The 57,671-nt window shown below is 40.5% G+C and carries 51 protein-coding genes, 1 tRNA gene and 1 riboswitch (2 of these 53 cut by a window edge); of the genes, 35 read left to right on the forward strand and 17 right to left on the reverse strand.

The window, feature by feature from the left end; genetic code table 11:
* The 6 genes from IEU65_RS05805 to IEU65_RS05830 form a co-directional block, all read right to left on the reverse strand.
* On the reverse strand, window positions 1–618 hold the 5' portion of the coding sequence (locus tag IEU65_RS05805) for an L-lactate dehydrogenase (RefSeq protein ID WP_010276205.1). Its footprint begins 297 nt before the window's first position; only the first 618 of its 915 coding nucleotides appear in the window; it begins with the start codon at window positions 616–618; the stop codon falls past the left edge of the window.
* A gap of 90 nt (window positions 619–708) precedes the next feature.
* Window positions 709–1,464: an ABC transporter ATP-binding protein gene (locus IEU65_RS05810; RefSeq protein ID WP_010276203.1), complete on the reverse strand. Its 756-nt coding sequence runs from the start codon at window positions 1,462–1,464 to the stop codon at window positions 709–711.
* Window positions 1,457–2,356: an ABC transporter permease gene (locus tag IEU65_RS05815; RefSeq protein WP_010276199.1), complete on the reverse strand. Its 900-nt coding sequence runs from the start codon at window positions 2,354–2,356 to the stop codon at window positions 1,457–1,459. Before IEU65_RS05815 ends, IEU65_RS05810 begins: the two co-directional genes overlap by 8 nt.
* Window positions 2,353–3,351, reverse strand: coding sequence for a tryptophan ABC transporter substrate-binding protein (gene trpX / locus IEU65_RS05820; protein WP_010276196.1), 999 nt, complete (start codon window positions 3,349–3,351; stop codon window positions 2,353–2,355). The genes IEU65_RS05815 and trpX overlap by 4 nt, the downstream gene beginning before the upstream one ends.
* A gap of 380 nt (window positions 3,352–3,731) precedes the next feature.
* Window positions 3,732–4,367, reverse strand: a complete 636-nt coding sequence (locus tag IEU65_RS05825; protein WP_010276195.1) for an NAD-dependent epimerase/dehydratase family protein — start codon at window positions 4,365–4,367, stop codon at window positions 3,732–3,734.
* Window positions 4,368–4,382: 15 nt separating this feature from the next.
* Window positions 4,383–4,553 (reverse strand): hypothetical protein, encoded by a 171-nt coding sequence (locus tag IEU65_RS05830; protein ID WP_010276193.1) that lies wholly within the window; start codon window positions 4,551–4,553, stop codon window positions 4,383–4,385.
* A 217-nt stretch (window positions 4,554–4,770) separates the two neighbouring features.
* On the opposite strand from IEU65_RS05830, the gene IEU65_RS05835 reads away from it, so the two are divergent.
* The 9 genes from IEU65_RS05835 (at window position 4,771) to IEU65_RS05875 (ending at window position 10,838) form a co-directional block, all read left to right on the forward strand.
* Window positions 4,771–5,169, forward strand: coding sequence for a fluoride efflux transporter FluC (locus IEU65_RS05835; RefSeq protein ID WP_010276191.1), 399 nt, complete (start codon window positions 4,771–4,773; stop codon window positions 5,167–5,169).
* On the forward strand, window positions 5,166–5,504 hold the full coding sequence (locus IEU65_RS05840; protein WP_010276189.1) for a fluoride efflux transporter FluC: 339 nt from the start codon (window positions 5,166–5,168) through the stop codon (window positions 5,502–5,504). Before IEU65_RS05835 ends, IEU65_RS05840 begins: the two co-directional genes overlap by 4 nt.
* A 15-nt stretch (window positions 5,505–5,519) precedes the next feature.
* Window positions 5,520–6,401 carry a DegV family protein gene (locus IEU65_RS05845; RefSeq protein WP_004911894.1) on the forward strand — a complete coding sequence of 294 codons (882 nt, stop codon included), beginning with the start codon at window positions 5,520–5,522 and terminating at the stop codon, window positions 6,399–6,401.
* A 107-nt stretch (window positions 6,402–6,508) separates the two neighbouring features.
* Window positions 6,509–6,991 (forward strand): TspO/MBR family protein, encoded by a 483-nt coding sequence (locus IEU65_RS05850; protein WP_010276179.1) that lies wholly within the window; start codon window positions 6,509–6,511, stop codon window positions 6,989–6,991.
* A 100-nt stretch (window positions 6,992–7,091) separates the two neighbouring features.
* Complete coding sequence (gene trhA / locus IEU65_RS05855) at window positions 7,092–7,730, forward strand: PAQR family membrane homeostasis protein TrhA (RefSeq protein WP_010276175.1); 639 nt, start codon at window positions 7,092–7,094, stop codon at window positions 7,728–7,730.
* A gap of 80 nt (window positions 7,731–7,810) precedes the next feature.
* Complete coding sequence (locus tag IEU65_RS05860; protein ID WP_010276172.1) at window positions 7,811–8,065, forward strand: hypothetical protein; 255 nt, start codon at window positions 7,811–7,813, stop codon at window positions 8,063–8,065.
* 174 nt (window positions 8,066–8,239) lie between these two features.
* Window positions 8,240–8,659 (forward strand): hypothetical protein, encoded by a 420-nt coding sequence (locus IEU65_RS05865; protein WP_010276169.1) that lies wholly within the window; start codon window positions 8,240–8,242, stop codon window positions 8,657–8,659.
* 146 nt (window positions 8,660–8,805) lie between these two features.
* Window positions 8,806–9,504 carry a LytR/AlgR family response regulator transcription factor gene (locus IEU65_RS05870; RefSeq protein ID WP_010276168.1) on the forward strand — a complete coding sequence of 233 codons (699 nt, stop codon included), beginning with the start codon at window positions 8,806–8,808 and terminating at the stop codon, window positions 9,502–9,504.
* Window positions 9,501–10,838, forward strand: coding sequence for a sensor histidine kinase (locus tag IEU65_RS05875; protein WP_010276166.1), 1,338 nt, complete (start codon window positions 9,501–9,503; stop codon window positions 10,836–10,838). Before IEU65_RS05870 ends, IEU65_RS05875 begins: the two co-directional genes overlap by 4 nt.
* Before the next feature lie 43 nt (window positions 10,839–10,881).
* Here the strand turns inward: IEU65_RS05875 and IEU65_RS05880 are convergent.
* A tRNA-Lys gene (locus IEU65_RS05880) sits at window positions 10,882–10,954 on the reverse strand.
* A gap of 142 nt (window positions 10,955–11,096) precedes the next feature.
* Here IEU65_RS05880 and IEU65_RS05885 point away from each other — a divergent pair.
* Entirely contained in the window at window positions 11,097–11,951 is an 855-nt protein-coding gene (locus IEU65_RS05885) for an undecaprenyl-diphosphate phosphatase (protein ID WP_010276163.1), read from the forward strand.
* Window positions 11,952–11,997: 46 nt separating this feature from the next.
* Here the strand turns inward: IEU65_RS05885 and IEU65_RS05890 are convergent, their stop codons facing one another.
* Window positions 11,998–12,762, reverse strand: a complete 765-nt coding sequence (locus IEU65_RS05890; protein ID WP_010276159.1) for a WxL domain-containing protein — start codon at window positions 12,760–12,762, stop codon at window positions 11,998–12,000.
* Window positions 12,763–13,029: 267 nt separating this feature from the next.
* Here IEU65_RS05890 and IEU65_RS05895 point away from each other — a divergent pair, with 267 nt between their 5' ends.
* The 18 genes from IEU65_RS05895 (at window position 13,030) to IEU65_RS05980 (ending at window position 36,209) form a co-directional block, all read left to right on the forward strand.
* Window positions 13,030–14,100 carry a WxLIP family cell surface protein gene (locus IEU65_RS05895; protein ID WP_010276156.1) on the forward strand — a complete coding sequence of 357 codons (1,071 nt, stop codon included), beginning with the start codon at window positions 13,030–13,032 and terminating at the stop codon, window positions 14,098–14,100.
* Window positions 14,087–14,680: a hypothetical protein gene (locus IEU65_RS05900; protein ID WP_010276153.1), complete on the forward strand. Its 594-nt coding sequence runs from the start codon at window positions 14,087–14,089 to the stop codon at window positions 14,678–14,680. Before IEU65_RS05895 ends, IEU65_RS05900 begins: the two co-directional genes overlap by 14 nt.
* A gap of 210 nt (window positions 14,681–14,890) precedes the next feature.
* On the forward strand, window positions 14,891–18,196 hold the full coding sequence (locus IEU65_RS05905) for a SpaA isopeptide-forming pilin-related protein (protein WP_010276151.1): 3,306 nt from the start codon (window positions 14,891–14,893) through the stop codon (window positions 18,194–18,196).
* Window positions 18,189–20,366: a pilin N-terminal domain-containing protein gene (locus IEU65_RS05910; RefSeq protein WP_010276148.1), complete on the forward strand. Its 2,178-nt coding sequence runs from the start codon at window positions 18,189–18,191 to the stop codon at window positions 20,364–20,366. Before IEU65_RS05905 ends, IEU65_RS05910 begins: the two co-directional genes overlap by 8 nt.
* The gene (locus IEU65_RS05915) at window positions 20,363–21,208 is read left to right on the forward strand and encodes a class C sortase (RefSeq protein ID WP_147651128.1); all 846 of its coding nucleotides are present in this window, start codon (window positions 20,363–20,365) and stop codon (window positions 21,206–21,208) included. Before IEU65_RS05910 ends, IEU65_RS05915 begins: the two co-directional genes overlap by 4 nt.
* A gap of 39 nt (window positions 21,209–21,247) precedes the next feature.
* Window positions 21,248–23,803 carry a SpaA isopeptide-forming pilin-related protein gene (locus tag IEU65_RS05920; protein WP_147651127.1) on the forward strand — a complete coding sequence of 852 codons (2,556 nt, stop codon included), beginning with the start codon at window positions 21,248–21,250 and terminating at the stop codon, window positions 23,801–23,803.
* Window positions 23,804–23,935: 132 nt separating this feature from the next.
* Window positions 23,936–24,739 (forward strand): class C sortase, encoded by an 804-nt coding sequence (locus tag IEU65_RS05925; protein ID WP_010276139.1) that lies wholly within the window; start codon window positions 23,936–23,938, stop codon window positions 24,737–24,739.
* A gap of 2 nt (window positions 24,740–24,741) precedes the next feature.
* Window positions 24,742–25,293 carry a sortase gene (locus tag IEU65_RS05930; protein ID WP_010276137.1) on the forward strand — a complete coding sequence of 184 codons (552 nt, stop codon included), beginning with the start codon at window positions 24,742–24,744 and terminating at the stop codon, window positions 25,291–25,293.
* A gap of 43 nt (window positions 25,294–25,336) precedes the next feature.
* The gene (locus IEU65_RS05935; protein WP_010276135.1) at window positions 25,337–26,848 is read left to right on the forward strand and encodes a peptide chain release factor 3; all 1,512 of its coding nucleotides are present in this window, start codon (window positions 25,337–25,339) and stop codon (window positions 26,846–26,848) included.
* Window positions 26,849–27,006: 158 nt separating this feature from the next.
* Window positions 27,007–27,915, forward strand: coding sequence for a helix-turn-helix transcriptional regulator (locus IEU65_RS05940; RefSeq protein WP_010276132.1), 909 nt, complete (start codon window positions 27,007–27,009; stop codon window positions 27,913–27,915).
* An 80-nt stretch (window positions 27,916–27,995) separates the two neighbouring features.
* Window positions 27,996–28,538, forward strand: coding sequence for a hypothetical protein (locus IEU65_RS05945; RefSeq protein WP_004910942.1), 543 nt, complete (start codon window positions 27,996–27,998; stop codon window positions 28,536–28,538).
* Window positions 28,539–28,643: 105 nt separating this feature from the next.
* Window positions 28,644–28,740, forward strand: a riboswitch (THF riboswitch).
* Between the two features lie 41 nt (window positions 28,741–28,781).
* Window positions 28,782–29,339: a folate family ECF transporter S component gene (locus IEU65_RS05950; protein ID WP_147651122.1), complete on the forward strand. Its 558-nt coding sequence runs from the start codon at window positions 28,782–28,784 to the stop codon at window positions 29,337–29,339.
* A gap of 35 nt (window positions 29,340–29,374) precedes the next feature.
* Window positions 29,375–30,187: a bifunctional hydroxymethylpyrimidine kinase/phosphomethylpyrimidine kinase gene (gene thiD / locus IEU65_RS05955; RefSeq protein WP_031940963.1), complete on the forward strand. Its 813-nt coding sequence runs from the start codon at window positions 29,375–29,377 to the stop codon at window positions 30,185–30,187.
* Between the two features lie 205 nt (window positions 30,188–30,392).
* Window positions 30,393–30,959 (forward strand): WxL domain-containing protein, encoded by a 567-nt coding sequence (locus IEU65_RS05960; protein WP_010276117.1) that lies wholly within the window; start codon window positions 30,393–30,395, stop codon window positions 30,957–30,959.
* 123 nt (window positions 30,960–31,082) lie between these two features.
* Complete coding sequence (locus IEU65_RS05965) at window positions 31,083–32,192, forward strand: WxL protein host-binding domain-containing protein (protein WP_010276113.1); 1,110 nt, start codon at window positions 31,083–31,085, stop codon at window positions 32,190–32,192.
* A 24-nt stretch (window positions 32,193–32,216) separates the two neighbouring features.
* The gene (locus IEU65_RS05970; protein ID WP_010276109.1) at window positions 32,217–32,537 is read left to right on the forward strand and encodes a hypothetical protein; all 321 of its coding nucleotides are present in this window, start codon (window positions 32,217–32,219) and stop codon (window positions 32,535–32,537) included.
* Complete coding sequence (locus IEU65_RS05975; RefSeq protein ID WP_010276105.1) at window positions 32,527–34,461, forward strand: hypothetical protein; 1,935 nt, start codon at window positions 32,527–32,529, stop codon at window positions 34,459–34,461. The genes IEU65_RS05970 and IEU65_RS05975 overlap by 11 nt, the downstream gene beginning before the upstream one ends.
* Window positions 34,462–34,619: 158 nt before the next feature.
* Entirely contained in the window at window positions 34,620–36,209 is a 1,590-nt protein-coding gene (locus tag IEU65_RS05980) for a helix-turn-helix domain-containing protein (RefSeq protein WP_010276102.1), read from the forward strand.
* 37 nt (window positions 36,210–36,246) lie between these two features.
* On the opposite strand, the gene IEU65_RS05985 is transcribed toward IEU65_RS05980, so the two are convergent.
* Window positions 36,247–36,930: a DUF6198 family protein gene (locus IEU65_RS05985; protein ID WP_010276098.1), complete on the reverse strand. Its 684-nt coding sequence runs from the start codon at window positions 36,928–36,930 to the stop codon at window positions 36,247–36,249.
* Between the two features lie 339 nt (window positions 36,931–37,269).
* Here IEU65_RS05985 and adhE point away from each other — a divergent pair, with 339 nt between their 5' ends.
* The gene (gene adhE / locus IEU65_RS05990; protein WP_188352233.1) at window positions 37,270–39,972 is read left to right on the forward strand and encodes a bifunctional acetaldehyde-CoA/alcohol dehydrogenase; all 2,703 of its coding nucleotides are present in this window, start codon (window positions 37,270–37,272) and stop codon (window positions 39,970–39,972) included.
* A gap of 43 nt (window positions 39,973–40,015) precedes the next feature.
* Here adhE and IEU65_RS05995 read toward each other — a convergent pair whose 3' ends face one another.
* The 6 genes from IEU65_RS05995 to IEU65_RS06020 form a co-directional block, all read right to left on the reverse strand.
* Window positions 40,016–40,174: a hypothetical protein gene (locus tag IEU65_RS05995; RefSeq protein ID WP_010276092.1), complete on the reverse strand. Its 159-nt coding sequence runs from the start codon at window positions 40,172–40,174 to the stop codon at window positions 40,016–40,018.
* Window positions 40,175–40,309: 135 nt separating this feature from the next.
* Window positions 40,310–40,849: a YagU family protein gene (locus IEU65_RS06000; protein WP_004910954.1), complete on the reverse strand. Its 540-nt coding sequence runs from the start codon at window positions 40,847–40,849 to the stop codon at window positions 40,310–40,312.
* 295 nt (window positions 40,850–41,144) lie between these two features.
* On the reverse strand, window positions 41,145–42,572 hold the full coding sequence (gene gnd / locus IEU65_RS06005) for an NADP-dependent phosphogluconate dehydrogenase (protein ID WP_010276088.1): 1,428 nt from the start codon (window positions 42,570–42,572) through the stop codon (window positions 41,145–41,147).
* Window positions 42,573–42,866: 294 nt separating this feature from the next.
* A complete protein-coding gene (locus tag IEU65_RS06010; RefSeq protein WP_010276084.1) occupies window positions 42,867–43,265 on the reverse strand; it encodes a VOC family protein in 399 nt (132 codons plus the stop codon).
* Window positions 43,266–43,267: 2 nt separating this feature from the next.
* Window positions 43,268–44,749 carry a 23S rRNA (uracil(1939)-C(5))-methyltransferase RlmD gene (gene rlmD, locus IEU65_RS06015; RefSeq protein WP_147651120.1) on the reverse strand — a complete coding sequence of 494 codons (1,482 nt, stop codon included), beginning with the start codon at window positions 44,747–44,749 and terminating at the stop codon, window positions 43,268–43,270.
* An 81-nt stretch (window positions 44,750–44,830) separates the two neighbouring features.
* Window positions 44,831–45,994, reverse strand: coding sequence for a DUF998 domain-containing protein (locus IEU65_RS06020; RefSeq protein ID WP_010276077.1), 1,164 nt, complete (start codon window positions 45,992–45,994; stop codon window positions 44,831–44,833).
* Between the two features lie 270 nt (window positions 45,995–46,264).
* Here IEU65_RS06020 and IEU65_RS06025 point away from each other — a divergent pair, with 270 nt between their 5' ends.
* The 5 genes from IEU65_RS06025 (at window position 46,265) to IEU65_RS06045 (ending at window position 54,190) form a co-directional block, all read left to right on the forward strand.
* Window positions 46,265–46,492 (forward strand): hypothetical protein, encoded by a 228-nt coding sequence (locus IEU65_RS06025; protein ID WP_004910965.1) that lies wholly within the window; start codon window positions 46,265–46,267, stop codon window positions 46,490–46,492.
* Between the two features lie 51 nt (window positions 46,493–46,543).
* A complete protein-coding gene (locus IEU65_RS06030; RefSeq protein WP_010276070.1) occupies window positions 46,544–48,691 on the forward strand; it encodes an AAA family ATPase in 2,148 nt (715 codons plus the stop codon).
* A 146-nt stretch (window positions 48,692–48,837) separates the two neighbouring features.
* Complete coding sequence (locus IEU65_RS06035; protein ID WP_010276067.1) at window positions 48,838–52,167, forward strand: BspA family leucine-rich repeat surface protein; 3,330 nt, start codon at window positions 48,838–48,840, stop codon at window positions 52,165–52,167.
* An 83-nt stretch (window positions 52,168–52,250) separates the two neighbouring features.
* Window positions 52,251–53,243: a nucleoid-associated protein gene (locus IEU65_RS06040; protein WP_010276063.1), complete on the forward strand. Its 993-nt coding sequence runs from the start codon at window positions 52,251–52,253 to the stop codon at window positions 53,241–53,243.
* An 11-nt stretch (window positions 53,244–53,254) separates the two neighbouring features.
* Entirely contained in the window at window positions 53,255–54,190 is a 936-nt protein-coding gene (locus IEU65_RS06045; RefSeq protein ID WP_010276059.1) for a DUF1810 family protein, read from the forward strand.
* Window positions 54,191–54,201: 11 nt separating this feature from the next.
* Here IEU65_RS06045 and IEU65_RS06050 read toward each other — a convergent pair whose 3' ends face one another.
* Window positions 54,202–55,563 carry an aminotransferase-like domain-containing protein gene (locus IEU65_RS06050; protein WP_010276056.1) on the reverse strand — a complete coding sequence of 454 codons (1,362 nt, stop codon included), beginning with the start codon at window positions 55,561–55,563 and terminating at the stop codon, window positions 54,202–54,204.
* A 116-nt stretch (window positions 55,564–55,679) separates the two neighbouring features.
* Here IEU65_RS06050 and IEU65_RS06055 point away from each other — a divergent pair, with 116 nt between their 5' ends.
* On the forward strand, window positions 55,680–56,618 hold the full coding sequence (locus IEU65_RS06055) for a multidrug resistance efflux transporter family protein (protein WP_010276053.1): 939 nt from the start codon (window positions 55,680–55,682) through the stop codon (window positions 56,616–56,618).
* A 32-nt stretch (window positions 56,619–56,650) separates the two neighbouring features.
* Here the strand turns inward: IEU65_RS06055 and IEU65_RS06060 are convergent, their stop codons facing one another.
* On the reverse strand, window positions 56,651–57,671 hold the 3' portion of the coding sequence (locus IEU65_RS06060) for an aspartate ammonia-lyase (protein WP_010276050.1). 410 nt of this gene lie beyond the right edge of the window; only the last 1,021 of its 1,431 coding nucleotides appear in the window; the start codon falls outside the window, past its right edge — the gene reads right to left on this strand; its stop codon occupies window positions 56,651–56,653.

Below are 57,671 nucleotides of genomic sequence, written 5' to 3' on the forward strand. Positions count from 1 at the left end.
ATCCAAATCAAGTGATTTTTCTGCTGCCCACGTACGGGCATTTTGACCCATAACATTAACTGTTGACCAAGCGGCAAACTGGGAGGCACCGTGTTCACCTAATACATAGCCGTTGACACTACGCGGGTCGACACCTAGCGCTTCGCCAAAGACGCGCTTGAGTCGCGCTGTGTCAAGGTAAGTCCCTGTCCCAATAACTTGTGCACTTGGCAAGCCGGTAGCTTGCTGGTAGATACCAGTAATGACATCAACAGGATTACTAATCGCTAACAATACACCATTAAAGCCGACTGCTTTCAAGTCAGCACCGACCTGCTTGGCCATTGGCAAGTTTGCTTTGAGTTCACCAAAGCGATCACCATCTGGTTTGATGAGATGAATGTGACCAAGTGCGCTAATGACAACATCTGCATCTGCTAAATCAGGGTAATCACCAACATGCACATCAATGTGTTTATCCAAAAGACTTGAGGCGTCGCTGAAGTCTAATGCTTCAGAGGCCACTTTTTCTGGTTTCTTATCAATCAGCACTAGTTCATCAGCTAAACCTTGGGACACAATCAAATGTGCGACGGTTGCGCCCACATGACCGATACCAACTATTCCTACTTTACGCATAAAAACCCCACCTATTCATTTTCATTAAATATGAATTAAATTATACACTTAATAAGTTAGAATTTCCTTGCTAATATCACATTTTAAGCGTTAAGCAATAAAATACTTTAGAATTTGTTCTTCAGTAAGCATATCTTTATCTTCACCACGAACATCAAGGACAATTTGACCAGCATTTAAAATAATGAGGCGATTACCATATTCTAAGGCATCTGCTAGATTATGAGTAATCATCAAAGCAGTTAAATGATTCTCCGTGACCTGCTGATTGGTGGCTAACATCAGTTGTTCTGATGTTTTTGGATCGAGCGCTGCCGTGTGTTCGTCTAGTAAGAGTAGCTCTGGCTTGACGCGCGTTGCCATTAAGAAGCTTAAAGCCTGTCGCTGACCACCAGATAAATCACCGGTGGCTGTTTGTAGACGTGTATCTAAGTTATTACCCATGGTTTTGGTAATAGTGGCGTACTCATTGAGCTTTTCTTTTGTCAGGCCTCGACTGCGCAAACGACGCTTAGCGCCTCGTTTTTCAGCGAGCAATAAATTTTCGGCCACAGTCATTCGAGGCGCTGTCCCCATCTTCGGATCTTGAAAAACACGAGCGATATAGTTGGTGCGTGTTACGGCAGATTCGTTGGCAATGTTGTGATTATGGTGCAAAATTTGACCCGTACTAATCGGTAAATTACCAGCAATCGCGTTGAAAAGGGTTGATTTTCCAGCGCCGTTGGTGCCCAAAACAGTAATGAAGTCACCGTCAAAAATATCAAGGTTAAGCGATTTGAGAATTTCGGTATTCTCACCGACAGTCACAACGACATTTTTAAGTGAAAAAACAGGTTCAGTCATGAGGGGCAACTCCTTTTTTAAGCATAGTGTCTAATTTCAGCGCGTGGCGAATTTGTGGCAACATCATAGCCAAAGCCAATACAAAGGCAGAAATTAAGTTCAAATCGTTAGTGCTAAAGCCAAGTTGCAAGACAGCCAGCAAGACCAAACGATATAAAATCGAACCAACAATCACGGCAACAAGTCGTTCATTTAATGTTAATTCGCCAAAGACAACTTCACCAATAATGATTGAGGCTAGGGCAATAACAATAATACCAATGCCCATGTTAATGTCAGCGTAGCCATTATTTTGAGCAATGACAGCCCCGCCAAAAGCGATTAAACCATTTGATAACATCAGTCCCATGATGGTCATCCGATCAGTTTTGATACCAATTGATTGCGCCATATTAGGGTTATCGCCAGTGGCAATGAAAGCTTGTCCGAGTTCAGTTTGGAGGAAGAAAATCAGTGCGATGGTGATAATTGCAATGATGACAGAGCCAACCAATACAGAGTCAAAATATTTAGGCAGGTGCCGCAAGAAAGCGGCCGAAAAGAGTGACTTTTGGTTGAGCAATGAAATATTAGCTGACCCCATAATGCGTAAATTGATGGATAACGAGGCTGTCATAACCAAGATACCAGCTAACAAGATAGGAATTTTTCCTTTTGTGTAAAGTAGACCAGTGATTAAACCGGCAATTGCACCAACAATAAAAGCGCTGATGGTTGCCAAATAGGGATTCACGCCGTGGGCAATCATAGCTACAGCAGTAGCTGCGCCCAATGGAAATGAGCCTTCAACAGTCATATCAGGAAAATTTAAGATACGAAATGTGAGAAAAAGCGCGACCCCTAATACGGCCCAAAGTAGTCCTTGACCAATGCTTGAAACGATAATACTCATTTGATTACTTCTCCTTTACTTTCAGCATCTTTGACGAGAGATTGCGGTAGTGTGACTCCTAATAATTTAGCTTGCTTTTCATTGACAACGGGTACCCCCTTAGTGATGGTTTTGACAGGGTATGTGGCGGGGTTTTTGCCTTTCAAGACTTTAGCAGCCATGATACCGGCTTGGTAGCCGATGTCATATTGGCTTACTGAGATAGTAGCTAAACCACCGTCTTTAACCATTGTATCAACTGCGGGGATGACTGGAATTTTTTCTTGATTTGTGACATTAATTAGGGTTTTCATGGCTGAAGCAACACCGTTATCTTGTGGGGCGTAGACAACATCGACTTGACCTGCCATGGTTTCAGCAATTTGTTGCATATCGTTGGTTGTGGCAATCGTGTACATTTTGACGTCATAGCCTTGGCTCTTAGCTAAAGTTGCCATTTTTTTGGCATTATATTCGCCACCGTGATCAGAAGTTGTATAGATAATGCCAAGTTTTTTGGCAGCTGGGACAACTTCTTTAATCACATCTAAATGCTGTTGAAGAGGTGAATCACCTGACGTACCAGTAATATTTTTACCTGGGCGTTGTGTTGATTTTACTAAGCCTCCTCCGACAGGGTCAGTAATGCCGGCCAAAATAACGGGTGTTTGTCCGTCAGCTGTTTTAGCTAAAGATAAGGCAGCAGGAGACGCAATACCAACGGTTAAATCAGCATTTTCGTTGGCAAATTTCTGTGACATGGTCTTCAAATTAGACTGATCTGCTTGCGCATTTTGATAATCAATTTTGATTTTGCCTTTGGTGTAGCCTTCATGAGCCAAACCAGCGACGACACCTTTGTGGATTTGATCCAGTGCCGGATGGGTTACTAGTTGTAGAATGCCGACCGTTGGTATGTACTGCTTTTTGGCGGTTTGAGGCTTGGATGTTTGGAAAAATGCGACACCCAAAAATGCGACAATGATGATAATGACTGCTGCTAAACGCTTGTTCATAATATAATCTCCGTAACTGTTCTCTTCATAAAAAATGACCTTGGGAAGCCACACAAAGCTTTCCAAGGTCAAAAGAAAAGTCTGCATGGCGTGTTGATTGCCATACAGACTCAAAGTAATGCAAAAGTCGTCGGTATGGACAAAACTGATTGTCTCAGCTTGTCCGTTACCGAAAAGCTGATTTACCGACGCCACCAAGCGTTACTAAATTGTGCTGAAACTTTTTGCATGATTTATCTCCGAGTTGTTTATGAAATAAGGATACTAAGAATTTGATGAGTTGTCAAGCATATTGTTAAGATAATTATTAAATCTTTTGTGTGATAATACAAACAGTGGTGGCACATCTAGTTAAGAACTGTGTATAAACTAACAAAATCTTATATTTTATTCACAGTACGACGCAACAAGGGGCTAGATTTGCCTGTCAAAATGCCGGCCACTTCTTTGGCAAATTCAGCTCTGTCAACCGGTCGAAATTTATTGAAGTAGGCGATACTTTTCAAATGGGTCAAGGCCACACCTGGCCAATATGAACTTTGGCGCGCGGGATCAAAAATAATACCCGGATAAACTGCAAAAGCGCGACCAGGTAGTACTTGCGCCATTTCGCGCTCCACGGCTAGTTTGGCTTTTAAGTAAGGTCGCATAAAGAAGGGTCCAGCGTTTGCTGATATGAAAAGAAACTTTGGTTTGACTTCCTGAGCTAATAAATGAATCAGTTGATGAGCTGGTTCATAACTGCTGTTTTGGTAGGTTTGATTCTTTAATGGGTTGGGTAACAGAATACCAACAGCATCAATTACCCAATCCGCATCGCTCACAATAGGACGTAATTGTTCGCTTTCACTGAGATCAATTGCATGATACTGTGTTTGATCGCCTGGTTTACCGTTGAATGAGTGTCGTGAAATGCTGTGCACCTCAAATAAGTCGGACGACAAATACTTAATTAAACCCTGACCAACGAAACCAGTACCACCTACAATGACAATCTTTTGTTTCTTTTCAATCATTGGCTGACCTCACCATTATTTAAGCATATTGTTGCGATTGTCCCAAATATATGAAATCGCTAAAATCAATAATCCTAAGTTAGAAGCTAAAATAGCAAATGTAGATTGCTTCATAATCCAACTAATCAATGAGACAAACATCAAAACTAATGCTAGTATTACGACGTACACGGTGCTTTTTTTCATGATAATCTCCTTAAATATATTACAATTACTATTTTAACACGAGTCCCTTGATAATCGTGAAATGAGGAACGGGTCGCAAAAAAGTAACAGTTCTGTATGAAGAGGTGTTAATCGCTTGTAAATAGGCCGTACTGGTGTAATATAGATGAAGAACATTTGTCGGAAGGGATAGACAGATATCTGGCTTATCAAAAGTCGATTTGTTAAAATAGAGGATATGCAAAAACAGAGTGGCTTCTTAACTGAATTAATAGTAGTTGGTATTGGCGGTGCCATTGGTGGTAGCGCACGATATCTGTTGGGATTAGTGCCAAGCATTGGTGCTATGCCAGTGATGACAATGCTGATTAATTGGATAGGAACGTTTTTGCTTGCATCACTTGGCGCGTATCTTGCGAATCGTGAGAGCCGATTACAACCGTGGCAAACTTTTATTGGCACAGGGGTAATCGGAGGTTTCACAACTTTTAGTACGATGATTTTGCAAGTTAACCAGCAGGCTTTAACGAGCATGACAAATGCCATTATCTATGTTGTCTTAACATTGGGTGGTGGCTTGATTATGCTCAAAATTGGTCAAAAGTTTGGTCGTAAAGTGAGTGAGGTGCGTTCATGACATTACTAATTGTTGCGATTGGTGCAGGATTAGGGACAATGTTGCGATACTTAACGGTCACATTTTGGTCGACTAAGCCACAGTACCTCACAGCTATTTTTGCGGTTAATATGGTTGGTGCTTTTTTTATGGGCATACTAATGGCAACAGGCGCTACTAATGCCTTGCATCATTTTTGGTCAACCGGTGTACTAGGCGGATTGACGACATTTAGTACGATGATGACCCAAAGTGAACAACATGCTACCGTGCAACAGCTACTGTATTTATTGATACAACTGGTTGGCGGGTTGGTCATATTTGGTTTGGGATTTGCGTTAGCCACCTTTTTGTAATTATGGAGAGAACACATGAGTAAAATAGCAGTTATTATTGATTCCTCATCAGCGATGCCAGTGGTAACGCGGAATCGTTATCACATTTTTCAGGTCAATGATCCCATCATTTTTGGTGATGAAGTCTACAAAGAAAGTGTTGATATTCATGACCTTGGTGAGCTGGTTAAGATGATGAAAGATAAGAAGCAAATTGCTTCGACTTCGCAACCAGCACCTGGCGATTGGGAAGAAGCTTTGAATTTAGCTAAGGCCTCAGGTTACGATCAGGCTTTGTTGGTCACATTATCATCAGGTATTTCAGGCACTTATCAAACGGCTGCAGCAGTCGCTGATAGTTATGAAGGTATGTCTGATGTGCGCGCATGGGATTCAAAAATTGCCGTCATGGGCGCTGGCATGCAGGCGTTAATGGCTGCTGCTATGGCTGAAAAAGGAAAAACGCTAGATGAAATCATGGTAGCGCTTGAGAAATTGCGCGAGTCGATTGTGGTTCGTTTTGTGGTTAATGACATTTCACATTTGCAACGGACAGGGCGTTTGTCACGTGGTGCGGCCTTAGTGGGCGGTTTGCTCAATATTAAGCCGATATTATCAATGGACGTGCAAGATGAAGGTAAGATTGGTGCTGTTGGTAAGGCCAGAAAAATGAGTGGGGCGTTGAAAGAAATTAAAGAAACGCTACGTCAATCATTAGCCGAAGTCGATTATCCCGTGCGTGCCATTGTAGTCGACGGAAACGACGCCAAATTAGGAGATAAGTGGCTTAAAGATTTGCAGGCTGAGTATCCTACTGTCAAATTTGAACGTGGGGTATTAGGTGCGTTTATTGGTGTTCACACAGGTGACGGCGCTATGGGCGTTCTCTGGGCACATGATTGGGAAGATTTAATTTAACTTAGAACAAAAATAGAAAGCATTGTCATATCGATGACAATGCTTTTTGAGTCTTTTAGTATCGTAAATGAAAGCGGTGCGTTACACTAAAAGGAGAGGAAATCACGATGGTAATAAAAAAATGGCAGCATGTCGCCCTATTAGTTGGAACGGTTGTTGTTGTGGAAGCAATTGGTGGGTTATCGGCTTTGTTGGCTGGTGACATTAAGCAAATTTATAATCAGTTAGTACAGCCACCACTATCGCCGCCAGATTTTGTTTTTGGGATTGTTTGGCCAATTTTGTACTTATTAATTGGTGTGGCTGCCTATCTACTCATAGTTAGCCAGTATCATGCAGCAGCCAAAAAGACTAATTTACTGATATTTGCGTTACAGCTCTTTGTTAATTTTATCTGGAGTATTGTGTTTTTTGGCGGTAACCTTTACTGGATTGGCGTGCCGATTATTCTTGTATTGGATGCTTTGGTAATTGCTTGTATTGTTAACTTCAGGCGCAATCAATTGTGGGCAAGTTATTTGATGTATCCTTACTTGGCGTGGATTTTGTTTGCGACTTACCTCACGATTGCCGTGGCTATCTTAAATTAAAAAGTGACAGTTTCGTCAACTGTTAATCAACCGAGTCGTTCTAAAAATGGCTCGGTTTTGTTGTATAATTAAATCACATAACTATTTACGGGGGTTACTAATGCAACGTTCAAAACGTTACCTGATTGTTTATGAGGTATTAAACGCTGTAACACACGGTTTAGGTTTTATTTTAGCCGTGATTGCTGGCATCGCATTGCTATTTCATGTCTTGCAACGACCAGTATCTGCTTTTGAGTTGACAGCGATAATCTTATATATCGCCACAGTTGGCTTGTTTTTGCTAGCATCAACTTTGTTTCATTCGTTGGTATTCACGCGTGCGGCCAAAGTATTCCAATTTTTCGACCATGCGGGTATTTATCTGGTGATTTTAGGCAGTTATACACCGTACACCTGGCTACTGATTAAAGGCTGGGTCGGCTGGAGTATCTGGGGTGCCATTTTGGCAATGACGATTGCTGGTTTTGTCTACGACTTATTCTTTGTGGGACGCTGGCCATGGGTGTCGGTAGTCATTTACCTTGTGATGGGATGGTTGATTATTTTGGCAATGCCGATTTTGTGGGGTGTGTTGTCGCACACAGCCTTCTGGTTGCTTTTGGCTGGCGGCTTAACCTATTCTGCGGGCACGATTTTTTATCTGATCCCTAAGATTCCTATGGGGCATGTTTACTGGCACCTCTTCGTACTCGGTGGTGCTGGCTTGATGTATGCCAGTATCTTTATTTCACTCTAAAAATTTAAACAAAATCAATGTGATATTATTGTTTTTGAGCTATAATATAGCTGTTAAATGATTGCAGGAGGAATGAAAATATGGCATTGACACAATCACACGTTAAGCAATGGGTAATTGATCAGCACTTGGATACTTGGGGGCCAGTCAACGTTACCTGGCAGGATGATTTGAAGCGTACGGTGATTATCGTCGCTGACGGTACGAAAAACCAAGTTCGTCAAGAGATTGAGAAAATTGTTGCTGGTAATATTGAAAAGGGCATCATTTCAAAAGAAGACGCAAATGACTTTCTTGATTCCTTACATGTTAATGATTATGCTGTTGAAGATTGAGCCGAAAGGCTTTTTTTTTGACAAAAATTGTGTGTTTATCGGTCAAGTGTGTGTTTAAAATGGTCAATTGTGCTGGTTTATCAATATTATTTTTATGAGTCGATATACTTAATTTTGTACCAAGCAAGGTTAGCAAGTAGTTGACCCATTGGTTCAAAAAAGGAGGATAAGACAATGATTAAAAAATCATTATTACTGAGTATTGCTACATTAGGAATAGGGATGTGTGTGGTAACCGTACATCCACATGCAGCCAGTATTGAGCAAATGAAAGCCAATGTTAATGCAGATACAGGCGCAATTTTTAGTGAAGAATTGGGGCGTGATATGACTAAAAGTGAGGCAGGTCTTTACTTTGAAACGGTTAGTCAAGCACAACGCAAATTAGGATTATCAACTTCACAAGTGACGCCGGAAATTGATAAAGCGGCTCGACAAGTGGTAGCTGAGAATACCAAGAAGCCAGTGGTTGCTGCTAAGGATAAGACGAAGATTAAGTCTTTGACATTAAAGCATCAAGCGATATCACCAGTTAAAAGTCATGTGAATTTGCTAGAAGGTGTTTGGGAAACCATTCAAAGTGTCTTATTATAATTTTATTACGAAATTAATTAAAAATAATCCTATCAAGCTAATGGCCGCCTAGTGTACAAGGCGGTTTTTACTTGTTAATATATAACATGAAAGAATAAATTATATTTTAGATATTGCGCTAGTATATTACAAAAAATGAGGTATCTATGAAGGTAGCAATTTGTGATGATTCACTCGTATTAGCTAATCAAGTTGACACACTGTTGCACAACTATGATATGAAGCGATTTGATGTTGATGTTTTTACTAATCCTTTGCGACTATTAGCTTCATTAGCTGATAACTATTATGACTTTTTCATCCTTGACATTGAAATGCCTGAAATGTCTGGTGTTGTGTTAGCAGGTCAAATCAGGGATTTTGGTAACGCTAATCCTATTATTTTTGTGACCAGCTATAAGGAATACATGGAAGATGTTTTTGCTTTACACACATTTGATTATTTAATCAAACCGCTGACACAAGAAAAAATGAATCAATCGTTGAAACGCTTAACCAACTATTTAGGGTTACAAAGTCGACGATTCACTTTCACTTTCAATCGTACGTCACATAGTTTGGATTTAACAGAAATTAGATATTTTGAAAAAAATCGCCATACGGTTCTGATTCATACAAGAGACCAAATCTATGAAACATCGATGACTACTGCTGATGTATTAGCTAAATTAGATCATCGTTTCGTTCAGGTTCATCAATCCTTTATTGTAAATGTCAATGCAGTTAAGCATTTGAAAAATCAATCGTTAATTCTAAACGATGAGATCATAATTCCAATTAGTCGCAAGTATCAAAGACAAGCTAAAATCGCCATTATGGCGGCTTTGAGGGAAATGATGTCATGAAATTAATGGTAGAAATTTATGTCAGTAATCTGACTTTATTGGCTGTTATGTTGGGGATGGTTGCCAGTTTTTTTAGGCAATCCTTGTTTATCAATTATCGGCCAACGCGTGTCACTCTCGGAATTTTGGGTAGTTTATTGTTTTACTTGTGGTTTTTAGTGGCGCAAAATAATGTAGGATTCGTGCAATTATTGTCAAATGAAATTGGCAAACAGTGGCATTTGGACATTAGTTTGCTATTGTCACTGTTGATTGTTGTATGTTTTTGCTGGTTTGCTGTGATTCCGGCTAAGTCAAGTCTGTTAGCCAGTTGTTTTTGGACGAGCATTTTGGTTGAGGGGCTTTACGCTAGTCAGTTTATTGGTGATATTGTCTTCAATCAATTATTGCCATTATTGCAATCGTTGCATGTCGTTAGTGTTTGGGGACGTACAGGTATTGAACTAATATTGGTAGTAGCCACGACACTGATGTTGAAGTATTGGTTAAAGCCAACACTTGTCCAAACCACAAATCGTAATCAGTTTGTTCAAATCACCTTAATTTTAATGGTCAATATGTCAACGGTGGTGTTGTTTTATTTCATGCGCGACATTTATTATCCAGTGGATTTATCGTTTGAAAAGGTTTGGTTAGTTGTCCTCATTATTGTGGTACTGAATATTTTTGTTCTAGTCATTTATCAAGGGCAAAACATCTATTATTTGAAATTACATCAAATTGAACGTGAAAATGAAATCTTGCAACGGGAAATTGCGACGATTAACCTCACTAAGGCTAATTGGGAAAAGATTACAGCAATCAAACATGATTTACGCAACCAAAACATTGTTTTATTGGGATTAATTGAACAAGGCGACTATGATCAAGCAAAGACATTGATTCGAAATGGTATGTCAGGATTAACGATAGGGACGCATTTTTTTACGCGTAATACCTTGCTTAATTATTTACTCAATGAAAAAAATAATTTAGCTAAAGCACAAGGTATTCAATTAGACAGTCAAATTTTGGTGCCGGAATCTTTAACCATTCCTAATGATATTTTGGCAATTGTGATTGGCAATTTATTGGATAATGCGTTTTCAGCAGTTGCGCGTCATCGTCAAGGCAAAAAAATCGTCTCACTCGTGGTTAAGGCAGTCAATCAAAAATTATTGATTCAGGTCAGCAATGCGTTTAATGTTGATGAAGTCGATAGTCGACGTGACCGGTTGCAAAAGGGGTTTGGATTGAAAAATATCAAACAAATTGTCGAAAAATACGACGGTTTGTATCAACAACAAACCAATGGTTCTCAATATGACGTCAGCATTATATTTTTTGACATCTAAGCACAAAAAAAGCTATCAGAATTAATTCTGATAGCTGATATAGTGGTCAGCCAGGGGCTCGAACCCTGGACCCACGGATTAAGAGTCCGTTGCTCTACCAACTGAGCTAGCTGACCATATTTTTTGTTTCACAACAATAAATATAATACCACGTGATTTATGAAAAAGCAAGCAGCAAATATGATAAAATGGAACTATTCTCAATATGGAAGGAAAAGCGTTGACTGTTGATAAACAGTTTTGAACGCGTTTAGACACATGCTAGATCTGATTAAATCAATCATTATTGGTATTGTTGAAGGCCTGACAGAATTTTTGCCAGTGTCATCAACAGGGCACATTATTTTGGCGGAAACACTGATGAAAATCCCCGGCGGCGCTGTGTGGACGAAGTCTTTCACCCCATTTTTCGATTATGCCATTCAATTGGGTGCCATTTTTGCCGTGATTCAGCTTTATTTCAACAAACTGAATCCGTTTTCATCTCAAAAAACAGACCGTGAAAAGTTCCAAACATGGCGTTTGTGGATTCGTGTAGCAGTTGGTGTTTTGCCCGCTGTGGTCTTTGGTTTATTGCTGAATGACTTCATGGACGCACATTTGCTGAATTTCTGGGTTGTTTCAGCGATGTTGATTATTTATGGTGTGATCTTCATTGTGATTGAAAATCGTCAAAAAGGCATTGCACCTTTAATTACAGACGTCAATCAAATTACGTTTAAGCTAGCGCTCTACATTGGTTTGTTCCAAGTTTTGTCATTAGTACCCGGAACATCTCGTTCAGGTGCCACGATTCTTGGGGCGATTATTCTTGGTGCTTCGCGCTTCGTCGCGGCGGAATTTTCATTTTTCCTATCAATTCCGGTGATGTTTGGTGTTACGTTATTGAAGATGTTCAAATTCTTCCATGAAGGTGGCTCATTCACGGGTATGCAAGGCTTGGTTATGCTCTTTGGCTTCGTAGTATCTTGGATTGTGGCGTTGTTTGCGATTAAGTTCATGATGAATTACATCAAAAATAACGACTTCAAGGCGTTTGGTTACTACCGTATTATCGTTGGTGTGATCTTCTTGTTGCTTGGTGTGACAGGTGTGATTACGACAATGCATTAAACTATTAAAAATCCCTGACACGATATGGTCAGGGATTTTTTTGTGCTTATGATAATGATACCAGTGGCACATCGTTCATAACCCAAGTTAGTTCTGCTTGATATTGCTTGTTGACGATAGTTGTACCAGCAGGAATATCAAGTGAAAAGCCACCAACGATATAGTTTCTTTTACTGTTGTTTTTGTTGCCAAATGTATTAGTCCAATCTCCGGCAGCAGTCGTTTTTTCACCCATAATCATACACATTGCGTTAGCATCAGCAAATGCTTGATTATTATACCCTCGTGTGTTGGCGGTAGCACCTAACTCCGTTCCGCTCAAATTATCATCCGTTGTACTAACTTTTAGTTGTGCGTTGGGTAAAGTTTCACCATCAGCTGTCTTAAATTCACTGGTTTGAATAACGGAAGCGCACCATACGTGAGCATCTGAGACACTGTGAACTTGAACAAAGGGATTGACATTGATTTGTTTGTTGTTTAGTAAAACTTGGTCTGAAGCTGGATACAAGGTGTGATCAGTTTTGAGTACCAAGCTTTCCTTGCTTTTTTTACCAGCCAAATTTTCAACAATGGGCGAAAAATTAAGTTCAGATGCATAAGCGACATACAAATCACCCGCGCCGATTGTTGCTAAAGCATTGTTGTTTATCGGTTGTACGGGAGTATTGTCATTTATCACGGTAATGGGCTTTTTACCAGACAACCTGACAGTTGCTTTGGAGGTAGTGTGACCATCTGAATTTGCTAAATTGATAGGTATAATTGCTAATGCTAAGATACCTAGAGCCCCAAATAAATATTTTTTCATCGACATTATCCTCGATTCTTCTTTGCTTTCAGTGTAACAAGGGAGTAGGTCTAAATTGTCAACAAGTTGCGAATAGTTTGTGACTTGTTGTGAAGAAACTATTTCTTAACATAAATCTCTACAAAATTTGTTTTGAAAAACAACAACAGGCTCACGGGCACAAAAAAGTCGTAATTTAGGCACAGCAAACTCACAGAATATGCAAAGTGAGGTCACAAACTCTTGATATAGTAAAGCTATATATTGAAGTTGAGAAGGTAAAAAGGTATGCTAACTAAAAAAATTGGCCTCATTTTGGCAGCGACAACATTTGCTATGGCACCGTTACTTGGGTTGGCGCATGCCGATGATGCATCGTCAACGTCAGATAGTTCGAGTGCGATGGGGATGCGTGTTAGCGCAGTCCTGCCAGAAAATCAAGTGAATAAGGCACATACTTATTTTGATTTATTAGTGAAGCCAAATGATGAGCAAACGCTAGTGGTTAATCTCACTAATACAACAGACAAAGCGCAAACAGTAAACACTGAAGTCTCTGCTGCAAAAACCAATATCAATGGCGTAGCAGAATATGGTCCGTCAAACAATAAGTTAGATCAATCAGTGCCATTTGATTTTGGTAAAGTGGCTGAAATTCCTAAACAAGTTGAAGTGCCAGCTAACAGTACCAAAAAACTTGAGGTAAAAATCAAGATTCCTAATAAGACGTGGCAAGGTATCGTGGCTGGCGGGATTACAATCACGCAAGCTGCTAGTTCAAGTACAGCAGATACATCATCAAAAGCTGGTGTAACGATTCGTAATCGCTACGCTTATGCTATTGGCGTCGTATTACAAACAGCAGACAAAACAGATTTGAAAGAAAAATTGAATTTGGCAGAAGTGTCAGCGGGACAAATTAGCTCGCGCAACGCGGTTATTTCGGAATTGCACAACACAACAGAAGCTTATCTCAATGGAATTTCCGTGACATCAAAGGTGACACGTCAAAACAGTAAAAAAGTGATATACGAGGCTAAAAAGAGTAGCATGCAAATTGCACCTAATGCGGTCTTTGAATACCCGTTATCGCTTGAAGGACACCCCTTCAAAGCTGGTCGATACACGATGAATATGACAGTTAAATCTAAGAAAAGTACTTGGCATTTCACCAAGAATTTTACGATTACCAATAAAGAAGCAAAATCACTCAATGACAAGGATGTCACCTTGGTTCATGATGAAGGCTTTAATTGGTGGTGGCTAGTGGCAATAGCTATTGTTCTGATTGCTGGTATTTTCTTCTGGTGGAACCGTCGTCGAAAGGATAAAGGTCAGGTAAGTGATGAGATTAATTAATAAAATAACGATTGTCATTTTGACTATTCTAGTAGTACAAATCCCGATTCCCGTGTTAGCTGATACGGCAGTTACGAGCTATGTTCAGTTTGAAAATGGTGGATTAGAGATGGCAGTCGATGACATTGATTTTGGAACGCTGGATACTAGTAATCTGACAGAAAATGACAATCAAGCATTTTTGCAAGGAATGGGACATATTTTGTTGTATGGCGGTAGTGGTAAATTGACCGTAACTGATAATCGTTTAGACAGTAATGCAGGTTTATCAGTCACTGTTAAAACTGGTGATAACAACTGGTATGATGATCAAGATGAACAAGCATGTAGCATGTCAGATATTAGCTTATTACAAATGACAGGAAACAGCTTAGACTTGATGTCTCCAGATATCGCGTATCCCGCAATGAACGTCGCAGAAAGCCCACTGGCTCATGTTGAAACAGCAGGACTGAATAAAGATGCTCCGATTAGTTATGCTATTTTTGTGCCAGCCACCTCAAATGTCTCTAGCCTATTGGGAAAAACTATTCATACTGACATGGTATGGACACTTGGAGACTACGTTACAGCTGAATAATACAAATATATGGTAATTTATGTTTATGAATGGCGTTGGCACTGATAAAACAGGGCCAACTTTTTTGTGTGGTCACAAAATGTTCAATATTATTCACAGTTTCTCCCCCCCCCCCGAAATTAAGACATATTTGCTCTGTATAGTTAGTAGTGTAGAGTGAAACCATTTACTAAATCAAAAGCCACGAACAAAATAATGCGAGGTGAGCTAATGAAAAATTACATTCAAAAAATACTAACAATCATAGCAACCATCGTGATTGTTTTGCCATGTGTTATGGGCTTGGCACCGCTTTGGCCATTGCAATCAACTAATCCGATTAAGCAACAAATGGTGTCAGCAGCAGAAACGCTGAGTAAGCAATTGAACCCACCCATTGGTGATGGTTACACAAAATATGAAACCGATGGAGATGGTGAAGTTGCTAATTCAGAATTTCCGACTAATCATTACTCGTTACTAGGGGAAGCAATGGCACAAAATGGACGACATACAAACGCCGTGCCAGCTATAGACAATAACACTGCCGCCGCTACTAATCGTAATTATGTCGGTAACACGACAGGCAGCTGGTATGGTGATACGAATTGGTTAGATTGGTCGCATCTTGGAACAGAATACAATGGCTTTCGCGCCAAAAAGATGGCATCGCCAGCCAAAGATAGTAATGGCAATGTCATCCAAGGTGCTTATGATATCTCGATTAAAATGACAGGTGCCACAAAAGCCGAATATGAAAAGAAAAAGGCCGAAATAGTCTTTGTTTTCGATCGTTCTTATTCAATGATTAGTAATGGGGCTGGCACGAATGGTAGCGATGTCAATCGTTTGCAGCAAGCCAAAGATGCGTTTAACACGTTTTCTGCCGAAGTTAGTCCTTATGTAGCGAGCGACCAACTACGAGTTGGGCTTGTGACTTATTCAGATGGTATTAAAAGTGTTCGTAATTTGAATAATAACATCGATACTATCAACCAAGATATTCAAAACATCAGTATTAATATTCAAAACGATGCTGGTACGTATACTGATGGTGCTTTGGAGAGGGCGCAAGGATTATTGAATGCATCAAGCTTCAGTGAAACCAAAATTATTGTGTTAATTTCTGATGGTGCGGCCAGTCAACATAACGGACAAAATGGTTCAGCAGCGACCAATGCGCCATGGACGTCGGCTGGTGGTACTTATGTCCGAACGACCGATGAACCTTTGCTTGGACATGCTGACGATGGCGGTGAACTGGAGGATGGATTAACAGCTAACGATGCAAGTATGAATTATCCAGCAGCCAGCTGGATGGGAGGAAACACCACTGCTGACAAGGCAAATCCCTTTAATGGTAATTATCAATGGGCAAACGATAATCTTGGTTCATCAGTTAATGACAATCGTTACCGTGTTCAGTCATCAATTGGTAGTGGTGATTTTATCTCAATTCAGTCAGCGATTGATACCGCTGCAACCATAAAACAAGCAAATACTAAAATTTATGTGTTAGGAACAATGGCGCCGATTAATGGTAACACAGAAACTCAACGATCAACTCGTCTTGCAGAAGCGTCACTCAAACGTTTAGCAACTTCTGACGAAAAAGGGACACGTTACTATTATGATGCTAGTGCAACAGACTTATTGGTTGAACATCTTGAATCGGTGACGGCAGACTTGTTTGATTTCGTTAAAGATGCGACGCTTACGGATACATTAGCCCCCGAGATGTTGCTCGATGGCAATATTCCTAGCGACAATTTCATTACTGGCAATAACGCAGTCAAAGGCACGCGTTGGGCATTTGCTGACAATGTGTCTGATTATACACCACGGCCGGTAATCGAGACCAATGCCTTTAATAGTTCAGGTAGTGTTCAGCGAGCCATTACTGGCACGTACGATAAGGGCACGAAGACCATTAAATTAGAAAATATTGATATTCCAGCTGGACAAATGATTGAAATTTATTATCGTGTTCGAATTAACACCGAACAAGACACCTTTCAGGCTGATCGCTGGTATCCAACTGGCACTTTGACAACTTTCCAAGCAGAACCGACAACGCCCATAGTTGAAATTGGTGAGCCATCGGTAAAAGCACCCGGAGTCGTTTTGTCACTTAATAAAAGCTGGGTTGGCGATTTAGCAGATGATGTTTTGACACGACCAGATCATTTAACTTTCGCCGTCAGCCGTACTGATGTGATTGATACCGCTAATTCTTGGACAGAGGGAAAACTTGTGCTTGATAAGCCATATAGTGATAGCGATAATCCAGATAACACCACGTTAGCTGCCAACTGGCAAGACACTTACCAAACAATCAGTAATCAGGACGATACTAAAACGTACAGTTTGGCCAAGTTCAATAATCGAGGTGTTGATTTTAAATACAGCATACAAGAGGAAAACATTCCTGGCTACGAAAGCACGATTAGCGCTAATGGTACGACCTTCGATGTCACGAACACACTATCTGATTTCAAGTACACCATGCGTAAAATAAATCAAGCTGGTGACTCGCTTGCTGGGGCAAAATTCTTATTTGAATATTACAACCAATCAAACAGTGAATGGCAACCTTACCCATACATCGGTGATGAAACAGATGATGAGGTCGGTATTGTGACAATTGGTAGTTCTGGTGAATTTAACTTACCACCATTTACGCATGATGAACAGTACGGCAACCGCTTCCGAGTGAGTGAAATTGAAGCACCGACAGGCTTTGCCTTGCGAGAAGGCTATACTTACGGCATTGTGACTGATGGTAATTGGCAAGGTAACGATAACCCAGGATTTACAGTGCCTGCTGGTAGTGATGACAATGGTGGATGGGTTGAAGGTGATTTGGATCATTTTGATCAACGTGAAGTTGCCGATTGGAATACACGTCGGAAAATCTTGTTATTCACAGATTCAAGCTACACGACGCTTATAGATCCAACAGGTGGACCAATTGAAGGCGTTGATTTTGCCATTCAAGGCGATTTGACTTATATCAACTATGAAAATCGTTTAAAGCCATTTGAAATGACAATCACCAAAACTGATTCAGGTAGCACGGTCTTGGCGGGAGCTAAGTTCGAACTTTATCAAAAAGTAGGTGATGATTGGCAGCTGGTTAAAAACGATCAGACCAATCAAAGTGTTTGGACGACGTCAAGCGACGGTAAAGTGATTGTTGATGCTACGATTGCCATTCCCGGACAGTATCGATTGACAGAAGTCTTTGCGCCTGATGGCTATTTACGAGAAAAACATGATTTAGTTTTTGATATTCATGCGACGGGTAACATTACCACAGATAATGACACATCAGTCACTTGGACTATCAATCATAATTTACTAGAAAATAGTGACAACAATCGAATTGATATCACGTTAAAGGATTACAACCAATTTAAAATTCCAGCCACAGGAAGTCGTGGACATTATCTCACGATTGTCGCTACCCTTATCATACTGGTAACGGGAATTTGCATGGTAGTATACATGACGAAAGGAGACCACGAACATGCGTAAACTAAAACATATTTGCTTAATGCTAAGTTTAATTTTGCCACTCTTTGCGGGTCTCAGCGAATTGCGTCATGTTAAAGCCGCAGACGAAACATTTGACACAACCGTTCGCCTGCATAAAATTGTGCAGGGTACGGGTACGGGTACGGGTACGACCTTTGACAATGATGGTTTGGAAATTAGTGCCGATAAATTGAGTGGTTGGCGTCCAGTTAAGGGTGTAACCTTTGCTTATATGAGTTTGGACCAGTTCCTTGATTGGGAGGAAGGTGAGGCAACACCACACTGGAAAGCCGGTGCAGAAGCAATTACGAAATATTTTTCGATTGTTGATGATGCGGCCAATGGTCAGTCTAAATTTGTGTTTAATGCTAAGGGATATACCTATACTAATGGTATTTATCAAGTTGATGAGTCGAATAACAATCCTGTCACAAATGACCAATTATTAGCTGCAATGACGCAGCTTGCTGAGGACAACGATAGCATTACTTTAAATGAAACAAATCCAACTGACCAAGACGGCATGGTTGAGGTAACATTGCCTGACGAATTATGGCTTATTGTCGAAAAAGAAAAGCCATCGGGTATCACTGTTGATGCGACACCGATGTTGCTGATGTTACCAGCTTCAGACCAAGACAATATCATTTTCGGCGGACCAAACGCTGATGAAGCACATCAGTACTTACACCTTTATCCAAAAAACTTTACACAATCTACTACTTTGAATAAGGTGATTGACCCTGATGGTAATGGCTACGTCGAAAATGATGAAACAGTTGGTGTTACGCGTGGTGAAATCTTCAAGTGGGGGTTAGATATTCACATTCCTGCAACAGCGGATAGCTTTGAACAATATCTCCTCAAAGATGTATTACCATACCAAGTAGACTTATTACAAGTCCGAATTTTAGCCCTTAATGCTGATGGCACCGAAAGCAATCTTTTGTATGATACAGGGCAACGATCTCGTTCAGACTATGCCCACAATGCGACGGAAGAAGGACATGATTATCTTAAAGGTATTTCAGGTTTAGGCAAAACCTATACGTTAACAGATCAAAGTGACACAACACCATTAGGGAAAGTTATTAAATCAGTAGTTGGTAAGGATAGTAAATATAATCGCATTGCTCGAGATGACAAAGGTGTGTTCTTAGATGTTGATGGCAATCCTTTCTATGATAAAGATGGTAACTGGGCTGGCAAAGCACCCATGATTAATCGTGTGACTGAAACTGATGACACTAATATTGCCAAATGGATTGATAAGATTAGTACAGATTTAGATACCGAACAAAGCGATATTAACAAAGATAATACACGTGATGGTTGGTTTGAAATTGATTTGCAACCAGCATTGGCTTATTTGGCAGAAAACAGGATTAATGATATTCGTGTTGAGGTGTCAACGTTAGTTAATGCGGCTGCCCATACCGGTCGTATCACTAACGAAGCAAAAATTACTGATGATATGCGAACACGTTATGACATTGCTACAACATGGTCAGGTGGTTGGGGAATGGTCAAAACAGTCGGCAAAGCGGATTATAATGACGACCAAATTGGTGTTAAAAATCCACTGGCAGGGGCTGAGTTTTACTTACAATGGCCAAGTGCTCCAGCCGGTATTGAATTGGTCGAGGGTGGGCAAACTAAGGGCGGCGAAATGCTGGTAATGGCTCGTGATTATACCAAAGAAGATCATGCTTTAGCATGGTGGACTGTGAAAAGTTCAGATCATGAGCAATACTATGATTATAAATACAGTCAGAGCGATGGTTGGTTTGGTTTTTCAGGATTACGTGGTGGTACTTATGAAGTCATGGAGTCAAAAGCCACTAGTGGCTATTTTCAACCCGACGCGCCGGTGTTAGTCTTTAAAATTGTGTCAGCCTATCACGCACCAAAAATTGTTGACGGAGAAGTCGTCAGTGATTGGACTGATGAAAGTAGCGCAGGTTATATTGGTACAGATGAAAATGGTGTTGTTATTGGCAACGGTTATGTCACTGGCGTGGTAAATGGTCTGGAACTCAATGTCATTAATTATCATAAATTGATTTTGCCACTTACTGGTGGCATTGGCATACTTGCTATCTTACTGATTGGTGGGCTATTAATGATTCGAGGGCTTCGCAAGCGCCACCAGCGAGGTATTTCACCATGAGAAAAATAATGATGATGTTAATCGCGATTTTATTCATAGCCTTTGGCGTGTTGAGTTATCCTTTCATTCGCAATGCGATTGCAACACAAGAGCAGCAGCGTGAGGCAAAACGTTTTGAACAACAGGTGGCGCATTTATCAAGTAATAAGCGACAAGCTATGGTTAAAGAGGCCAAGGCGCATAATAAGGCACTAGCAAGCGCAAAGATCAATGCTAAAGATCCTTTCACACTAACACAAAAGACACGAGCTAAGCTTTTGGCCAAATACGATATTTCCGAAACAGTTTTGAATAAACAATTGGGACCGTTAGTTGCCACGTTACGCATCCCTAAACTTGATTTAGTGACGCCAGTATTTAACGGTGTGAGTGAGGTACAACTGTCGCATGGCGTTGGTCTGTTACCCAATACGTCATTACCCGTCAGTGGAAAGGGTGTCCATGCCGTCATGACCGGACATCGTGGTCTGCTGCAATCAGCACTTTTTACCCATTTGAATCGCCTTAAAAAAGGAGATCATTTCTATGTTGAAGGGATTGATCGACCATTAGCTTATCGTATCGACCAGATTAAAGTTGTTAAACCAGATGATACCAGAGATTTAATGGTGGATAAGGATCAAAATTACACGACATTAATTACATGCACGCCATTTTTACAAAATACGCATCGCTTATTGGTTCGTGGTGTGCTCACCACTTATCCTAAAAAAACACAGGCAAAAGTTAAGCAGAACAATCCCACGACAAAACCACTGCTCAAAGTAGTTGGAATTGTCGTCATAGGTATTAGCTTAATCAGCGCCGGACTAATTTTTATCAAGAAGATACCAAAAACATAACAATGAGAGAAAACGAGAAAGGTAGATAACACTATGAATATGAAACATATAATTTTGACTGGCGTACTACTAGCGCCGATGACCTTGTCGAGTGGTATTGTCATTGCCTCAAGTACACAGCCAAGCGCAACAGATGTCATTATTAACAAAGTAGTTAGTGAAACTGACATAAATGATGCTCAAAACATACATACTAATGATGGCACAGAAATTTCAGGGGACTGGGCAGCACAAGCTGGCGCTAAGTTCACGGTTTACAAGTTACCTAGTGATGCCATTGCTGGCTATGACGCCGAGGCAACGGATAAACCCAAAATAAAAACTAGCTATCAAGAATATCTTGAAGTTGTTGCAGTCACGGTCGTTGATAATGATGAAATCACGAGTCCTTGGACTATCAAAGTAAAAGATGGCAAAGAAAGTGATTTCAAAACATTTCTGAATAATGCAGGCGATGTATCGAAAGTTGAGCAAGATAGTAGCACTGAATTTACAACTGATAGTGACGGTAAAATAACGCTCGATAATCTGGCTGATGGACATTATGTTGCGTTTGAAACAGGTGTGAAGCCTAATACCAAGACCCATGCTGTACCAATGGTGATTAGTTTGCCAATGATGGATCGTAATGGATCGGGTGAGACGACATGGTTTGATGACGGTAGCCATCCCTATAATTTATATGCTAAGAATTACTCTGACACAGCTAACTTAACCGTTAAAAAAGTTGCTGAAAATGGGACAACAGCAGTTGGTGGTGCATGGGTAGGCTTGTTAAACATCAGTGATATTGCCGATGAAGTCAAAAGTGGTACTTTATTGCAAGATGCTGTGTCGCAATTGACACATGATATGCAAGGTAAAACATTTGAAAATGAAGCCGCTCTAAAAACAGCGATTTCGACTTGGATTGACAAAATGAAGACAGACCATTTTTTCACCGATGATCAAGCCACTATTGCTCAAAATCTCCTTGTGACAAAAACGAGTTACGTAAAGACTGACAGTGAGGGTAAAGCGAAATATTTAGACTTAGATCCTGGGTCAAGTTATTATGTCGCTGAATTAGTAGCGCCAAAGGGTTACATGGCAAATGGTAAATTACAGCAAGTCAATTTAAGTGCTGCCGAAGGTGGTAATACCGAAGACGTTACGGCAGGATATGGTGCAACAGATAATGACATCTATTATCAAGGTGCTACTTTTAATTTGGTTAACTACGGTGACGTTGATATTGAAAAAACTGTTGATACCAATCAAGATAATGTATTCGGAACATCCGAGTCCGAACAGTCAGGTATTTCCCGTGGCGAAGACTTTACTTGGCGCTTGAAATCTGACGTAGACGCAGATATTGCCGATTATAAGAAGTATGACATTGTGGATAACATGCCTTATCAAGTTGATTGGTTAACAGCTGATATTGGACTTGATTATGATAATGACGGCAAAGTTGACGAATCCCTAGCTAAAATATTGTCAGATATTGGCAGCAAAAATGGTATGACGGGGGATGGCTTGGCGTATGATTCTGATAACGCCTCGACTGGGATTACCTTTGCCGAAGGATCTACTTGGACTACAGATGACATCAAGATTTCAGGGACAACATCAAAGTACGAATTTGATACTGACAATCGGGTTGTTAAAGATGATGCCCAAAATGGTACTTTGACCATTAGTTTAACTGCCGCGGGACGGGCTAAATTAGCTACGCTTTTGCAGAATCATAATGGTAATGAATATAGTGCCAAGCTAATCATTGATTTGGGATCTCGTGCCAACAGAGCGGCTCAAGCAGGTGAAATTGAAAACGAAGTCGAAGTTAATGTCGATAACGGTTATATCACCAATACCGACAAAGACACAGAAAAAACTTATACCGCTGGTTGGGAAATTATCAAAACTGATGGTAATGCCAATTTTAATGGCACGACTTTAACTAATGCTTTAAGTGGCGCTGGATTTGATTTGGCTATGAAAGTAACCGCGGATAATAAAGAAGCGGTTTGGGGATTGTTATATGAAAACACGGCAAATGGTCATAAAAACCCCGACGAATCAGGGAAGAACAACTTTGCCAATAAGGATGCATTTGAAATGTGGCTTGAAGCACAAATTGATCCTTATGTTTACTTTATGCATGTTGCCGAAGATGGCAAGGCCATGGCTGGCATGACCGCTTCTGATGACATGACTATGGGTGACATTATTTGGTCAATCTATCCGGAAAACGCCACAACACATATCACAGGTGACGACGGATACTTGCAATACTGTGGTCTAGCCGGTGGTGACTATAAGCTCATCGAGTCAAAGGTACCTAGTGGTTATAAAAAGATGGCTGATAAGACATTTACATTAAGTGGCAAGACAAGTGAAGACAATGGTTTGAATGGCAAAGGTACTGGTGTTATTAACGGACACGCTGATGAAAGTGACGTCAACATTGTGAACTATAAGAAATCAATGTTCCCAGTGACTGGTGGTATTGGTATGATTGGTGCCCTGCTGGTCGGTGCTATGTTGATGATTGCTTCACGTATTAAGAAGCGCAAGGCCGGTGAACAAACGACGACCTTAATCCGTAAGTGAGTCAGAGAGTGTTTCACGTGAAACACTCTTTTTTTGGACACAATTGGGCAAGATTTCATCACATTTTACCCGTAAAAAGCGCCACATCAATAGTTTACAATCAGGATAGCAATGGTAGAAAGGAATGATTGTATGCCTAAAAAATGGTTTTCAACGTTAGTTTTTTTACTAGGATTCGTTATTTTTGTCTCACCATTTTTATTGCAAGGTTATCATGCCCTTCGGCAAACACAAGTTGCACGCAAAGTTGATCGGCGTGCGATGACACTGGATACACAGGTGGTCAATCAACTGACTAAAAAGGCCGAGAAACGTAATAATAGCAATAAAACTGGTGTTTCAGAATCAACCATGCAATCACTCGGGAAAAAACAACAAGCTGATGATACTGGGTTCGCCATACCAGATAGTGACGCTTTAGGGACTATCTCAATTCCCAAAATCAATCTGCATTTGCCAATTTATGATGGCGTCAGTGAAAAAGTGCTGCAAAAAGGCGCGGGATTATTACCTGGCTCTTCTATTCCCTTAGGCAGTCAAGGAGAACACGCAGTTATTACCGGACATTCTGGTTTGCCTAATAAAACGCTTTTCACGTATATTGGCCGGCTCAAGAAGGGCGATCGATTCTTTATTCAAGTATTGGGAAAAGAATTTACTTATGAAGTTGATCAAAAAAAGGTAGTTATCCCAGAAAATGTTCAAGATCTTGTCAAACATCATCCAGAAAACTTTGTGACGTTGGTGACATGCACGCCCTATGGGGTTAATTCACATCGATTGCTTGTGAGAGGTCATTTGACCAATAAAGTGCCCATTCCAGCTGTTATTTGGGAGCAGTGGTGGTTCATGGCGTTGCTGGCTGTTGGAATTATAATGTTTATTCTGATCATGGTCACTATCGTAAAACATTTATGGCACAAACAAAGGAGGTAATCATGAAAAAACGTTATGCCTTATTACTGTTATTGATTGCGCTTGGTCTAATTGCTTGGTGTTTTACTGACACCAGCCATCAACAAAGACAACTTATTAACAGTATTAAAAAGACAGTATCTGCGCAATCTTTTGATTTGAACCAACCCGAAGCGGTGATTACCATTCCTAAAATCAATGTTGAATATCCAATTTTTAATGATACTAGTGATGAGTCACTGGCAAAGGGAGCAGGATTTTTGGAAGACTTTGATCGCCCCGATGCTGGGAAGGGTGGATTAACAGTAATTGCTGCTCATCGTCTGTGGCGCACACACCTTGGATTTTTGCGACTAAATGAGTTAGGAAAAGGTGATACTTTTCAAGTGCTATACCAAGGGGTGACCTACCATTATCGGGTTTTCAAAAAAGTAGCTATTCCAGTATCACAGTTAGAAACAATTCATGATTTGGCATCGCCAACTAAATCGCGTGCTGCGCTTTATACATGTCATCCGTTTCCAACGACTAAAGAACGTTTACTAGTCGTGGGTGATTTGGTGGCTGTAGATTAAAAAGCTAGCCGGCGGCTTGTTTTTCGGGTAAAATAGAAGTACTATGGAAAACTTTCAAGAACAACTTAAAAATCGGCGGACTTTTGCGATTATTTCTCACCCCGATGCTGGTAAAACAACCCTGACTGAGCAGCTATTGTTGCACGGTGGGGTGATTCGTGAAGCTGGGACGGTTAAAGGCCGCGGCTCAAACAAGCTGGCTTCATCGGACTGGATGGCAATTGAACAGCAACGTGGTATCTCAGTGACCTCATCAGTGTTGCAATTTGATTATGAAGGTAAGCGAATCAACATTTTGGATACACCAGGGCACGAGGATTTTTCTGAAGATACCTATCGAACGCTGATGGCGGTCGACTCAGTTGTCATGGTTGTCGATGCAGCTAAGGGAATTGAGCCGCAAACGAAAAAGCTCTTTGAAATTGTCTCGCAACGTGGTATTCCCGTGTTCACTTTCTTCAACAAAATTGATCGTGATGCACGCCCAGCACTGGATTTGGTTGATGAATTAGAGTCTATTTTAGGCATTCAAGCTTATCCCATGAACTGGCCAGTTGGGTCAGGACAAATTTTGCAAGGCATTTATGATTTGCAAAAAGATGCGTTAGTGCCATTCAAAAATGCCAGTGATCACCCAGAAGTTGTTAGTGAAGCAATGGACGAAATTGAGTTATTACGTGATGCGGGTAACGAATTTGACGCTGACAAAATTGCTCATGGTAAATTGACCCCAGTCTTCTTTGGATCAGCCTTGGTGAATTTTGGTGTGACCGAATTTCTGCGTGAATATTTGACTTATGCGCCAGCGCCAGCGGCTGTGACAACGGTTGACGATCAGGCTATCACCCCAGATAGTCCACAATTTACTGGTTTTGTTTTCAAAATTCAAGCCAACATGGATCCTCGTCATCGTGATCGCATTGCCTTTGTTCGCATTGTCAGTGGTGAATTTGATCGTGGTATGGATGTCACTTTGCAGCGAAATGGCAAGAAATTAAAGCTCTCTAACGTCACACAGTTCATGGCTGAAGAGCGTGAAAATGTTCAAACAGCGGTGCCTGGCGATATTATTGGTGTCTATGATACCGGAAACTTCCAGATTGGTGACACAATTTATGCTGGCAAAAAGAGTGTGCAGTTCCCTGATTTGCCAACATTTACCCCTGAATTATTTAACCGTGTGATTGCCAAAGATGTGATGAAGCAAAAGTCTTACCATAAAGGCATCGAACAGTTGGTACAGGAAGGTACAATCCAACTTTACAAGTCTTGGAACGGTGGCGACTATATCATCGGTGCGGTCGGGCAATTGCAATTCGAAGTTTTCCAGTTCCGTATGGAAAATGAATACAACGTTGAAATTCAGTTCGAGCCAATTGGGTCAAAAGTGGCACGCTGGATTAAGCCAGAAGAACTTGACGAAAAAATGGGTTCATCTCGTAATTTGCTTGTGAAAGACCGTTACGACGCCCCAGTTTTCTTATTTGAAAACAAGTTTGCGCTCAACTGGTTCCACGATAAATACCCAGATGTGACACTAGAAGAAAAAATGTAATGTGACAAAAACCACAAAATCAATAATGATTTTGTGGTTTTTGTTTGCCCTTTTCGTGTTCTAGTTGTGAACATATGCGATAATATGTTACATTTTAGGACAATAATGTGTTATTATTACATGTGAAATAGTTAACGAAAGCAAGGGGAGAATATATCATGGCTTTTCACATTGATGAAAATCATTATAATGAAGCACTAAGGTTTTTGATTAGGGAAAAAGGGGTGCCCGTTAAAATTATTTTGGCACATGCTGATATTTCGCGTAGTCGATTTTATGGTTATCTGAACGGATCGGGTGATCTGGCGATGAGTCGATTACTTTCGATTCTGGAAGTAATTCACGTGTCACTTGATGAATTCATGTTGTATGCGCGGTCGTTAAAAGGTATCAATGGCAACATGACGTTACAACAAGAGACGCCACTTATTAATGAAGCAACAGTTGAAAGTGCATTACAAACATATAAGCAAACCAAGGATGTGGCAGCCATTGCAACAGCTGTTACACAAATCAAAACTCATGCTTCGGAAGAAAGCGCGGGAAAGTTACTTAAAAAACTGTTACCAACAGTTCGTAATGTTTTGTGCAAACGCCATTATTTTTCGATCATAGATGCAAATTTGTTATTGGATGTGATGGATAGTCTCCGGTACGAGGATCTGCAAACGATTTTGCCATTTGTTCGCAAAACGATTATGCAGCAACAAGCGAGTCAACAAACTGGTTTAGAAATGGAAATTACGCGTCAGCAAGCGTTACTCACTGTCATCTATCAATACACATTGCGGGCGTTTCACGAGCAAGCAAGTGCTGATACAAAGCGCGACTTTGAACTTGTTGACAGCTTGGAACCCGCTATTAGTGATTGGTACACCAACGTTATTCGTAAGTTGATGACAGTAGTGCGAACGCTTGCTGTGGCTGATAATGAATATGAAGCGCGCGTAGAATATAATAATATTTTGGCAGCCGTTTATGCGATTCAACCGCAATCCGTTTGGAATAATTATGAGCGACTGATGCACAACAACTTCAATGATTTCAAGACTTACACTATGCCATGACCCCATTAATTTGGGATTGGCATTCAGTTTTGGTCGTGAGTTATGTTAAAATGTAGTAACACCTACATTGGAGAATAATAATGGCATATTACACACAACAACTTTTTAATGGCCAAAGAGATCGCATTTTGCGTGTCGTTGACGCTGCGGATGAAACGCAAGCAACAGCAGGCTTTATCCATATTTTTGACGAACGTCGTCCGTTTGATTTTGAATACGCAACGGAATTAAGTAATGGTGAAATGACGCAAGAGGAATTTGATGAACAGGGCGGTGCTGGTAATACATTCAGTGCCAATTTTATGCCCATTGCTCAAAATGAAGACGAAGAGATACCGGCAGAAGTGTTTGAAGAATGGGCTGGTTTAGTTGGACGAGAGTACGCATTGATTCCTAATTTGCACATCAATATGTACCAACAATCACTCAAAGCAGAAATTGAAGATATTGATAAAGATACGTTTGAAGAGCGTTTGATGGAGTTAATCACACGCGTGTTGGGTTCATCTGTTGTGGGATTTGAAGAAAAGTCATTGACACTTTATCCAAGCTTCTTAATTCAAGAACAACCTGAACAGGCTGAACCCCAAGGCCCTTCAACGCAAATTATTTTACCAGAATAAGACGCTGCCTAGAGGTGGCGTTTTTTACGAACAATTACCAAACTTTAACACCAACGTTCGGTTCATTTGGTGTTACAATGTTCGTTGTCGATAAGACAAAATAAAATCGGGGTAGATTGATGCGCGTTAAGTGCAGCGGAAACGGAATGTGGGTCGCTGACGAAACACGCTTGTGTGCGGTGCATCAATCACATTCACCAATATAATCATATAGGTGAACACTCCACTCGGAGGTTCTTTATTATGGAAAGTACATCGCGTACATGGGCGCTGTCAAAATTAGACACGCGCCAATTTGTTGTTTTGGCATTTTTAATGGCTATTGACATGGCATTAAATAAATTCACTGTTGGAACGAATGTGCTACAAGTTAGTTTTTCGTTTGTGGCAATGTCTTTGATTGCCAAGTGGTATGGCCCGCTGTGGTCGATGCTGATTGCTGCCGTATTAGACGTGGTTAATATCACGATTGTTAATCCTGGTGTCTTCTTCATTGGGTTTACGTTGACGGCGGTTGTTTCAACATTGATTTATGCACTAGCTTATTATCGTCAAGATCACACAAGTCTATGGCGAATTATTGTTGCCGTTGGCTTGGTGTTACTCATTACTAACATTGTGATGAACACGGCTTGGTTGGTCATCATGTATCACACAGCGCATGATTGGCCATCATTGGTGGCGTTTACGATACCAAGAATTATCAAAAACTTGATTATGTATCCAATTCAGGTTGCAATCACTTATTTTTTCTTAAATAATCCAGTCGTACGACGCACAACAAAAACAATTTTTAGTTAAACAGCTTCGGCTGTTTTTTTTGAAAGCAGGTTATGATGACAAACGAATTTCCTCAAGTATTAACAATCGCCGGTTCTGATTCTGATGGCTCGGCTGGTATGCAAGCTGATTTACATACCTTTTTTATTCGTAAGACGTATGGGATGAGCGTCTTAGTAGCAGCCGTTGCTGGTAATTCTTACGGTATTCATGCGGCAGAAACGCTACCACTGGCATTTATTGATCAACAGTTTGAGGTTTTGGCTGATGATTTTAAAATCAAAGCTAGTAAGACGGGAATGCTTTCTGATGCAGCTTTAATTGGTACGGTGGTTAAGGCTTATCAGACTTATGATTTTGGGCCATTGGTCGTGGATCCTGTTATCACTACCAAACATGGGGCACAGTTATTAGAAAATGAGGCGTTCAAAGCTTTGAAACAACAGCTGTTACCATTGGCAACTGTTGCCACACCCAATTTTTTTGAGGCACAATTGTTGACGGGACGAACAATTCAGAGCGAAGCTGACCAGGCCTCAGCAGCGCGTGATATCCAGGCGTTGGGCGTTAAAAATATCATTGTGAAAGGTTGGCATCATCAAGATGACCAACAAGAAGTTGCCGATTACGTGTTACTAGCTGATGGATCAGACTTTTGGCTGCGCCATTCTTATTTTGATACGACACATATTAACGGCACGGGCGATACGTTAAGTGCCACAATTGCAGCTGAAATTGCCAAAGGACAGTCAGTTGCTAATGCCATTCGCACAGCGCACGATGTCACAACAGCGGCTATTGCTAGTGAAATTGCCGTTGGCCATCAATTTGGTCCAATTAATCACTGGGCAGCCCAGTCAGTTAATTAAATCATTATAAAAGGGTATCTATATTTAGGCTAATTCGACATAGAATTAGCTTTTTTTAGTGTTAAAAAGCCGATTCAGTCTGTTAAACAGGATTAGTTCACTATATTTTTTAAAATACAAAAAACTATGAATTTTAAAGCATGTTTTTTCTATTAAAATCATAATCGTAAGTTATGAAGGTTCATAGAGAAAGAAGGATAACAAAATGACTGGTTTACAAAAAGTTTCATCGTTGGTTTTGGCAAGCACATTTGCCGTGTCGGCACTTTCACCTATTATTGCTTCTGCTGATACAGTAGATACTTTGAACGGGGATGCGCACTTGGTTGTGAATAGTAATGGTGGTGCTGATCCAACGCCACGACCAGACAACCATGGTCAAATTTTGATGACCGGTGTGCCATCGTTTGATTTTGGTACACATAATGTCGGAAAGCTGAATGACGACGCCACTTTTACTATTAATGCAAAGGCAGCAACTGGTACGGCAGCTGGCACGAAACTAGCTGATCCGGCAAAAGATACTGCAACGACTCTGAATGTGAATGATTTACGTCCGGATGCCAATGCGTGGTCTATCACTGCTGAAGTGGGGGATTTGAGTTCAGCTAACAAAGGCACGGTTGGGCTAGATTCATTTAAGATGACCGTAGCTGATAATGCAGATAGTCATGTTACTGGAGCGACATCTGCATCAATGACGTTACCAGCAGATATCGTGACTGGAGACTATCACGCCAATATTACTTACACATTATCAGATGCAGAATAAGTTGTGATTTAAAAATTCACTCATTTCTTAACACTTAATCCACTTATATGCATGAATTTTAATAGATTAAATCAGCTGTTGATTTAATCTAGTACATAGAAATGATAGAAAGAAGCTTTTCAGATGTTGAATAAATCTGATGTTAAAAAGTTGCCAAACATTTTGGGGCAGTTGCTCTTATTAACGATCGTTATTTTCGGTTGTTTTGCATTAAATAAACAAGTACATGCAACGATTGTGCAACAGCCTTTAGAAGCAACACAAAAAAGAAATATCAATCAAACTGTTGGCTATACGATTACCAATGAACCGTCTATCTTACAAATTTCGGATAAGAAGGTTTCGTATTATTATTTAGCCACACGCCAAAAACAAGAATTTACTGTATATATTGATATTTTGAATGGTGCGCATAAAAATACTTTTGATATTAGTGTTAATACAGGTGTTACGAATCGTAATTTGTCAGTTGATTATGGCACACCACTTAGCCAGAACACAGGTGTCGCTGTAGTAGCACCATTCGAATTTGAAAAAATTGTTGGTGTTGACACAACTAAGTATGGTGTAGAAAAAAATTCTCGAACAACGGTAACAGTACCAGCTGACACACGGGCAAGAGTTCCTGTGACCATTCATATGCCAAAAAAACACTATAACGGCATTATGTCAGGTGGTATATCGGTTTTGAAAGAAAATCAGCAGGTTAATGCAAAGTCGACGTTACAAAACCAGTATGCTTATGTGAAAGGATTAGTATTACAACACGGCACTGCTGATATTCAACCCCAACTAGACTATGGTTCGTTGAAAACAATTGCTAAGGATTACCAGCCAAAAACAATTGTGACAATAAATAATTCAACTTTAGTGAACATTGAACATGTTAGTATGTCGGGTACAATTACAAATAAGTTGAATCAAGTTATTAGTAAAGTTAATGTTCAAGATGGTGAGATATCACCCGCTGCAAAGATACCGGTTGAATTTGTTTGGTCGAAAAAGAATTTCAAGAATGGCCACTACAAAATGCATCTTCAATTAAATGATCAAAATAACCATCGCTGGGCATTCACTCGTGATTTTACTGTTACAAATCGTCAAAAAATTTTAAAAGCAGCTCAGTATCACGCGCCAATCAATCGCTTGTTAGTTTTGTTAGTTAGCGTGATTGTACTTTTGATTGCCATTTGTGTTTGGCTATTAGTTAAAAACCATCAAAAAAAAGACTGATGTTGTTGGGAGGAGGAAAGTAGTATGAAAAATTATTGGCAGAAACTGGCACAATGTTTTGCAGGTCTGATAGTGCCACTATTAATCGGTGATAAAGCAAGTGCTGATGATACTTTAACAGGATCAGTTTCGATCAATATTCATAACGATATTAATTCATCAGTTCCCAAATTTTCTACTAATCCCCATTTTGTCGAACATAGTAGTACACACGCTATATCAAACTTGCCAAGTACATCTGCTGTGCTTCGAATAGAAATCGGTTTTGCGATAATTACGTTGGTAATTTTACTGCTGGTTTTTTTGATGCTAATAAAACGGAAGAGGGCAGCTAATGGTCAGTAAAGGTTTCTTCAGAAATATTATTGCTATACTAATTGCTATGGTAGCGTTATTGATCGGCTTTCCATTAGGTTATGCCGACACTCAGTCATTTATTGATCAAGATGGTAGCATCACAGGCGTACGTCATGCAACATATTATAAAGTAACAACATGGCAAGAGATGTTTAGTGCATACCGGTCTGCGCCTGATAACCAAATGGTTTATTTGTCAGTTGAAAAGGATATTGCGGGGTCACCTGATTTTGCAGGCGGCAACGGTCGTATGATTGCTGGCAAAGGTGTTGATATACTAGGAAACGGTCATAAAATATTTGTCGACAATGATACTAACTATACTTCCGGTACAGCTAGATCAGGTGGGGGACAAGGTTTTTTCTCCAGTGATGCTAGCGTGACGGGCAATACTGAAATGACGGTTGAAAATGCCACGATTATTAACAATCATGCCGATGGTATTTTCGCAATCACGGGTAATGCCACAGCGACAACTATCTATAAGAACATTCACACTGTAAATGGTGCATTGACTAACGGTGCTGGCCCTATTCGAAATGAAAATGGCACTATTAAATTTATGGGGAATAATGTGTTTAATATCCTGCAGGGGCAAAGTATGGTAGACCTTGGATCTGGCTCAAAAATTGATATGAGTCAGACTAAAGCCAATAATTCGGGTGCTGACAATAATGGTGAATGGATTCAAGGTGGTCAAAATGTTGAAGTAGTTGATGGCAATACAACAGTTAACCAGTCATGGGGCATGGATCAGCCTTTTTATACGTATTACACGAAGAATGGTTCTAACTTTTCTGTTGATGCTAATGCAAAGCTGAACTGGAATCTTAATGAAACCTATACAATGTGGTACGACGATGGCAATGCTAATGGTCCACTTAATTGGAATTTAGGAGAAGGCAGCCAATTTATCGTTAATAGTACAAAAAATACTGCTATTCACAATAACAATTGGTTCATGTGGATGAATACCTTAAATGCCCTAAATATCAACATGGCAAGCCATGCTTTGCTTGATATTACGTCAGGCGGTGGTTCAATTAATTTGGATGGCTTCCAAAATGGCAAAACTATGATTAATATGGCTAAAGATAGTAGTCTGAACTTGTATAACCTCAACACTAGCACATCGTTATTCAGTGGCGTTCCTGTCAGTGGATCAGAAATCAATTTGAATGATCCAGCTGATGTAACGATGAAAACAGCTGGTGGATCAGTCTTTCAAAACGGTTGCAATATTCCAATTAATATCAAAGGTAATGGGCTACGGTTACATGCTTCCACTAATACAGCAGCCGAACAGGACAATGACCTATACAAGCGATTGACTACGGGTAGTACCAACGGTAATTTTACAAGTGCACAAATGTCGCCAACAGCGTATAGTGCCGATGACCTTAAATTTTTACAGAAAGCGAGATATATACAATGGGCGCAACCGAATGGCAACCATTTGATTGATGGTAATCTGAATCGAACTTTTGTATTCAATGTTCAAGATTGTCCTCAAAGTGGTCTAGGAGGATTAGCTAGTGAAGGTGGATATTTTGTTGGGCCTAGTGATAACGACATGCACTTTACATTTTGTGCTGATGAAGGAACGAGTCCAAATGTTAAAATTCAAGTCTCACTAGCAAGCAATCTTTTGCCACACCAAACTGCTTATTATTGGCGAAGTGCAGGAGAAAATGATGTTACTACTTTGTCAACAACACCCGACACGATTTTGTCAGTGACTAGTGATGATCATTTACCAGAAGGTGTCACAATGAAAGATGCTGGGGAAGAATATGATGTGACATTTAAGAAGGATGAGGCTTTACTGCTCAAAGCAGGAAATGGCATACCGACTCAACCTTTAGATGGCGCTCAAGCCAGTTTTACTTATTCAATGGTTGATGCGCAATAATGACAGCGTTTTGTATCTACTGTTCAGAAATGTCTTTGTGTAAGTGATACACTAGATAGGTGCTTTATCTGTCATAAATACGGTGATATAGCAAGACGGGACTGGAGAAACTATTATTTCAGTCCTATTTATTTTGACAAGGGTGGTCCGATTAAAACATGAACAAATTTGATTTTTTGTATGAAAAAGATCAATTAACAAAACTGATAATTCTCGATATACTAATTACTAAATCGAAAATAGCACCTACTGGTCAAATTACGATGTCGATTCATGATCTGCAATGCAATCTGAAAATATCATTTGGGATAATTTTAACGTTAACGACACTTAAAAAAAGAATATTAGCATTAGCAGATGATGTTACAACGCTGCATTATGACAACTGGATTGTTGTAGATGGGGATGGCGAGTGGATAAAACTCAATGTCAAGATGGCTGATCATTATATTTGTTTAAAGCAATTTTATTTAAAGACAAGCACTAAATTCAGATTGTTAGACCGAATTATTCAACATGAAGATGATCATTTAATCGATTTTTGCGAAGCGTTGCATTTGTCGCGAACAAAAATCAATGACATGAAATCTCATTTAAATCAAGGTATCACACAACTAAATCAAGGTATAAGGATAAAAAATTATAAATTAGTTGGTGAAGAAAAAGCTATTAGAGATTTTTTGTTTGCGTTATATTTTTTGTGCTTCAATGGTGCCTACGTACCCGTTAGTGAGCGTGTGATTAAACAAGCAAATCAGAATGTAGTAAGAGTAAATAGCACTTTACAAGAACCTTTGTCTCAAGTTCATGTTGTGGCTTTTCGTTGTTATTATGCAGTCGCTGTCTTGCGTCTGAATTTGCATCATGTGATTAAGGATGATTTGCAGCTATTTGTGCCACAAGCCTATAAGTGCTCACAATGGATAGGCCCTAGTATCAATAGTTTGTTTACCCAAGATCCCTTTATACCAAGACTTACCGGTGCTGATTTGGTAAATGAAATCGAATGGTATATGCTGTTCATTATGGCGTGCGACAACAATACTAAAAAAATCGGCAAGACAGTATTTTTAAGTCCCTATTATTGTGAGCTATTCCAAGCAATTTCAACTACTATTAATCGGCAATTTGTACTGACGTTTGGAAACAACTACACAAAACAACAAGACGTGACAACAAAATTAAGCGACAAATTTTTCACAATCGTTTTGCGCTATGTGGTTCGTCATAGCATTGGGTCTACCAATGTTAGTGATCATTCTTTCGATCACATCAACAAGTCTATTGATCGGCACCCAATTTGTGCAATATTTCTCTTGAATTGTTTGGCGGATTTAGCTCAGACAATTTATCCGGCGCATTTGCATGAACGGGAAAATTTTTTAAAAGCGACTTTTTCACAATTGTTATATAAGACGTTAACAATTATACCCATTTCCCAATTTATTCAACCGATTAACGTCTATATTGATTTTTCTCAAGGGTTCATGGACAATACTCACGCTGCTCGTTTATTAGAGGAAATGGGGGAGTACTTAAACATATATTTCGTGAAGGACTGGCAAAATGAACCAATAGACGTCTACATATCAGACATGCCTGATGGTGACTGTTTTTCATCAAAAAATGGTGTTTCAGTCACAGTGAATCAATATTTTTCAGATGTCGACTTAACTCGTATTCGTCAATTGCTCATTACAGTACTAGGTAATAAATTTTGGCAGCAAAAGGTTGGTTTGCCAAAATAAAAACGTGTGAGTTGATAAATTGCAACTCACACGTTTTTTAAGCTTCACCTGTGATATCACCGTGAACAAGCCGTTTGAAAATATGTCGATCGGCCCAAGCAATGTTACGACCTTGGAAAAGGAAAGAGACAATCGTGCCTAGTCCCAAAGCAACGAGCTGGTGACTGAACGGGAAACAGACTGCTGAAATACCAATTGCAACAACAAAGTTACTCATTTGTGCTTTGCTGGCATTGCCGTGAAAATAATCAAACCGTAAAATGTTGGTTAAGTCATCAAGGGGATGTAGAATCCAATTGACACGCTGATAAATGGAAATCGCAACCCCAATCGTCCACACCGCAAAAATATCGATTGGTAGTAACCACCACCAAGCAAGATGGCGAATGCCTAAGGCAACAAATAGGTTAGCAAAAACACCAACCAATAAACTAAACGACATGCCAAACACAATATTGCCAATTAAACGGGGCCAATTAAAGTGCATGGCGAGCCACATATTCAAAAAAGCGACACTCGTAGCAAAAAAAGCAAGAAATAAACTGATCGGCGCACCAGTTAGATTGGCTAAATTAGCTGCGCCAGCCGTCCAAGGGGCTGATCCCATTGCAGTTGCGACACTCAAGCCATTCCCAAAAGAATTGATAATTAGAGATACAACGAAAAAACTAATTTTTTGTTTGTATCCTAACTGGTAAAATTGTCCGTCAATATAATACATGTCATCTTGTCCTCAAGCTAATATATTATCTTATTATAGCATTGTCACCGTAAAGTGCTTGGCACGTTTATCGTACGAATTCATGTTTTTATCATATTTAGGACGCAATATTTACACTTTCTTCATAGAATAGTTATATAATAAGCCGTAGGCGTAATATTAAAAAAATATGCTGATACTGTGATTAAGTACACAATATTACCACTGTGTTTGTAAGCGCTTGCAAATGTACATTTATCAAGTGTTTAACAAATAAAAATTAAAAGTGTTGCTTTTTCTTGACACTTATTATATACTTAGATTGTTAAGAAATGAGCAAACAAAAAGGAGCACAAAATTATGGCAGAAGCAACTGCAAAGAAGCCCGCTAAAAAGGTTTTGACACCTGAAGAGAAAGCTGAATTAACAGCTCAAGCTGAAAAAATGACAGCCGAATTGGTTGAAAAGTCACAAAAAGCTTTGGCTGAATTTTCAACATTTTCACAAGAACAGGTTGATAAAATTGTTGCCGCAATGGCATTAGCTGGTTCTGAAAATTCACTATTGTTGGCCCATGAAGCCCACGATGAAACTGGTCGAGGTGTTGTTGAAGATAAAGATACCAAGAACCGTTTTGCCTCTGAATCCGTTTATAACGCGATTAAGTTTGACAAGACAGTTGGCGTTATCAATGAAGATAAAATTCAAGGAAAGGTTGAATTAGCAGCACCACTTGGTGTATTAGCTGGTATCGTACCAACAACTAATCCAACGTCCACAACGATTTTCAAGTCAATGTTGACAGCTAAGACGCGTAATACGATTATCTTCGCATTCCACCCACAAGCACAAAAGTCATCAGTTCACGCTGCACAAATCGTTTATGAAGCAGCTGTGAAAGCTGGTGCACCCAAGAACTTTATCCAATGGATTGAAAAGCCTTCAATCTACGCTACAACTGCTTTAATTCAAAATCATGGCATCGCTTCAATCTTGGCTACTGGTGGTCCATCAATGGTTAACGCCGCTTTGAAGTCAGGAAACCCATCAATGGGTGTTGGTGCTGGTAACGGTGCTATCTACTTGGATGCAACCGTAGATACTGACCGCGCTGTGTCAGACTTACTTTTGTCAAAGCGTTTTGATAATGGTATGATCTGTGCCACTGAAAACTCAGCGGTTATCCAAGCGCCAATTTACGACGAAGTTTTGGCTAAATTACAAGAACAAGGTGCTTACCTTGTGCCAAAGAAAGACTACAAGAAGATTGCTGATTACGTCTTCAAGCCAAACGCCGAAGGTTTCGGTGTAGCCGGACCAGTTGCTGGTATGTCAGGTCGTTGGATTGCTGAACAAGCTGGTGTTAAGATTCCTGAAGGCAAAGATGTTTTGTTGTTCGAGTTGGATCAAAAGAACATTGGTGAAGCGCTGTCATCAGAAAAGTTGTCACCATTATTGTCAATTTATAAAGTTGAAAAGCGTGAAGAAGCCATTGAAACAGTTCAATCATTGTTGAACTATCAAGGTGCTGGTCACAACGCCGCAATCCAGATTGGTTCACAAGATGACCCATTCATCAAAGAGTATGCTGATGCAATTGGTGCATCACGTATCTTAGTTAACCAACCAGATTCAATTGGTGGTGTTGGTGATATCTATACAGATGCTATGCGTCCATCATTGACGCTTGGTACCGGATCATGGGGGAAGAATTCATTGTCTCACAACTTGTCAACATACGACTTGCTTAACATCAAAACTGTTGCACGTCGTCGTAACCGTCCACAGTGGATCCGTTTGCCTAAGGAAGTTTATTATGAAGCAAACGCGATTACTTATTTGCAAGAATTACCATCAGTTAAGCGCGCCTTCATCGTGGCTGATCCTGGTATGGTGCAATTCGGCTTCGTTGGTAAGGTTTTGAGCCAACTTGAATTGCGTCAAGAACAAGTCGAAACTAACATCTACGGTTCAGTTAAGCCTGATCCAACCTTGTCACAAGCAGTTGAAATTGCACGTCAAATGGCTGACTTTAAGCCTGACACAGTCATTTTGCTTGGTGGTGGTTCAGCATTGGATGCTGGTAAGATTGGTCGTTTCTTGTACGAATATTCAACACGTCATGAAGGTATCTTGGAAGATAACGATGCTATCAAAGACTTGTTTACAGAACTACAACAAAAGTTCATGGATATCCGTAAGCGTATTGTTAAGTTCTACCATGCACGTTTGACGCAAATGGTTGCAATTCCAACCACATCAGGTACTGGTTCAGAAGTGACACCATTCGCGGTTATTACTGATGATGAAACACATGTTAAGTACCCATTGGCCGACTATGAGTTAACACCTGAAGTTGCCATTGTTGATCCAGAATTCGTGATGACTGTACCAAAGCGCACAGTTGCATTCTCTGGTTTGGATGCTTTGTCACACGCCTTGGAATCATACGTTTCAGTAATGGCCTCAGAATTCACACGTCCTTGGGCGTTGCAAGCTATTAAGTTGATTTTTGATAACTTGGCTGACTCTTATCACTATGATCCAAAGAACCCAACTAAAGAAGGTCAAAACGCACGTACAAAGATGCACTATGCTTCAACTTTGGCAGGTATGTCATTTGCTAACGCCTTCTTGGGTATCAACCATGCCTTGGCTCACAAGACTGGTGGTGAATTCGAATTGCCACACGGTTTGGCAATCGCGATTGCAATGCCACATGTGATTAAGTTCAATGCCGTAACTGGTAACGTTAAGCGTACACCTTATCCACGCTACGAAACTTATACAGCACAAAAGGACTATGCTGACATCGCACGTTACCTTGGTTTGAAGGGTAACACAGATGTTGAATTGGTTGATTCATTGATTGCAGCTGTTAAGGATTTGGCTGCGTCAGTTGAAGTTAACCAAACATTGTCAGGCAACGGCGTTGACAAGAAGCACTTTGACGATGCTTTGGATAGCTTGATTGATTTGGTTTACAATGACCAAACAACACCAGGTAACCCACGCCAACCTAGTTTGGCAGAAATTAAGCAATTGTTGAAAGATCAATTTTAATTAATGTTAATGAAAAACACACGCAACGTGAGTTGTGTGTGTTTTATTGTGTGATCACATAAATCAATAATGCAATTATCACGATGACAACCAAAATTATAGTGCCTTTAATTGATAATAAGCTCAACCCACGCTCTGGGTGGTTGGTGACATCGTTTAAAGTATCATCTAAATCACTGCGACCAAAACTGTCTTTTTTCATGTCGTTCTCCAAAGGGTAAGTTGACGGGATATGTTTCTTTTATTGTTAGATATTGTAATGCAAATTGATGAGGAATACCAGCTGTAATTAAAAAACACAAAGGATAAAATTATCCTTTGTGTGTCAAACTTAGCATTAAATATTTTCAAGATGACCTTTTTTATCTTTAGCGATTAAGTAGTAAACGGTTGCGGCAATTGACCACGCCCAAACGATATGTCCCCAGAATTCTGAGAAATGTTCATCAAATGGTTGATGCCATGGTGCAGGGACCGTTCCAAAAGCGGGCATCAAGATGACGTGCCACACAATCCAAAGAACGATACCATAAGCGGCACCTTGCCACAAACCAATTTTTGACCAGTATTGTGATACAAAAACGTACAAGACTGAAAAGGCAATAGCAAATGAAAAGTGCAAAATTAAGGTGAACCAGAAAACTTTTTGATCTTGTGAATAGTAGAAATAAGATTCAACTAATTTTTTTGGAATACCTAACTGCATAGCCATGTGTTGTGGCGGATTAATCAGGTTACGGGCAATTGTACGAGGTGGAAAAATATTTTCCCAACCAATTTTGACCATACCGGAAATCATACCGGCGATGAAACCGTACCAGACACTTTTGATAATGATTTCTTTGAGACTAGCCTTTGGCTTATTTAAAACAAACATCAATACTCTCCTTAAAATGTGAATAAAATAACAAACAAATATTAATTTTAAACGTTTATCAATCAATTGTCAAGTGAACAAATCAAGGGAGATAGTCACTTCAAAAAAATGAGACAAAAGCTCTCAAAATCGTTTTGATACAAACAAAAAGCCACCAAATTGATGACGACTATTTGATGGCAATAAAATGAGTGTTGTTGTTTTTTGGTATAAGCTGTTGTGCCTTTACACTAACAAATAGATAGTGATTATGAGAAACATTGAACATGAAACCACATATTACTACAGGTTAAAATTAAGCCTCGTCGTACCAAGAATAGTGGAACATTTCGCCGGCTGGCTTATCCACGCGTTCATAAGTATGAGCGCCGAAGTAATCCCGTTGTGCTTGAATCAAGTTTGCTGGCAAAACAGCTGATCGGTAGGAATCGTAATAGGCGACTGCGGCAGACAACGACGGTGTTGGAACACCGGCTGATACAGCAAGTGCCACAACACGGCGGGCTGCACCTTGATACTTTTCAGCAATGTCTTTAAAGTAGCTATCCAAAAGCAAATTATGCAAATCACTTTTAGTTGTGTAGGCGTCGGTGATTCGTTGTAGGAATTGTGCGCGGATAATCGCACCAGCACGCCACAATTGCGCAAGTTCACCAAATGGTAGATCCCAATCATAATGATCAGAAGCCATCCTTAATTGGTCAAATCCTTGGGCGTAAGACATGATTTTACCAAAGTAGAGTGCCTGACGAACATCTTCTGCGACGCTGTCTTTGTCACCATCAAAGGTAAAATCAGGACCGTTTAGCAAATCGGCAGCTACGAGGCGATCTGATTTTAGCGCTGAAATATAGCGTGCGTAAACAGACTCAGTAATCAATGACTGTGGTGCACCAACTTCAAGTGCTGATTGTGATGACCATTTACCCGTGCCTTTGTTACCGGCGCGATCGAGAATCACGTCTACTATTGGTTTGTCAGAACCTAAATCATCTTTGCGGGTTAGAATATCGGCTGTGATTTCGATTAAGTATGAGTTTAATTCACCACTATTCCAATCAGCAAAGGTCTTAGCCAAATCATTGGCATTCAAATCGAGGACACGCTTTAAAATATCGTATGATTCGGCGATTAATTCCATATCACCATACTCGATACCATTATGCACCATTTTGACGTAGTGACCAGCACCGTTTGGACCAACATAAGTAACCGTTGGCCGACCATCTTCAGGCGCTTTGGCGGCAATTTGTTCCAAAATTGGTGCCACTGAATCATAAGCTTCGCGTTGACCACCGGGCATTAGCGATGGTCCTTCGAGTGCGCCTAATTCACCGCCAGAAACACCCATGCCAATAAAGTTGATGCCTGATTGTGAGAGCTTTTCTGAACGACGGATTGTATCTTGGAAGAAAGTGTTACCACCATCAATGAGCAAATCACCTTTTGATAGATGTGGCAGCAACTCATCAATGACATCATCAGTGCCTTTACCAGCTTTAACCATTAGTAAAATACGGCGTGGGGCTTTGATAGATTGTACAAAATCAGGGATTGAATAACTAGGAATAAATGATTTATCAGCGTGCTTTTGAACCAAATCATCTGTTCGCGCGCGAGACCGATTAAACACTGAAACGGTGTAACCACGTGACTCAATGTTGAGTGCCAAGTTGCGACCCATTACCGCTAAGCCAACAACGCCAAAATCTGACTGTGTCATACTATATACCTGCTTTCCAATAATTGTATTTATACGTGATATGAACTGCAATTTTTATTTTGAATTGTATTTAACTTACTACCCCAAAATCTATTAGTCAGTGTCTCATAAAACGGTATAAAAGAGTGCCTACTTTCCAAAATAAAATAATAGATTTGTTACTTTTATGGTAACACGCACATGGCTTTTGTCACTTGATATGTTTGTGAAAATTGTGAGTTTTTTGTGTTCAAATTGGCTTCTGAAAAGATGTTGTTTTAACCAATAGCGCGACAATAAAAAAAGCCTGATGACTCAGACTTCTTGGTAAACGAGTTCAATTTTTAAACGATCTGGATCTTCAAAATAAAGAGCTTGGTAATCTTGCCCGCCAGCGTATGGATATTGTTGCGGGTACAATTCTTTCAGGTTAAGCTCATGAATCCAGTTACGCCAGTGGTCAAGTTCCTGACGTGATGCGACATGGAAAGCCAGATGATTTAAACCATTGTGCTTGCGATGGAAACTTGGTGATAAATAGTTGTCTTCGGTTTGGACAAACACTAAGTAGGTGTCATCTAATTTCATTGAAAAGCCGGACGACCATTCTTGATAAATCTCATAGTCGAGTGCTGTTAAAAAAGGTAGCCAAAATTGACGTGATTTCTCCAAGTTAGCAACATTCATTTCAATATGATGGATCACACCGCGCATGGTTAACCTCGTTTTGTTAATTTAACGACACCTTCCCAACGGGCAGTTTGTGGGAACATATCAATACTTTGAATATACTCAACCTGATAGACTTGTGCGAGATCCACTAAATCGCGTGCCAACGTGGAAGCATTACATGAAATATAAACAAATTTCTCGGGTTTTGTGCGTAGAATTTCGCGCCGTAAAGCAGTGTCTAAACCAGTACGTGGGGGATCAACAATCAAAGCGTCTGCTACCCAGCCTTGCGTCTGCCACTTTGGGAACAAGGCTTCGGCTGTACCAACTTCATAATGTGCATTTGTGATATTATTGCGTGCAGCGTTGTCATTGGCATCATCAACAGCCTCTGGCACAATTTCCATGCCACGCACTTCGCCAGCTTTGTCTGCTAATGTTAGACCAATCGTTCCAACACCAGCGTAGGCATCAACGAGTTTATCCGCATGGGTCAAATTTAGCGCGGTTAATGCTTCTTCGTACGCCACAGTCATTTGCGTGTGGTTGAGTTGCATAAACGCCCGAGGTGATAATTGGAAGGTCTTGCCGAGAATGGTCTCTTCAATGGTGTCACGGCCCCATAATTTAAGCGTTTCCTCACCCCACACCAAACTCGTACGACCGGGATTGTAATTTTGGAAGATACCCACGACTTCGGGTAATGCTTGATTGATAGCAGCAATTAAAGCCGTATCTCCCGGGAAACCATCAGTATGCGTGACAAAAGTCAATTGCACGTCACCTGTTGTGTGTGAAACACGGGCGATAATTGTTTTCACAGTACCGCGATTTTTATCTTCATTATAGATGGAGACAGACAGTTTATCGAGTAGTTCTGCGACCTTGCGGATAACTTTCATGGTGGCTGGGTCTTGCGTGTGTACAACGGGCAAATCGACAAGTTCATGACTGCCACGTTTGTACATGCCAACACTTAATTTATCGCCAATTTTGCGAACGGGGAATTGCGCTTTGTTACGGTAATCGTATGGGTTGTCCATGCCGATTGTGTCGCGTAATTCATAGTGTGTCCAGCCACGGGGTTGGAATTTTTCAAGAGCTTGGGCAATGACGTCCTTTTTGAAGGCGAGTTGCGCCGGATATGTCATGTGTTCAAGTTCAAAGCCACCTACAGTATCAGCGTACTCATCGAGTGGTTTGACACGTTGTGGTGATTTCTCACGAATTTTGAGCACTTTGGCGGCGATGTATTTTGGTTCGACTTCCGTGACTTTCACCACAGCGACTTCGTCTGGTAAAGCGCCGGGGACAAAGACAATCTTGCGTTTGAAATAGCCAATACCCTCACCATTAATGCCCAATCGTTTGATTGTTAATGGGAAATTTTGACCAACGCGAACATTGACCCCGTCTTGTGCGCCATGATTGGGTCGGCGGTTGCCTTTAAATGACTGCTTATAGGCAGGTTTTTGTTGATTCCTATTGTGACCATTTTGATAGGGTCGTTTTTTTTTTGTTGTCATGTTTTACTTTCTGCATTGCAATGCCAAATAGCGGTTCGTTACGTCCTTAATCATACCATGTTTGGATAAGGGAAAGGCACCTCAAGAAATTTTGACGACAAATGTTTGGTAGGCATGATAGTATAGCCGGTAAATATTTTGTAATAGTAATAAAATCCAACTTAATGTCAGACCAAAAGCAATGATTTCAAAAGCAGTCAGAGACAAATAACCAACGACTTGAAATAACAGCATTGTGACAACTAAAATGCTACCAATAACGTATGACGTAACCATGAATTCGCGCGGTGCATTGGGCAATAACCAACGGTTACCAGCCATCAAAATTAAAATAAAATAGACTAAGCCGTTAGCAATTTGATCATGAATAAAGTGCAATTGCCCGGCATTATTTGGAAAGGCGCCGATACCTGCTAGTGAGATGGCAGCTAATGTTAGCAAAACGCGTAAAGCAATCAGTCGGTGATTGCCGCGCATGACTTGTTGTAGTGGCACAAACAAATAATCAACTAAGGCAATCCAAATTAAGCCAGCCAAAATCAAAGTTGCGTTAAATTGCCAAGCGTCAAGAGCGCCGTCGGTTCCTAAAAAGCTCAAGTTATATTGCCACCATAGTCGTGAACTGTTAGTTACCATTGCAATCAACACGCCGCCAATCATAGTCATCACAAAAATCGCAGTAATAAATAAAGTTGAAATCGACAAAGCGGCATAAATCATCAAAAAATTGATAATTGCGTCAAATAAAACAAATAACACTACCGAAGTGAATAAATCAAAGGTTACATTTTGAAATAAGTAATTAATTGCCCAAAAGAAACCGGATGTGATAAAGGCTAAAATAATCGCAAAAGCAATTAGTAAGGCAGGAAAAACACGCCAGCTCGTTTTGCGTTTGAGTGAATTGGGTTGACGACGTACTTCTTGAATATAAGTTATCAAAAAACTGAGCATACCACTGAGTTCACCCAGAAGAATAACGGCACTGGCAATTGAATTATCGCCGCCTAGTGGTAATTGAAATTCTCGTTGATAAAATGCATAACCAATGAATAACAATGCCGCCAACACTGATGGCACTAAGAAATGTCGCAGTGATAACGTTTGAATTTCATTTTGACCGTCTATTGGGTGTAGCGTAAGCGATCCGTTCCGCAAAGTTAAATGAAAGGATTGCTCGGGGTGTAAGTTCAATTCAGTGACAATTTCTTCAGGTAAGTTGATATGATAGGGTGTTTTTGACATGATATTCTCCAATAACATCTAGTTTATCATGACAACACCGGCAAAAAACAACTAATGTAATAAAATAGAAATACAATAGTTTACACTTGTGTTATATCACAGATGTGTTATACTATAAATGTAGAGAGGAACAAGAAAAGTGAGTGATGAAATCTCACGAGCCTCTTTTTGATAAAGGAGATGTAACTAGATGTTTAGAAGCAGCAACTTTATACAAGACTACGCCCACAATCGTGTGCGTGGTCAAACTAACGAGGACGGCGATTGACAATGAGATTTGATATTAAAGCATATTTAGATGATAATTCGCTAACGATTTATCGTGTGGCGAAGGATTCTGGTTACGGGTATACAACGATTCACAAGTCGTTTAATAAAACACAATCAGACGCAACGAGCTTGAATATGCGCGATCTTGACGCACTCGCGAAGGCACAACACAAAGCAATGTGGGAAGTGCTCAGAGAACTTGAGAAACTTTATTTTGATGAACAGTAAACAAGTGCTTGGGGAAGCACAAGCACGTAGATAAAAAGGGGAATTTAAACTATGGCTAACAATAATTTTTTCAATGATCCATTCGGATCAGATATGAATGACATTTTTAACAACATGATGGGCAATATGAACGGTATGAATTCGGAAAATCGTCGTTATTTGATTAACGGTCGCGAAGTCACACCAGAGGAATTTGCGCAATATCGCCAAAGTGGTCAGTTGCCACAAGGTAGTCAGCAAGCTGGTCAAGTGGCTGGTAATGGTCGTCCAATGGCACAACAACCGGGACAAGTTAAGCAAGAAGGTATGCTGGCAAAGCTTGGTCGTAATTTGACGCAAGAAGCACGTGATGGCTTGCTTGACCCAGTGATTGGTCGTAACAAAGAAATTCAAGAAACAGCGGAAATTCTAGGTCGTCGTACCAAGAATAATCCTGTGCTGGTCGGTGACGCCGGTGTTGGTAAGACGGCGGTCGTTGAAGGCTTGGCACAAGCGATTGTCAATGGGGACGTCCCAGCAGCCATTAAAGATAAGGAAATTTATAGCATTGATATTTCTAGCTTGGAAGCTGGCACACAATTCCGTGGCGCTTTTGAGGAAAATATCCAAAACTTGATGAAAGAAGTCAAGACAGCAGGTAACATCATCTTATTCTTTGATGAAATTCATCAAATCTTAGGCGCTGGTTCAACTGGTGGCGAAGATGGTGGCAAGGGATTGGCTGATATTATCAAGCCTGCCTTGAGTCGTGGTGAAATTTCATTAATTGGTGCCACAACACAAGATGAGTACCGTAACACAATCATGAAAAACGCTGCCTTGGCACGTCGTTTCAACGAAGTAACGGTTAATGCACCAAGTCCAAAGGACACGCTTGAGATTTTGAAGGGTATTGCTAAGTTATACGAGAAGCATCACCACGTCTCATTGCCAGAAGATGTCTTAAAAGCAGCGGTTGATTACGCTGTTCAATATATTCCACAACGGTCATTACCTGATAAGGCGATTGATTTGTTGGACATGACAGCAGCACATTTGTCAGCGAAGAATCCAGTGACTGACAAGGTCAGCCTAGAAAAGCAAATGACTGATGTTAAAGCAAAGCAAGAAAAGGCAGTTAGTGATGAAGATTATGAAGCAGCCTTGAAATATAAGAACCAAATTGCTGATTTGGAGAAGAAAATCAATAGTGCTGAAGATGCTACAAAAGTTGTGGCAACGCCAAATGATGTTGCGGAATCAGTTGAACGTTTGACTGGTATTCCCGTTGCACAAATGGGTGCTTCAGATATTGAACGCTTGAAGACAATTGGTGATCGCTTGGCTGGTAAAGTCATTGGTCAAGATGAAGCTGTCAACATGGTTGCTAAGGCAATTCGCCGTAATCGTGCGGGATTTGATGAAGGCAATCGTCCAATTGGTTCGTTCTTGTTTGTTGGACCAACTGGTGTTGGTAAGACCGAACTTGCTAAGCAGTTAGCGTTGGATATGTTCGGTAGCAAGGAAAACATTGTCCGTCTGGATATGAGTGAGTATTCTGACTTGACGGCCGTATCAAAGTTGATTGGTACGACGGCAGGATATGTTGGTTATGACGACAACAGCAACACCTTAACAGAAAAAGTACGTCGTAATCCTTACTCAATTGTCTTACTAGACGAAATTGAAAAGGCTAATCCGCAAGTTTTGACATTACTATTGCAAGTGATGGATGATGGCCGCTTGACTGATGGTCAAGGTAATGTGGTTAACTTTAAGAACACAGTCATTATTGCTACATCAAACGCCGGCTTCGGTCATGGCGCAGCAGGTGATGAAGAAGACTTGATGAAGAAGTTGGCACCTTACTTCCGCCCTGAATTCTTGAACCGTTTCAATGGTGTGATTGAGTTTAGCGCTTTGACAAAGGCGGACTTGAAGCAAATTGTTGATTTGATGTTAGACGATGTGAACAAGACATTGGCTAAGAAAGACTTGACATTGCAAGTATCTGAAGCAGTCAAGAATCATTTGATTGAGGATGGTTATGACGAAGCCATGGGTGCACGTCCACTACGTCGTGTCATTGAGCAACAAATTCGTGACCAAGTGACCGACTTTTACTTGGATAACCCCGGTGAAAAGGCTTTGAGCGCTGACTTAGTTGACGGCAAGGTAGTCATTTCAGCAGTGGTTGCAAAGACAGCTGTAACTGAATAATAGTTGTTAAATGATTGAACCAGTTCATCTATTGATGAACTGGTTTTTTTGTATGATTTGTTCACAAAATGGTCATCTTTTGCGCAAATTTCTTTCACCCCCCCACTTTATACTAAATGATGACGATAAAACTGGGAGTATGCTGCATGAAAAAATATGTTAGAAAAGCCATCTTATTAACGATAACTTTGTTACTGGTTGGCGCAAGCCCAGCACAAATGGTAGCTGCCGTGGCTGCTGAGCAATCTAATCTGAAATCGGCAACACACGATAAAACAAAAACGGCTGCATTGCTGGATAAAGTTTTTAAAATGCCAAAAAGACAGTCTGAGGTTAGTACCTCGGTTGATAATGATAAAGCAGAAGCTGAAGTCCAGCCAGAACCAAAGATTGACCCTGTGCCTGAGACAGATAAGCCGGATGTAGCGCAAAAAGAAAAAATAAGTGAACCGACGTTAGCACCACAGTTAAAAGCAACTGAGACAATCACAGGGACTTATGGGACGTCACCATATACGCTGGACCCAGATACCGGCATTTTGGAGTTTGGAGCGGGAACGTTGGCAGAGGGTGCCATTAATAATTCTACCGAGTTCGCAAGCTATGTCTCAATGATTAAGAAAATAAAATTTTCAACTGGTGCCAAGCTACCTTCAGATAGTCATAGTATGTTCATGTATTTACCCAATTTAGAAAAGTTTGATAGCGCGAATCTTGATACATCAGAAGTGACGACAATGGTCGACATGTTTTATGAGTCAAAAGCGAGCACACTAGACGTGAGTAACTTTGATACTGGTAAAGTAACTGATATGCGTTGGATGTTTGCGTATTCGGCTGCAACGACGATTGACGTCAGTAGTTTTGACGCGGAATCGGTCGTTGATATGGGTTATATGTTTCAAGGTTCAAAAGCCAGCATACTAAATCTGAGTGGCATTGACACGAGTGCGGTTACCGACATGAGAAATATGTTTGCTTATTCAGACGCAACGACGATCAGCTTGAGTGATTTTAAAACGAAATCGGTCACTGATATGCAGTACATGTTTGCTTATTCAGACGCAACAACGCTCGACTTGAGCAGTTTTAATACCAGTGAAGTAACTAATATGACACACATGTTTGGTGGTTCAAAAGCAACGGTGATTGACGTCAGTAGTTTTAGCACGAATGCGGTTACTGATATGCAGTACATGTTTACTGATTCAGCCGCAACAACGCTCAACTTGAGCGGTTTTAACACCGGGTCGGTAACGAATATGAACGCCATGTTTTATAATTCAGCTGCAACGACGATTAATTTGAGTGGTTTTGACACTAGTAAAGTCACTAGTATGAGGTATATGTTTTATGGTTCAAAAGCAAGCACACTAGACCTGAGTGGTTTTGATACCAGTAAAGTAAATGATATGTATTACATGTTTTGTGGTTCAAAAGCGACAATGCTAGACTTGAGTGGCTTTAATACCAGTGAAGTGACGGATATGAGTGGCATGTTTTATAATTCAGTGGCAACCACGTTATATTTGAGTAACTTTGACACTAGTAAAGTCATTGATATGAGTTACATGTTCGCTGGTTCAAAAGCAACAACATTAAACTTGAATAGTTTTGACACCAGTGCGGTGACTAATATGAGTTACATGTTTTATTATTCGGACGCAGCGACAATTGACGTTAATAGCTTTGATACCAGTGAAGTGACCAACATGAACTACATGTTTTATCAAACAAATGTGCAGGCACTGGATTTGAGTCATTTTATATTCGCCCAAGGGTGTACCGTTGAAAACATGCTATATACGTATAATCGTAGCTTATGGAAACTAACACTTGGCGCAAACGAAACATTTCATGACAACGCCAATATTCAGAATCCAACTGTGGGTTCGACTATTCCGGGAGCCAGCAACGATTACGTGAGTGGCAAGTGCTGGCAAATTGTTGGTGAGGGGACTGATCATGCGCCGACTGGGGCTGAGATTTCCGGTGCTGACATTCCAAGTGATAGCCGTGCAGTTACAACAACATACGTTTGGGAACATATTGAAAAGTGGCGTGGTGTTAATGGTAATTCACCGTGGTATTTGAATCCAGATGATGGTGTTTTGACTTTTTATCAGTCTGAAGATGGCTCGCCCACAGCGCTGGCTGAGCCAGTTTATGACAATTTGCAAAATACTTTTGGTTGGAGTTTTAGTTTAATACAATCAGTCACTGCCATTAGATTTGATGCTGACATTGCAGCGCCAGTGAATTCAAGTAATTTGTTCGCTGGTCTTGAAAATTTAACTTCATTTGATAGTACAAATCTGGATACTAGTAATGTTGAGAATATGAGTAGAATGTTTGAAGGATTATATAGTTTGTCAACGTTGAATATTGGTGGTTTTAACACGGATAAAGTAACGGATATGAGTTTTATGTTTTCAGAATTATCACTGAATAGTCTTGATTTGAGTCATTTCAATACTGATAAGGTCGAGAATATGGCAGGTATGTTTCTAATGATGACTAACTTGACGGCGTTAGATTTGTCTAACTTTGACACTAGTAATGTCAAAAATATGTTTGCTATGTTTGCATTGAATGGCGTGAGGCACTTAAATCTATCACATTTCAATACAGCGAGCGTGGAAAATATGCAAGCAATGTTTCTAGCAAGTTTCATAGAGACTTTAGACATTAGTTCATTTAATTTATCTGGGTTAAAAAACAGTCCGGAGGATGGATTAGGTACTGATTCGCCAGTTATGTTCATGTTTAGCGCGATGTCAGTGCTTGATCCTGAATCTGAACAAGCCAGCAACCTTTGGCAAGTTAAGCTTGGTGAACAGACAGTATTCCCAGACGACCCCGGATTTGAAGCAGCACCAGCCGCTGGGACAACGATTCCTGGCACAAGTTACGTCACGAATGATGCGGCTTGGCAGATTGTTGGTAATGGCACTGCCTTGAATCCAAAAGGTGACAAGGTTTCTACCACTGCAATGTGGGAAAATGCGGTTCGACCGGTAACGTATGTTTGGGCGAACAAGAATCAAGCTTCGCCAAGTATTGTATCAGTTGATAGCATTAATTTTGGCATGTTAGCAGCCAATGACTTCTTTAATGGCAATAGTCCGTTGGCAACCAACATGGCAACTGGTTCAGTAGCTTTAGAAGGTTTAGACAGCAGTAAAACGTATCATGTTACCGTGGCGCAAACAAGTGATTGGGCAACTGATGGTGAATCAGCTACGATTGCCAAGTCAAATTTGAAGATTAAATATGGCGGTAATGATTTATCAACGAGTGCTAGCAGTTTCTGGTCGGGCACATCAGCGACTGGGACCAAGAACATTGCTTTTAATCATGACACCACCAAAAATTTCAGCATTTGGTTGAACCCTAATGCTCCCTTGTCGACCAATTTATTAGGCAAACAACTAGAATCAGAATTAACTTGGACGTTAAGTGACACGCCAGAGTAATAACAGTAATGAGTGAAAATGGTACAATGAAGAAAATAGATAAAGGACTTTTTGCGTGTTAACCACACAAAACAGACATTACGATGATTATTCAACATGCCATTTTGCATATTTTAGATACGAACACAGGTAGTTTAATTGCTTCCCAAGCTGAAATGAACGTTGATAACGCCGGCGTTCATGATTATATTGACAAGATTGTCGCCAAGGTGATGCAAGGTGATATCAAGACAGGACATCTCACCGCTGACAATTATCTCAAACAAAGTTTGGCGCAAGATGATTTTGCGACCATGACCACGCAACTCGCTGCTAAATTATTTGACACAATGGCTGGTAGTGAAGCAATTCACCCCGGCGATTTGTTGAGTTTTCAAGCGACGATGGACGAAGGACCTGTATTTGGGTTGATAAAGTTGGATTTTGCGCCACGTTATGCACATGCTGTCGAATACGAAGACGACAAAATGGTGAATAACTTGGTGCTAAATCAAGCGGTTTTGCCCGCTGCGACGCAAACGGTCAGTGAAGCAATATTGGTTGATTTAAACGATGATAGTTATCAACTGCTAGAAAAGAAATACCTCATTGATGGTCACCGCGTGCCATATTTTTCCGAAAAATTCCTCGAAATAAAACCTGACATTTCGGTAAAAGAAAATATTCAAACGATTAAGCGCACAGTTAAAAACATCGCTGAAAAATACGACGAACCAGAGCATGAAGCGCTCGCCATCACACAAACCGTTATCCATGATAGCATTGAGGCGACTGGTGAAATTGACACTGACATGATCGCCGAAAAAGTTTTCACCAATAATATCAGTGCAAAGCAAGAATACACTGAAAAAGTGACCGAAAAGGCGATTCCAAAGGCTGTTGCTGTCCCCAACACGACCAAATACGAGAAAAAGTATCGCGTCCAAAAGTTTAAATTGGATTCCGGTATTGAATTATCTATTCCGATTGATATTTATCAAGATCATAGTAAAGTCGAATTTATCAATAATGCGGATGGTACGATGTCGTTGGTGCTCAAAGACATTGCGTCTATTGTCAACAAGTTCAGCGTTTAAGGAGGAAAAAGATGCCCTATCAAGATTCTTATATTGCTAAGATACGTGAAAAAGTTGGTCATGAATTTGAATTGGTGACGGCCACTACTGACACCGTCATTGAAAATCAAAAAGGCGAGCTATTGATGGTCTTTAATCGTGATTTCAATGCGTGGGCTTTCCCTGGTGGCTACGTTGAGCCAGAAATGTCGTGGCAGGAAAATGCAGCGCGTGAATCGCTTGAAGAAGGTGGTATCGTTGCGGATCCACAACAATTACAACTGATAGGAACAGTATCAGGGCGCCACTATGTTGCCCATTATCCCAATGGTGACCGCACGAAGCTCTACACAACGATTTATTTGTTAACAGCGTGGGATGATGAGTTATCCCAAATTGATGACACTGAAATTGACGCTAAGCGTTGGATGTCGCCAAAGACAATTGCCCACACACCGCTAACGTTTTCTGGGGACGCTGTTTTTAGAGTGTATCAGCAATACAAAGCAACCGGTCAAGCGCACACATTGACGGTTGATAGTATCCTACAACGCTTTCTTGACGCCCAAAATGGTGAAATCATTGGTGTGAATTCCTATCAAGATGCACTTCAAGAATTAACCAATGGGCAAAAACAAACCCATTGGATGTGGTTTGTGCTACCACAATTAAAAGGTTTGGGTAGCAGCGCGCGTGCAATGTATTATGGTATTGATGGCGAACAAGAAGCCAACGATTATCTTGCTGATGATACATTGCGTGAGCGTTTAGAAACGATTGTCATGACCACTCTGAATTTGCCTGACTCTGATCCGGTGGCATTATTTGGTGAAGTCGATGCGCAAAAATTCCAAGCAAGTTTGACATTGTTTGGTAAAGTCGCAGACAATTCTGAACTGTACCAACGTGCATTGGTGAAATATTTCAACGGGCGCTTACATGAGCCAACGTTAGCACTGTTAAAATAAACAACGCCTGCTTACCTGATGATAGGTTTAAGGCGTAACAGTATGTGTTGCAGTTGCGCTGTATCGCTAATACCTGCAATTGCAATTCTGACAAAATAATCCCTGTGCGACCGCCAGCCACCAGCTTGAAATTGGGGGCTCAACAGCACATGGATTTTTTGTTGCGCCAAATCGTCTTTAACTTTTCCAATTTCCAACTTAGGATTAATTTTGACCCATTGAAAAGGGCTGCTGGGGGCGCTGAAATCAAATATTTCACGAAAAACAGCAACATGACGTTCTATTTGTTCACTTTGGTAATGAATTAAAGGTTCAATAAGATGATGTTCAATCAGATAGCGGATAATGGCAAAGTCTAGCGTCGGTTCTTGCAAATTTAAATTAGTAAATGAATGACGCAATTGTCGATCAAATTGCTGGGCATACAAGAGAAAGGCGACGCGCAAACCGGGCGCAACAATTTTAGAAAAGCTAGTGATATAAACTGTGTTTTGTGGTGCTAAATCAATTATGGCAGGCAATTTTTGTGTATTTAAGTGTCTCAAATAGTCATCTTCAATGATAATAAAATCATGTTGCCTACTCAATCGTGCTAACTGTTGACGCCGAATCAGTGGCATGGAACGATTGGTTGGATTGGATAAAAATGGCATGACGTAAACACCGTTAATTTTTTGAGTGGTGAGTAAGTGTTCGAGTGCAACGAGATCCATGCCGTCTTGATTTTGTGCAATGGCCAACAGTTTAATATGCAGTGTTTTCGCCAATTCAATGAAATTTGAATAGGTGTATTCATCAACGACGATTGTGTCATAAGGTTTGAATAAGCCAGATAAGATGACTGCCAAGCCGCTCTGCCCGCCGCCGGTAATCAAAGTTGATTGATTTTTGTTCATGGGCACCTGTAAATAATCAAACCACTGCTGGCAAATTTGGCGGTACTGTTGGTCGTCAAAAGCGTTGGTAGAGTAGCGTGACAAAGTTGCTAATGTGACGTGTGACATAGCTAGTTTGATAGTGTTTTCTGCAAGACTATTAGGCGTGGATCCCATATTGAGAATACCCAAATCGCTGATATGTGATGCGTTATTTTGTGCTTGAATTGTATTGTCGCGCACACCATTAGGCGATACAAAAGTACCACGACCTTTTTCTGAGTAGAGTAGTCCTTGTTTGATTGCCAATTCATAAGCATGTGTGACAGTTGTGAAGTGAATGTCTAAAAAATAGGATAGTTCTCGCTGGGAAGGTAGCTGTTTATAGGGTGGCAGCATGCCGTTTTCAATGTCGTTTTGAATGCTTTGATACAGCGATTGGTAAAGCGGTGGTTGCAAAGGTAATTCGCTTGGCACCCAAGACAAGTCATCATTCATGGTTGTTCTCCTAAGTATCTGTGATTATTAAACATTATAAGGCATACAATATTTTTATTGTATGCTTTTGTATTTACTGGTAACTTGTTAGTAATCAGAAAAAGGAGGGTTTATGTATGAAAATAAGTGTCAAAGCCATTCTCATTGGTGTGCTAGCTGCCTTCTTTTTCTCACTGACCTTTATTTTCAATGAAATTATTGCGAACAAAAACGGTTTTTGGCTATGGTCTGCGTCGCTGCGATTTTTGTGGATGTTGCCCATGATGGCTGTTATTTTAGTACCACTCGGTGGGTCATTTAAACACGTGAAGCAAGCAATCAGTCGGCAACCGGTGTCATGGTGGGTGTGGAGTCATTTTTGTTTTGTGCTGTTTTATGTCCCATTATGCTTAGCAAGCGCATATTTGCCGGGCTGGTTGGTGGCAAGCGTCTGGCAAAGCACAATTGTTTGTGGTGTTTTGACGACACCATTGCTCAATTTAGGTGTTAAAGGGAAGACGTCAAGACCAAAAGTTCCTTTTCCGTGGCAAAGCTTGCCTTGGATGGGTTTAATTTTGGCTGGTGTGTTGATGACGGTCATGCAATATATGGGGACAATTCATATCACTGGGCATATCTACTTAGCCTTGTTGGCAATTCTTGTTGGGGCGATTTGTTATCCTTTGGGAAATCGTCAAGTCATGATGATAGCGCCCAAAACGAGTGGGATTGAGCGAATCTGGGGGATGTTGATTTGTACAACACCGACTTGGCTATTGCTTGCGGGGATTAGTTTTGTTGTCAACGGCACCCCTAGCAGCAAAACAGTTATGGCAACTTTTCTGGTGGCGCTGTCTTCAGGTGTTATTGCTACGGCACTCTTTTTCCACGCAACCTCAATGGTTTTTAAGAACATCAAATCATTAGCCAAAGTTGAAGCAACACAAGCGATGGAATTAGTTTTTTCAATCATTTTGAGCGTGATTGTTTTACATCATCCGTTCTCGTTTGGCTGGCAATTTTGGGGCGTTTTGGTGATTATTGTCGGTATTGTTGGGATTAGTTTGCGCGATTAAAAAAAGTAGTCCTCTGACTACTTTGGGTTTGACTATGCTTTGGCTTTGGGGGCATGCAACACGAGACCATGCTCTGGTGTTCGGGCGTTGATGACAATGTCTTCCACCTTGAAGATATGTGCCAGTTCATCTTCACTGAAGACACCTTTATTTTCAGCGATCTGGCGTAGCGATTTGCCAGTACGTAGGGATTCTTTAGCAATTTTGGCAGCTTCTTGGTAGCCGATAATTGGTGCCATTGCGGTGGCAAAACTAGCTGACAAATCAATATCCTGTGACAAACGTGATTTGTTAATGGTGATACCATCAACCGCATTGATACGTAGTGTATCCATTGCACGGGTCAAATGTTCAATACCGGCAATCAGACTTTTGAAGATAATGGGCTCAAAAGCGTTGAGCTCAAGCTGTCCAGCCTCCGCCGCTGCTGTAATGGTCGCGTCAAAACCGATCATTTCAAAAGCGACTTGGTTGACTACTTCTGGAATGACTGGGTTAACTTTACCAGGCATGATGGAAGAACCGGCTTGTTTAGCCGGTAGATTGATTTCATGGAGACCAGAACGTGGACCGGAACTAATAAGTCTTAGATCATTTGACATTTTTGATAGGTTGACCGCCAGTGACTTAAGAGCACCTGATAGCGCCACAAAACTATCTAAATTAGAGGTGGCGTCAAATAAATCATGTGCCTGTGTCAAAGGCAAGTTGGTGATACTAGCAAGGTTTGGGACGATGTGGACTTGATAGTGATAGCTGACATTGATACCTGAACCAATGGCCGAGCCGCCCATATTAAGCATATATAGCGCATCGCGGGCGGTTGTAATCCGTAGCATATCACGTCGTAAAGGCTTTAGCCATGCATGAAAACTATTACCAAGCGTCATTGGTACGGCGTCTTGTAACTGTGTGCGACCCATTTTGTAAGTCGTAGAGAACGTGTCAGCTTTGTTGCCAAGTGCGTCAACTAGCGATTCTAATGATTCAAATAGTGGTGTCAGCAGACGAATCAAGGCAATTTTGCCAGCGCTTGGATAGGTATCGTTGGTA

The sequence above is a fragment of the Leuconostoc pseudomesenteroides KCTC 3652 genome (assembly GCF_014634745.1).
GTDB classification, from domain to species: Bacteria; Bacillota; Bacilli; order Lactobacillales; family Lactobacillaceae; genus Leuconostoc; species Leuconostoc pseudomesenteroides.

Bases quoted from the DNA above. Each gene is read 5' to 3' on its own strand.
- IEU65_RS05850 (WP_010276179.1), top strand. From the start codon at position 6,509: ATGGTAATAAAAAAATGGCAGCATGTCGCCCTATTAGTTGGAACGGTT.
- trhA (WP_010276175.1), top strand. From the start codon at position 7,092: ATGCAACGTTCAAAACGTTACCTGATTGTTTATGAGGTATTAAACGCT.
- IEU65_RS05995 (WP_010276092.1), bottom strand. From the start codon at position 40,174: ATGAAAAAAGACAGTTTTGGTCGCAGTGATTTAGATGATACTTTAAAC.
- IEU65_RS05875 (WP_010276166.1), top strand. From the start codon at position 9,501: ATGAAATTAATGGTAGAAATTTATGTCAGTAATCTGACTTTATTGGCT.
- IEU65_RS05825 (WP_010276195.1), bottom strand. From the start codon at position 4,367: ATGATTGAAAAGAAACAAAAGATTGTCATTGTAGGTGGTACTGGTTTC.
- IEU65_RS05845 (WP_004911894.1), top strand. From the start codon at position 5,520: ATGAGTAAAATAGCAGTTATTATTGATTCCTCATCAGCGATGCCAGTG.
- IEU65_RS05975 (WP_010276105.1), top strand. From the start codon at position 32,527: ATGGTCAGTAAAGGTTTCTTCAGAAATATTATTGCTATACTAATTGCT.
- IEU65_RS05860 (WP_010276172.1), top strand. From the start codon at position 7,811: ATGGCATTGACACAATCACACGTTAAGCAATGGGTAATTGATCAGCAC.
- IEU65_RS05965 (WP_010276113.1), top strand. From the start codon at position 31,083: ATGTTGAATAAATCTGATGTTAAAAAGTTGCCAAACATTTTGGGGCAG.
- IEU65_RS06025 (WP_004910965.1), top strand. From the start codon at position 46,265: ATGAGATTTGATATTAAAGCATATTTAGATGATAATTCGCTAACGATT.
- IEU65_RS06035 (WP_010276067.1), top strand. From the start codon at position 48,838: ATGAAAAAATATGTTAGAAAAGCCATCTTATTAACGATAACTTTGTTA.
- IEU65_RS06040 (WP_010276063.1), top strand. From the start codon at position 52,251: ATGATTATTCAACATGCCATTTTGCATATTTTAGATACGAACACAGGT.
- trpX (WP_010276196.1), bottom strand. From the start codon at position 3,351: ATGAACAAGCGTTTAGCAGCAGTCATTATCATCATTGTCGCATTTTTG.
- IEU65_RS05895 (WP_010276156.1), top strand. From the start codon at position 13,030: ATGCTAACTAAAAAAATTGGCCTCATTTTGGCAGCGACAACATTTGCT.
- IEU65_RS06010 (WP_010276084.1), bottom strand. From the start codon at position 43,265: ATGCGCGGTGTGATCCATCATATTGAAATGAATGTTGCTAACTTGGAG.
- adhE (WP_188352233.1), top strand. From the start codon at position 37,270: ATGGCAGAAGCAACTGCAAAGAAGCCCGCTAAAAAGGTTTTGACACCT.
- IEU65_RS05885 (WP_010276163.1), top strand. From the start codon at position 11,097: ATGCTAGATCTGATTAAATCAATCATTATTGGTATTGTTGAAGGCCTG.
- IEU65_RS05915 (WP_147651128.1), top strand. From the start codon at position 20,363: ATGAGAAAAATAATGATGATGTTAATCGCGATTTTATTCATAGCCTTT.
- IEU65_RS05950 (WP_147651122.1), top strand. From the start codon at position 28,782: ATGGAAAGTACATCGCGTACATGGGCGCTGTCAAAATTAGACACGCGC.
- IEU65_RS05865 (WP_010276169.1), top strand. From the start codon at position 8,240: ATGATTAAAAAATCATTATTACTGAGTATTGCTACATTAGGAATAGGG.
- IEU65_RS05840 (WP_010276189.1), top strand. From the start codon at position 5,166: ATGACATTACTAATTGTTGCGATTGGTGCAGGATTAGGGACAATGTTG.
- IEU65_RS05835 (WP_010276191.1), top strand. From the start codon at position 4,771: ATGCAAAAACAGAGTGGCTTCTTAACTGAATTAATAGTAGTTGGTATT.
- gnd (WP_010276088.1), bottom strand. From the start codon at position 42,572: ATGACACAGTCAGATTTTGGCGTTGTTGGCTTAGCGGTAATGGGTCGC.
- IEU65_RS05930 (WP_010276137.1), top strand. From the start codon at position 24,742: ATGAAAAAACGTTATGCCTTATTACTGTTATTGATTGCGCTTGGTCTA.
- IEU65_RS05910 (WP_010276148.1), top strand. From the start codon at position 18,189: ATGCGTAAACTAAAACATATTTGCTTAATGCTAAGTTTAATTTTGCCA.
- rlmD (WP_147651120.1), bottom strand. From the start codon at position 44,749: ATGACAACAAAAAAAAAACGACCCTATCAAAATGGTCACAATAGGAAT.
- IEU65_RS05945 (WP_004910942.1), top strand. From the start codon at position 27,996: ATGGCATATTACACACAACAACTTTTTAATGGCCAAAGAGATCGCATT.
- IEU65_RS06055 (WP_010276053.1), top strand. From the start codon at position 55,680: ATGAAAATAAGTGTCAAAGCCATTCTCATTGGTGTGCTAGCTGCCTTC.
- IEU65_RS05890 (WP_010276159.1), bottom strand. From the start codon at position 12,762: ATGAAAAAATATTTATTTGGGGCTCTAGGTATCTTAGCATTAGCAATT.
- IEU65_RS05925 (WP_010276139.1), top strand. From the start codon at position 23,936: ATGCCTAAAAAATGGTTTTCAACGTTAGTTTTTTTACTAGGATTCGTT.
- IEU65_RS05815 (WP_010276199.1), bottom strand. From the start codon at position 2,356: ATGAGTATTATCGTTTCAAGCATTGGTCAAGGACTACTTTGGGCCGTA.
- thiD (WP_031940963.1), top strand. From the start codon at position 29,375: ATGACAAACGAATTTCCTCAAGTATTAACAATCGCCGGTTCTGATTCT.
- IEU65_RS05935 (WP_010276135.1), top strand. From the start codon at position 25,337: ATGGAAAACTTTCAAGAACAACTTAAAAATCGGCGGACTTTTGCGATT.
- IEU65_RS05960 (WP_010276117.1), top strand. From the start codon at position 30,393: ATGACTGGTTTACAAAAAGTTTCATCGTTGGTTTTGGCAAGCACATTT.
- IEU65_RS06020 (WP_010276077.1), bottom strand. From the start codon at position 45,994: ATGTCAAAAACACCCTATCATATCAACTTACCTGAAGAAATTGTCACT.
- IEU65_RS05970 (WP_010276109.1), top strand. From the start codon at position 32,217: ATGAAAAATTATTGGCAGAAACTGGCACAATGTTTTGCAGGTCTGATA.
- IEU65_RS05870 (WP_010276168.1), top strand. From the start codon at position 8,806: ATGAAGGTAGCAATTTGTGATGATTCACTCGTATTAGCTAATCAAGTT.
- IEU65_RS06000 (WP_004910954.1), bottom strand. From the start codon at position 40,849: ATGTTTGTTTTAAATAAGCCAAAGGCTAGTCTCAAAGAAATCATTATC.
- IEU65_RS05980 (WP_010276102.1), top strand. From the start codon at position 34,620: ATGAACAAATTTGATTTTTTGTATGAAAAAGATCAATTAACAAAACTG.
- IEU65_RS06045 (WP_010276059.1), top strand. From the start codon at position 53,255: ATGCCCTATCAAGATTCTTATATTGCTAAGATACGTGAAAAAGTTGGT.
- IEU65_RS05905 (WP_010276151.1), top strand. From the start codon at position 14,891: ATGAAAAATTACATTCAAAAAATACTAACAATCATAGCAACCATCGTG.
- IEU65_RS05810 (WP_010276203.1), bottom strand. From the start codon at position 1,464: ATGACTGAACCTGTTTTTTCACTTAAAAATGTCGTTGTGACTGTCGGT.
- IEU65_RS05920 (WP_147651127.1), top strand. From the start codon at position 21,248: ATGAAACATATAATTTTGACTGGCGTACTACTAGCGCCGATGACCTTG.
- IEU65_RS06050 (WP_010276056.1), bottom strand. From the start codon at position 55,563: ATGAATGATGACTTGTCTTGGGTGCCAAGCGAATTACCTTTGCAACCA.
- IEU65_RS05940 (WP_010276132.1), top strand. From the start codon at position 27,007: ATGGCTTTTCACATTGATGAAAATCATTATAATGAAGCACTAAGGTTT.
- IEU65_RS05830 (WP_010276193.1), bottom strand. From the start codon at position 4,553: ATGAAAAAAAGCACCGTGTACGTCGTAATACTAGCATTAGTTTTGATG.
- IEU65_RS05900 (WP_010276153.1), top strand. From the start codon at position 14,087: ATGAGATTAATTAATAAAATAACGATTGTCATTTTGACTATTCTAGTA.
- IEU65_RS05985 (WP_010276098.1), bottom strand. From the start codon at position 36,930: ATGTATTATATTGACGGACAATTTTACCAGTTAGGATACAAACAAAAA.
- IEU65_RS06030 (WP_010276070.1), top strand. From the start codon at position 46,544: ATGGCTAACAATAATTTTTTCAATGATCCATTCGGATCAGATATGAAT.